The 57,671-nt window shown below is 33.9% G+C and carries 45 protein-coding genes (1 of these 45 running past the window's edge); 24 read left to right on the top strand and 21 right to left on the bottom strand.

What is annotated here, in order from left to right:
- From P8H68_RS05260 to P8H68_RS05215, 10 genes are all read left to right on the top strand, one after another.
- Positions 1-45, top strand: the 3' end of a protein-coding gene (locus P8H68_RS05260; protein WP_300322334.1) for an amidohydrolase family protein. 444 nt of this gene lie to the left of the window's left edge; the window shows 45 of its 489 coding nt (coding positions 445-489); the start codon falls outside the window, past its left edge; it ends in the stop codon at positions 43-45.
- 20 nt (positions 46-65) lie between these two features.
- Complete coding sequence (locus tag P8H68_RS05255) at positions 66-260, top strand: amidohydrolase family protein (RefSeq protein WP_300322333.1); 195 nt, start codon at positions 66-68, stop codon at positions 258-260.
- 94 nt (positions 261-354) lie between these two features.
- Positions 355-918 carry a TetR/AcrR family transcriptional regulator gene (locus tag P8H68_RS05250; protein WP_300322332.1) on the top strand — a complete coding sequence of 188 codons (564 nt, stop codon included), beginning with the start codon at positions 355-357 and terminating at the stop codon, positions 916-918.
- A complete protein-coding gene (locus P8H68_RS05245; RefSeq protein WP_300322331.1) occupies positions 911-1,486 on the top strand; it encodes a TetR/AcrR family transcriptional regulator in 576 nt (191 codons plus the stop codon). Before P8H68_RS05250 ends, P8H68_RS05245 begins: the two co-directional genes overlap by 8 nt.
- A gap of 80 nt (positions 1,487-1,566) precedes the next feature.
- A complete protein-coding gene (locus tag P8H68_RS05240) occupies positions 1,567-1,989 on the top strand; it encodes an SRPBCC family protein (RefSeq protein ID WP_300322330.1) in 423 nt (140 codons plus the stop codon).
- A 183-nt stretch (positions 1,990-2,172) separates the two neighbouring features.
- The gene (locus tag P8H68_RS05235; RefSeq protein WP_300322329.1) at positions 2,173-3,606 is read left to right on the top strand and encodes an amidohydrolase family protein; all 1,434 of its coding nucleotides are present in this window, start codon (positions 2,173-2,175) and stop codon (positions 3,604-3,606) included.
- 348 nt (positions 3,607-3,954) lie between these two features.
- On the top strand, positions 3,955-5,067 hold the full coding sequence (locus P8H68_RS05230) for a glycosyltransferase (RefSeq protein ID WP_300322328.1): 1,113 nt from the start codon (positions 3,955-3,957) through the stop codon (positions 5,065-5,067).
- Positions 5,068-5,133: 66 nt separating this feature from the next.
- Positions 5,134-6,036 (top strand): glycosyltransferase family 2 protein, encoded by a 903-nt coding sequence (locus P8H68_RS05225; protein ID WP_300322327.1) that lies wholly within the window; start codon positions 5,134-5,136, stop codon positions 6,034-6,036.
- Positions 6,037-6,046: 10 nt separating this feature from the next.
- The gene (locus P8H68_RS05220) at positions 6,047-7,345 is read left to right on the top strand and encodes a deoxyribodipyrimidine photo-lyase (protein WP_300322326.1); all 1,299 of its coding nucleotides are present in this window, start codon (positions 6,047-6,049) and stop codon (positions 7,343-7,345) included.
- 62 nt (positions 7,346-7,407) lie between these two features.
- Positions 7,408-8,715 (top strand): polysaccharide deacetylase family protein, encoded by a 1,308-nt coding sequence (locus P8H68_RS05215; RefSeq protein ID WP_300322325.1) that lies wholly within the window; start codon positions 7,408-7,410, stop codon positions 8,713-8,715.
- Between the two features lie 2 nt (positions 8,716-8,717).
- On the opposite strand, the gene P8H68_RS05210 is transcribed toward P8H68_RS05215, so the two are convergent.
- Positions 8,718-9,401 (bottom strand): ATP-binding cassette domain-containing protein, encoded by a 684-nt coding sequence (locus P8H68_RS05210; RefSeq protein WP_300322324.1) that lies wholly within the window; start codon positions 9,399-9,401, stop codon positions 8,718-8,720.
- Between the two features lie 158 nt (positions 9,402-9,559).
- On the opposite strand from P8H68_RS05210, the gene P8H68_RS05205 reads away from it, so the two are divergent.
- From P8H68_RS05205 to P8H68_RS05185, 5 genes are all read left to right on the top strand, one after another.
- Positions 9,560-12,616, top strand: a complete 3,057-nt coding sequence (locus P8H68_RS05205) for a tetratricopeptide repeat protein (protein ID WP_300322323.1) — start codon at positions 9,560-9,562, stop codon at positions 12,614-12,616.
- Between the two features lie 33 nt (positions 12,617-12,649).
- On the top strand, positions 12,650-14,359 hold the full coding sequence (locus P8H68_RS05200) for a TonB-dependent receptor (protein WP_300322322.1): 1,710 nt from the start codon (positions 12,650-12,652) through the stop codon (positions 14,357-14,359).
- Between the two features lie 224 nt (positions 14,360-14,583).
- Positions 14,584-15,402: an oxidoreductase gene (locus tag P8H68_RS05195; protein ID WP_300322321.1), complete on the top strand. Its 819-nt coding sequence runs from the start codon at positions 14,584-14,586 to the stop codon at positions 15,400-15,402.
- Between the two features lie 4 nt (positions 15,403-15,406).
- Positions 15,407-16,540, top strand: a complete 1,134-nt coding sequence (locus tag P8H68_RS05190; RefSeq protein WP_300322320.1) for an MBL fold metallo-hydrolase — start codon at positions 15,407-15,409, stop codon at positions 16,538-16,540.
- 9 nt (positions 16,541-16,549) lie between these two features.
- Positions 16,550-17,464 (top strand): helix-turn-helix domain-containing protein, encoded by a 915-nt coding sequence (locus P8H68_RS05185; RefSeq protein WP_300322319.1) that lies wholly within the window; start codon positions 16,550-16,552, stop codon positions 17,462-17,464.
- A 19-nt stretch (positions 17,465-17,483) separates the two neighbouring features.
- On the opposite strand, the gene P8H68_RS05180 is transcribed toward P8H68_RS05185, so the two are convergent.
- The 14 genes from P8H68_RS05180 to P8H68_RS05115 form a co-directional block, all read right to left on the bottom strand.
- Entirely contained in the window at positions 17,484-17,975 is a 492-nt protein-coding gene (locus tag P8H68_RS05180; RefSeq protein ID WP_300322318.1) for a hypothetical protein, read from the bottom strand.
- 10 nt (positions 17,976-17,985) lie between these two features.
- Positions 17,986-20,244, bottom strand: a complete 2,259-nt coding sequence (locus P8H68_RS05175) for an FUSC family membrane protein (protein WP_300322317.1) — start codon at positions 20,242-20,244, stop codon at positions 17,986-17,988.
- 122 nt (positions 20,245-20,366) lie between these two features.
- Complete coding sequence (locus P8H68_RS05170; protein ID WP_300322316.1) at positions 20,367-23,846, bottom strand: hypothetical protein; 3,480 nt, start codon at positions 23,844-23,846, stop codon at positions 20,367-20,369.
- 155 nt (positions 23,847-24,001) lie between these two features.
- Positions 24,002-24,769 (bottom strand): tryptophan synthase subunit alpha, encoded by a 768-nt coding sequence (gene trpA, locus P8H68_RS05165; RefSeq protein ID WP_300322315.1) that lies wholly within the window; start codon positions 24,767-24,769, stop codon positions 24,002-24,004.
- Positions 24,770-24,794: 25 nt separating this feature from the next.
- On the bottom strand, positions 24,795-25,856 hold the full coding sequence (locus P8H68_RS05160; RefSeq protein WP_300322314.1) for a T9SS type A sorting domain-containing protein: 1,062 nt from the start codon (positions 25,854-25,856) through the stop codon (positions 24,795-24,797).
- Positions 25,857-25,942: 86 nt separating this feature from the next.
- Positions 25,943-27,130: a tryptophan synthase subunit beta gene (trpB, locus tag P8H68_RS05155; RefSeq protein WP_300322313.1), complete on the bottom strand. Its 1,188-nt coding sequence runs from the start codon at positions 27,128-27,130 to the stop codon at positions 25,943-25,945.
- 30 nt (positions 27,131-27,160) lie between these two features.
- Positions 27,161-27,772, bottom strand: a complete 612-nt coding sequence (locus P8H68_RS05150) for a phosphoribosylanthranilate isomerase (protein WP_300322312.1) — start codon at positions 27,770-27,772, stop codon at positions 27,161-27,163.
- A gap of 94 nt (positions 27,773-27,866) precedes the next feature.
- The gene (trpC, locus tag P8H68_RS05145) at positions 27,867-28,658 is read right to left on the bottom strand and encodes an indole-3-glycerol phosphate synthase TrpC (RefSeq protein WP_300322311.1); all 792 of its coding nucleotides are present in this window, start codon (positions 28,656-28,658) and stop codon (positions 27,867-27,869) included.
- Positions 28,659-28,821: 163 nt separating this feature from the next.
- Complete coding sequence (trpD, locus tag P8H68_RS05140; protein ID WP_300322310.1) at positions 28,822-29,808, bottom strand: anthranilate phosphoribosyltransferase; 987 nt, start codon at positions 29,806-29,808, stop codon at positions 28,822-28,824.
- 68 nt (positions 29,809-29,876) lie between these two features.
- Positions 29,877-30,455 (bottom strand): aminodeoxychorismate/anthranilate synthase component II, encoded by a 579-nt coding sequence (locus P8H68_RS05135; protein WP_300322309.1) that lies wholly within the window; start codon positions 30,453-30,455, stop codon positions 29,877-29,879.
- An 81-nt stretch (positions 30,456-30,536) separates the two neighbouring features.
- On the bottom strand, positions 30,537-31,931 hold the full coding sequence (locus P8H68_RS05130) for an anthranilate synthase component I family protein (protein ID WP_300322308.1): 1,395 nt from the start codon (positions 31,929-31,931) through the stop codon (positions 30,537-30,539).
- A 326-nt stretch (positions 31,932-32,257) separates the two neighbouring features.
- Positions 32,258-35,593, bottom strand: coding sequence for a bifunctional amidotransferase subunit GatB/aspartate--tRNA ligase AspS (gatB/aspS, locus tag P8H68_RS05125; RefSeq protein ID WP_300322307.1), 3,336 nt, complete (start codon positions 35,591-35,593; stop codon positions 32,258-32,260).
- Entirely contained in the window at positions 35,593-36,993 is a 1,401-nt protein-coding gene (locus P8H68_RS05120) for an amidase family protein (protein WP_300322358.1), read from the bottom strand. Before P8H68_RS05120 ends, gatB/aspS begins: the two co-directional genes overlap by 1 nt.
- 1 nt (position 36,994) lies before the next feature.
- Complete coding sequence (locus P8H68_RS05115; protein WP_300322306.1) at positions 36,995-37,264, bottom strand: hypothetical protein; 270 nt, start codon at positions 37,262-37,264, stop codon at positions 36,995-36,997.
- 235 nt (positions 37,265-37,499) lie between these two features.
- Here P8H68_RS05115 and P8H68_RS05110 point away from each other — a divergent pair, with 235 nt between their 5' ends.
- Complete coding sequence (locus P8H68_RS05110) at positions 37,500-38,132, top strand: hypothetical protein (protein WP_300322305.1); 633 nt, start codon at positions 37,500-37,502, stop codon at positions 38,130-38,132.
- Between the two features lie 70 nt (positions 38,133-38,202).
- A complete protein-coding gene (locus P8H68_RS05105; RefSeq protein ID WP_300322304.1) occupies positions 38,203-40,689 on the top strand; it encodes a choice-of-anchor tandem repeat GloVer-containing protein in 2,487 nt (828 codons plus the stop codon).
- 132 nt (positions 40,690-40,821) lie between these two features.
- Here the strand turns inward: P8H68_RS05105 and P8H68_RS05100 are convergent, their stop codons facing one another.
- A complete protein-coding gene (locus P8H68_RS05100; RefSeq protein ID WP_300322303.1) occupies positions 40,822-42,087 on the bottom strand; it encodes a porin in 1,266 nt (421 codons plus the stop codon).
- A 393-nt stretch (positions 42,088-42,480) separates the two neighbouring features.
- Between P8H68_RS05100 and gyrB the strand changes: the two genes are divergently transcribed.
- A complete protein-coding gene (gene gyrB / locus P8H68_RS05095; protein WP_300322302.1) occupies positions 42,481-44,421 on the top strand; it encodes a DNA topoisomerase (ATP-hydrolyzing) subunit B in 1,941 nt (646 codons plus the stop codon).
- Between the two features lie 324 nt (positions 44,422-44,745).
- Complete coding sequence (gene mdh, locus P8H68_RS05090) at positions 44,746-45,672, top strand: malate dehydrogenase (RefSeq protein ID WP_300322301.1); 927 nt, start codon at positions 44,746-44,748, stop codon at positions 45,670-45,672.
- A gap of 52 nt (positions 45,673-45,724) precedes the next feature.
- On the opposite strand, the gene P8H68_RS05085 is transcribed toward mdh, so the two are convergent.
- Genes P8H68_RS05085 through sppA form a run of 4 tightly spaced genes read right to left on the bottom strand, consistent with a single transcriptional unit; the run spans position 45,725 to position 49,837 of the window.
- Positions 45,725-46,657: a biotin-dependent carboxyltransferase family protein gene (locus tag P8H68_RS05085; protein ID WP_300322300.1), complete on the bottom strand. Its 933-nt coding sequence runs from the start codon at positions 46,655-46,657 to the stop codon at positions 45,725-45,727.
- A complete protein-coding gene (gene pxpB, locus P8H68_RS05080) occupies positions 46,654-47,325 on the bottom strand; it encodes a 5-oxoprolinase subunit PxpB (RefSeq protein ID WP_300322299.1) in 672 nt (223 codons plus the stop codon). Before pxpB ends, P8H68_RS05085 begins: the two co-directional genes overlap by 4 nt.
- Positions 47,325-48,083, bottom strand: coding sequence for a 5-oxoprolinase subunit PxpA (locus P8H68_RS05075; protein WP_300322298.1), 759 nt, complete (start codon positions 48,081-48,083; stop codon positions 47,325-47,327). Before P8H68_RS05075 ends, pxpB begins: the two co-directional genes overlap by 1 nt.
- 5 nt (positions 48,084-48,088) lie before the next feature.
- Positions 48,089-49,837 (bottom strand): signal peptide peptidase SppA, encoded by a 1,749-nt coding sequence (gene sppA, locus P8H68_RS05070; protein ID WP_300322297.1) that lies wholly within the window; start codon positions 49,835-49,837, stop codon positions 48,089-48,091.
- A gap of 121 nt (positions 49,838-49,958) precedes the next feature.
- Here sppA and folK point away from each other — a divergent pair, with 121 nt between their 5' ends.
- Together folK and P8H68_RS05060 are read left to right on the top strand one after the other, a co-directional pair.
- Positions 49,959-50,483, top strand: coding sequence for a 2-amino-4-hydroxy-6-hydroxymethyldihydropteridine diphosphokinase (gene folK, locus P8H68_RS05065; protein ID WP_300322296.1), 525 nt, complete (start codon positions 49,959-49,961; stop codon positions 50,481-50,483).
- 123 nt (positions 50,484-50,606) lie between these two features.
- Positions 50,607-54,476 (top strand): OmpA family protein, encoded by a 3,870-nt coding sequence (locus tag P8H68_RS05060; protein WP_300322295.1) that lies wholly within the window; start codon positions 50,607-50,609, stop codon positions 54,474-54,476.
- 70 nt (positions 54,477-54,546) lie between these two features.
- On the opposite strand, the gene gldC is transcribed toward P8H68_RS05060, so the two are convergent.
- Complete coding sequence (gldC, locus tag P8H68_RS05055; RefSeq protein WP_300322294.1) at positions 54,547-54,885, bottom strand: gliding motility protein GldC; 339 nt, start codon at positions 54,883-54,885, stop codon at positions 54,547-54,549.
- A 162-nt stretch (positions 54,886-55,047) separates the two neighbouring features.
- Between gldC and P8H68_RS05050 the strand changes: the two genes are divergently transcribed.
- The 3 genes from P8H68_RS05050 to P8H68_RS05040 all read left to right on the top strand — a co-directional run.
- Positions 55,048-55,572, top strand: a complete 525-nt coding sequence (locus P8H68_RS05050; protein ID WP_300322293.1) for a DUF4199 domain-containing protein — start codon at positions 55,048-55,050, stop codon at positions 55,570-55,572.
- Positions 55,573-56,526: a glycosyltransferase family 2 protein gene (locus P8H68_RS05045; protein WP_300322292.1), complete on the top strand. Its 954-nt coding sequence runs from the start codon at positions 55,573-55,575 to the stop codon at positions 56,524-56,526.
- A gap of 84 nt (positions 56,527-56,610) precedes the next feature.
- Positions 56,611-57,671: phospho-sugar mutase (locus tag P8H68_RS05040; RefSeq protein ID WP_300322291.1), on the top strand; the 1,061-nt coding region annotated here is incomplete at its 3' end.

The raw sequence follows: 57,671 nt of genomic DNA, 5'->3' as shown, positions 1-57,671 counted from the left end.
GTCACTAGAAATCATTGCATGGCAATGTGCATCGCCCGGACCTAGCCCTATCCATCCATGGTGCCATGAGAGGTATTACAATAGAAGCGGCTTATTCATGGAGAATGGAAGATAGTATTGGTAGTATCAAAAAGGATAAAATAGCCAATTTTACTATCATCGATAAAAACCCGTATAAAGTTGCCCCTGATGCTTTAAAGGATATAAAGGTGTGGGGAACCGTATTTGAAGGAGAATTATTTCCAAATGAAATAAACTAATACTATCAAGAATTAAGTACATGACAAACTAAAACTCATATCTGAACGCCATTTTTTTTCTAAAAATTTGAATTGACTACATTTGAAATAGATTATGCGATACAAAGAATACAATACCAATAATGTACTAGAAAAGTCAATTAAATTATTCTGGGAGAATGGTTTTAGGGGGTGCTCCATCAATGAAATTGTTCAAACAACTGGGGTGAACCGCTTTTCTTTATACCATGAGTTTGAAAACAAGGAAGGGATCCTGTATGCTTCACTTCATTTATACAAAAAAAGGTATTGTCAAGAAAAACTTGATCTGTTAAAGGCTGAAGGAGAATTACCTGAAATTTTAAAAAACTTCTTTTTAAGCTTTATTGATGAAAGCAATGCAATACCGGGATGTTATTTTATTCATATCGCAACGGAACTAGCGGACAAAGACAAAAAAATTAAGGTCTTGGTTGATGACTATCTATCGGATATCGAAAATAAACTCAATATGCTGCTTCAACGAAAAGGTGTTTCATCTGATAACTCTAATTTGCTTGCACGTCATTTTCTTGGTTTGTATTGTACCGCAACAAGTTTTTGCCTCATCCACTCAAAAGATCAACGTGAAAAACATATAGAAACTGGTATTAACGTAATTTTAAAAAAACATGGCTAGAGAATTATCACATTCGTACAATGAACTCGTAGAGAAAGCTCAAGAAATTTTTTGGCTTCATGGATTTAAAGGAATTAGCGCTAAAGAATTGGCAGAACATGTCGGTGTTAGTACCTCCACTATTTACAATAAGTACCCAAAAGAAATGCTTTTCATTGACTCCTTAAAATACTATACTTCTAATTACTCTGATCCCTTTCTTCAGCAATTAAGAGAAACGACAGAAGGCCTAGACTCTTTAAAAGATTTTTTTTATTCAATTATCGAAGCTTTACTTGATAAAACCTTTCCAAAAAGTTGTTTGATGGTCAATACGATTGTTGAAATGCGTAACGAGAATAGAGATATTATCAATAAGTATGAACAATATTTCCAGATCCTCACAGACAGCTACAAAGTAGTACTAAGAAAAGCCTATAATTTAGGGCAAATTAAAAATGAAAACAGCATAGATACTTATGCCGAGTTTTTACTTGGAATTATTTTCAGTCTTAGTATTTTGTACAAAATAAAACCAAAGGATGAATTGCAAGCTTATATAGATGAACAACTGAATTTTATTCGCTAATTCTTTTAACTGAACGCTGTTTTTTTATGATGGAACAAGCAACCTTATTTTTGTTGTATTAACCATTAAATCTAATTATTATGACAGAAGTAGTAGTAAGCAAAAGAATTCAAGTACCAGCGAACAAAGTATGGTCAACATTATCCTCATTTAGAAACATTGAAGCCATTTCACCCATCGAAAGGTCGGAAACTGTAGGTGAAGGTGCCGGTGCCAAAAGAACATGCTACATGCCAGATGGAGCAATGATTCATGAAGTTTTGGAAAAAGTAAACAACAACTCCATGGAAATGCAGTACAAAATAACGGAAGGACCTTTTCCTATAACTGGATATGTGAGTAATGTAAAAGTTGAAGCTCTAGAAAACTCAGGTTCTAAAGTTACTTGGGGTTCTCAATTCGAAACAAATGAAGAAACAAAAGCAGCAATGATCGAATTATTTGAAGGTTTCTACCATGTAATTATTGATAGTTTAGAATCCATGATTCTTAGTCAAAATTAACCACCTATGATCTCATTAAAAAAGCTCCTTATAAGGGAGCTTTTTGGGTTTTGGCAAATATCCTTTTTTAAAATTTTTTGATCGACATGCTATGCATCACTTATTTGCCTACTTTTAGGTTTGAAAGATTATCTAATCAGAAGTATCTAGGAAATACTTATTAAATCAACCATAAATAGTTTTATGAAAATACTTAAAGGACTTTTAAAAATTATTGGAGTACTCTTTGGAGCGATTCTAATTACTATTATGATTAGTCTTTATCTAGATTATCAAGGAACTAATTATTTAAAAATTGACAAGAATGAATTAGGTTCCAGCACTACTTTTCTTTTGACCAATGTCAATATAATTCCTATGGATCAAGACACTGTTTTAATAAATAAAATGCTCCTTGTAAAAAAGGGAATTATAGAACAGATTTCTGACAACATCATTGCAAATGACTTAGAAGTTATTGACGGTAAAAACAAATATTTAGTTCCTGGGCTTATAGATATGCATGTACATGTTTGGGACAGATATGAACTTGGTTTGTATTTATCAAACGGCGTTACCACAATAAGAAATTTATGGGGTATGCCTGCTCATTTAAGAATTAAGAATGATATTGCAAATGATAAAATAATAGCTCCAATATTTTTCACAACAGGTCCCAAATTAACCGGACACGAATTTATTGGGGACGATAATATAAATTTAAGCAATATTGTGGATGCAAAAGAAAAAGTAATTTCTTACAAAAACAGAGGCTATGATTTTATCAAAACTTATTATGGTTTGGATAAGGAAATTTTTGATGCTGTTCTGGAACAATGCAAAACTTCGGAAATCGATATTGTAGCACATCCATCACAAAAAGTGCCCTTTACATATCATTTAAACACCCAGATTAAATCTATAGAACATGCTGAAGAAATTGTACAACAACCATTGCAATTTGATTTAGACTCTTTGAAATTACAACCCATAGTTGATGCCATTGCACAATCCAAACACACCAATTATTGTCCGACTATTACTGTATTCAACAACATCTACCAAATGATGTTAGATGCTTCCATTTTAGACTCAGAATTGGCATCATATATGAATCCACTCATAAAAAAAACAGATAGTAAAAAACAGTTTGAACGTTGGTCCAACACTAAGAAAGAAGACCTCGCATCTGTTGATAGGATTAAAAAACAGCATGAATTTCATTTGATGATTGTTAAAAAACTTCATGATGCACATGTGACTCTCATTTGTGGGACTGACTCGGGAATCGGTGTGACCACTCCAGGATTTTCAATTCATAAAGAATTGGCATTTTATAAAGAAGCAGGTCTCTCAAATTTTGAAGTTTTGAAAACGGCAACTGTTAACGCCTCTCAAACACATGCAATTATGAATCAACTTGGGACAATTGAAAAGGGAAAAATTGCAAACTTTATTTTAGTAGATGAAAATCCACTTGAAACTCTGTCCTCTTTGAAGAATCCGACTTTTGTTTTTGTAAAAGGTAGAATGCTCGACAGAGAAACTTTAGATGCTTTTGATGGAAAAGCACAGAAAAGAAAAAACGTAATAGCATCAGCTATAAGATATTTAGAATACTTACTAGTTGAAAGGTAAACACAAACTATTCACTCCATTTTAAGGAGAAGAGACTCCAAAAATCAGAGGAACAACAAGATATTATTTATTGGGAATCACACTGGTATCAGGGTACTCCTTGAATAGATTCTGAAAATAAATTCAGAAACCTACGGACGATTGTATTTAAAAACGAGATCAATTCATTTGCACATATATCGAGAATCAAAAAACTTACGAAAACCCGCTTTCAAACTTTATTCGGTAAAAAGCCTTAGTCCTTTTAGATATTTTACATCTACGAATTTATATTTTTTTATTCCTAAGACGAATATGAAATTTATTGAGTATTTTCGAGCTTCATAAAAACTCAATATTTTATTCAATTTGAAACGTATAATTGTCTCTGTCTTAAACGATCTAGAAACGGATCAACGAGTTCACAAAGTTTGTACTACACTTTCTAAAGCAGGTTATAAAATAACTGTCATTGGATATACATTGCACAAATCTTCTCCGCTAAATAGAGAATATGAAACCAAAAGAATGCGTTTGTTTTTTAGCAAAGGATTTTTATTCTTCGCAGAATTCAATCTTCGTGTATTTTTCAAAATTTTCTTCCTTAAGAAAGACATTCTACTAGCCAATGATTTGGATACCCTTTTACCTAATTTCATTATTTCAAAATTAATGAAGAAAAAGTTAGTGTACGATAGTCACGAACTATACACAGAAGTTCCAGAATTAATAAATAGACCTAGAGTGCAATCAATATGGCTTGCCATTGAAAAGTTCATTTTTCCCAAACTAAAAAACGTAATAACTGTAAATAAAGTTATTGCTGAAATCTATGAGAAAAAATATAACGTCCATGTTATTGTCATAAGAAACATTGCGCCAATGTTAAAAAACAAAAACAAAAACATTGAACTTAGTAGAGAGGTAAAAGGAAATCATAAAATGTTAATTCTGCAGGGTGCTGGAATTAATATAGATCGTGGTGCGGAAGAAGCTGTTGAAATGATGCAATACTTGGAAAACATGAAATTATTTATAATTGGTAGCGGACATGCTATTCCTAAGTTAAAAAAGATAGTTAGCAAGTATAAACTCCAGTATAAAGTGCAAATATTAGGTAGAATAGATTACGCTTCTTTAATGGAATATACTAAGATTTCCGATCTTGGATTATCTTTAGATAAAAACACAAACCTTAATTATGAATATAGCCTGCCTAATAAGATCTTTGACTATATTCAAGCGGAAACACCATTATTAGTTTCAAATAGAAAAATTGTCGGAGAATTAGTAAAAAAACACAACATTGGATTGGTCTCTGATTCACATAATCCAAAAAAAATGGCAAGCCTTGTACAAGAAGCGTTGAATAACGAAGCTCAATACAATATTTGGCAAAAAAACTTACAATCTATTTCTGATAAATATAGTTGGGAAGAGCAAGAAAAAACTTTACTGAGTTTCTATAAAGGGATTATTTAAAGCATCTATTGCTAAAAATATAATTACCTTAGCGTTTATCCTTAACTCAAGTTTTTCTTTTTTCTCATGTTATCTATTTGCATCCCTATATATAATGTAAATGTTGTCCCCTTTGTAAACGAATTGTTGCTAGAAACGAGTCAATTCTCTAGTTCCACAGAAATAATTTTGATTGACGATGCCTCTAATAATGATTACCGAGCAAAAAATGAAAACCTAAATAAAATCACTAATTATATACAATTAAACCAAAATATTGGAAGGGCCAAAATCAGAAATTTATTTGTTCAATATGCAAAATATGAATATCTCCTTTTTTTGGATTGTGATGGACGTGTAATAAGTCCTTTTTTTATTTCGTCTTACCTTGATATCTTCAAAAGAGAAACACAAAGTTCTGTGGTTTGTGGAGGAAGAATGTATCCAAACTTAAAGCCTTCTAGAAAATTTCTTTTAAATTGGGAATATGGTTTAAAAAAAGAGACAATGTCTTTAAATAAAAGGAAAGCCAAACCATACAATTCTTTTATGACTAATAATTTTGTTATTAAAAAGTCTATTTTAAAAAAAATTAAATTTGATGAGAGTATACAAAAATATGGTCATGAAGATACACTATTTGGTTTTTCATTACAGCATCAAAACATTGAGTTAACACATATTGACAATCCTATTTTAAATGCTGATTATGAATTGAACAGTGATTATTTAAAAAAAGTTGAGTATAGTATCGATAATCTGATTTATATATTAAAATCATACCAAGATCAAAACCAACTTATCCAAAATATAAAAATCCTAACAATATTTAATATCATAAAAAACAGAAATCTGCTGTGGCTATTAAAGGTTTTGACTTATATTAGTGCTCCTCTTTTGAAACTAATGCTAATAAAAGGATACTATTTTCATATATCAGTGCTTAATTTTTATAAACTAGGACTACTCAACAAAAAAATCAATCGATAGAAATCCTAAAATGCAATCAAAAAGGCAAACAACATTTTTTTGGTTTCGAAGAGACCTAAGACTCCATGACAATCATGGCCTTCATAAAGCACTACAAACAGGGCTTCCAGTAATCCCCATTTTTATTTTTGACGAAGAAATCATCAACGAATTGCCTGAAAATGATGCACGTATTCGTTTTATTTATGAATCTCTAGAAAAAATTCAAAAAACCTTAGTAGAACATAATTCAAGTTTACTTTGCATCAAAGGAAAAACGAAAGAGGTGTGGAAAAAATTGATTGAAACTTATGAAGTGGACGCTGTTTACACCAATGAAGATTATGAACCTTATGCCATAAAAAGAGACATCAATATTTGTCAACTGCTACAAGAAAAAAAAATACAGTTTCATTCTTTCAAAGACCAAGTGATTTTTGAAAAATCAGAAGTTGTAAAGAATGACGGACTTCCTTATACTGTATACACTCCCTACAAAAACAAATGGCGAAATATTTTCCATGGAGTTTCTTTAGAAAATTATAGCGTAAATCATTGGGATTCTTATCACAAAAATCATTATGACCTACCTAGTTTAGAAAGTTTAGGATTCAAAAAATCTTCCATTGAAGTTTTACCCTACGCTATTGATGATTTGCATGATTATGAAATAGAAAGAAACCTTCCGTATATAAATAAAACAAGCTACTTAAGTCCACACCTAAGGTTTGGTACCGTAAGTATTCGTGAATTAGTAGTACAATTAAAACACAATGAAGTTTTTCTAAACGAGCTCATTTGGCGCGAGTTTTTCATGCAAATTTTATATCATTTCCCAAAAGTGGTAGATCAGAATTTCAAATCTAAATACAACCACATTGAATGGAGAAACAACAAAGAGGAATTTGAAAAATGGAAAACAGGAACCACTGGTTATCCTTTTGTTGATGCTGGAATGAGAGAACTTAACCAAACCGGTTATATGCACAATCGAGTGCGTATGATAGTAGCAGGTTTTCTTACCAAACACTTATTAATTGACTGGAGCTGGGGTGAGGCTTATTTTGCCGAAAAACTATTAGATTATGAATTATCATCCAACAATGGTAACTGGCAATGGTCGGCTGGAACTGGTTGTGACTCGGCTCCTTACTTTAGAGTTTTTAATCCTACTGAACAAATTAAAAAGTTTGACAAAGAATTGAAATACATCCGTAAATGGATCCCCGAATTTGATAGTCTGGAATATCCATTACCCATGGTAGATCACAAGTTTGCAAGAGAACGTGCTCTAGCTACCTATAAAATAGGTTTAGCTAAAGCAGAATAATGTCCTCATTATTTTTTACTTTTAACAACAATCGTCTTTAATCTCATAATAAATAAAGCCATTTGAAACCAATAATTATTTACAGCGATTTTATAAGCAATCGTCTGACTTTCACCTTGGATGTTATTTTCAAACATGTGCTTTTTGTAGATTATATTTTAGTGACTAAAAAAGAGTTTTTAAAAGTCTCTAATGATGTTAAAATCAACTATAGCAAAGAATCTCTTGAGGATGCTATTCAAATTACACCGCATCAAATAACCTCTGAAACTGACTTTCAAGAATATAGTCCAGAAGTATCTTATTTTAAAGACATTGCATATATTTTCAAAACCGCCTCAGATAAATCGATCAACTATGATTTATTTGCCAGTGTTTTCTATATGGTAAGTAGATATGAAGAATATTTCAAAACGAACCTAGATAACCATGGAAGGTTCAGAGCAGAAAATAGTCTGGCTTTTAAAAATAATCTTTTAGAAAAACCAATCGTCAATATTTGGATCAAAGAATTACAAACCTTGATCGAAACCAAATATCCAGATTATAGATTCCCTAAAAAAGAATACCAATACATCAACAGCATTGATATTGATGTAGCATATTCCTATAAAGGAAAATCAAAAGGTTTATTAGCAAGTAGTTTCATCAAAAACTTGCTTCAAGGGAATACGGATGAATTAAAAAACAAACTTGCGTTTTTTACAAAAAAAACAGAAGATCCTTATGATACCTATGCAGTTTTCAAGAACATCAATGAAAAAAATAAAAACGCCAATCTATTTTTTATTCAAGTAGGGAATTACGGAAAGTTTGATAAAAACCTGCATCATAAATCTCCTGAATTTCAAAATTTAATTAAAGAATTACATCAGGAAAATGAAATTGGTTTACATCCCTCCTACGCATCTAATAAAAATCCACAACTGATTGGTGTTGAAAAAAAGAGGTTAGAACATATTTTGGGAGAAAAAATAATTAAAAGTAGGCAGCATTTTTTAAAGCTTCATTTCCCAGAAACTTATGAAAATTTAATCCATGAAGGCATTGAACATGACTACACAATGGGTTATGCCTCTAAAATAGGTTTTAGAGCTGGAATTTGTAATCCCTTTCCCTTTTTTAATCTCAAAACAAATGAGCAAACAAATTTAATGTTGCATCCATTTCAAATAATGGACGGAACTTTAAATGGCTATATGCAATTGACTCCAGAGGAAGCCCTCGCAAAAAGCAAAAAAATAATACATAGTGTAAAAGCCGTTGAAGGAACTTTTATTTCCCTATGGCATAATTCCTCTCTTTCGGAACAAAATGAATGGAAAAACTGGAAACGTGTTTATACGGAGCTTGTAGCTTTCGCTCAATAATATTATGCCCCTTGCTGCACCACTTCAAACAACTCGCCCCCTTCACATTTGATGGTTCTTTGCTGAAATTTTAAGATCAAGGCATAATCGTGAGTTGCCATTAAAATTGATTTTCCGCTTTTATGAATTTCACTCATCAGCTCCATCACTTCTATAGAGGTTTTTGGGTCTAAATTCCCAGTAGGCTCATCTGCCAAAATTAAATCTGGGTCGTTTAACAAGGCTCTTGCAATGGCAATTCTTTGTTGTTCACCTCCAGACAACTGGAAAGGCATTTTATAATCTTTGGTTTTCATACCCACCTTATCCAATACTTCACTAATTTTATCTGCAATCAATTTGGCGTCTTTCCATCCTGTGGCTTTCAACACAAAACGAAGATTTTCAAAAACCGTTCTATCATTTAACAATTTAAAATCTTGAAATACTATTCCAATTTTTCTTCGTAAAAAAGGAATATCTCTGTCTTTTAATTTTTCTAAATCAAAACCTACAATTTCACCTTTCCCTTGTTTTAATTGAAGATCTCCATACAAGGTTTTCATCAAACTACTTTTTCCAGAACCTGTTTTTCCTATCAAATAAAGAAATTCTCCCTTTTTAATATTCAAATTAACATCAGATAAAACCAAATTTTTATCTTGATAAATTGCAGCATTTTCTAAGTGTAGTATTGAGCTTCCCATGTATGAATTTTAGTGTTACAAACTTATCGAATTCAAAAAGAACTTCCAATAAAAATAACTGTTTGTATAAGTTTGAACCCTAAGCCAATAAAACTATCCTTGGATGCGTTGTTATATAGGAATATTATTTATTTTTGAGCAACTAAAAATTTGCCTAGATGCACCCATATAAAATTTTCATCACTGTTTTAGCGCTGTTTTTCTCTTTGCTAAGCAACAGTCAAAAATCGGATAAATTTACGCATCCCTTATACGACTTTGAACAAGGTCTAGAATTATACAATAATGATATTTATGAAGCGGCTTTCAATGCTTTTTCTAGAGCTTCAGAAAATTTAAAAAATGATCCTTCTGCCACCGAAGATTGTGCTTATTACTTAGCTATTACCGCGGTTAAATTAGAAAAAAAGGAGGGTGAAAATATGTTGTTGGACTTTACGACTAAATATCCAACTAGCAGACATAAAAATAAAGCCTATTTAGAAGCTGGGAATTATTATTACAATCATGGAAAACCTGCAAAATCTTTAAAATGGTTTCAAAAAGTTTCTCCAAAATACTTGACAGCAAAAGAAGAGGATACGTATAATTTTAAAATGGGGTACGCCTATTTTTCTAATAAAAAGTATACAGAGGCGAAACAATATTTTTTACCTCTCACCAATTCTAAATACTATACAGCGGAAGCAAATTATTATTACGGATATATCTCCTACGTACAAGAAGATTACAACACAGCTCTTAAATATTTTGACAAACTAGAGGGCAATAAAAGGTATCGCAAAGAGATTTTATATTACAAGATGAACATCAAATTTCAAAACAAGAAATTTGAAGAAGTCGTGGTTATCGGAAACGATTTGTTAAAAATCGTCCCTAAAAAAGAAGTCTCAGAAATTTCTAAGGTTGTGGGTGAAAGCTATTTTTATTTAGGACAATATGATCAGGCAATTGTGCATTTGAAAAATTACCGAGGTAGAAAAAACAGATTGGTAAATGAAGATCATTATTTTCTTGGCTATTCCTATTACAAAGTAAAGGATTACGAAAATGCCATTTTGCGTTTCAACCGTATTACCAAAGGAAAAAACGAAGTAGCCCAAAATGCCTACTATCATTTAGGGGCCTGTTATCTTGAACAAAATAAAAAAAGTGAGGCATTAAATGCTTTTAAAAACAGTTCTGAACTAGATTTTAACGAAGATATCAAAGAAGATGCAGCTTATAACTATGCAAAACTTAGTTATGAAATAGGAAACCCTTATAAAAGTAGTGCCGAAGTTTTACAGGATTATGTAGAAAACTATACCACCTCCTTAAATGCGAGAGAAATCAACAAACTGATTATTGACACCTACAACTCTAGTAGAGATTTTGAAGGGGCTTTGACCTATTATCAAAGAAGAGAATTGGCAAAAGACAAAACCTTCTACGAAATTACCATGCATAGAGGAATGCAATTATTCCAGTATGCAAAATACCAAGAGGCATTGACTTATTTTAAAACTTCAAGTTCTCAAGCCTTATCAAGAGAGGTACAATCCAAATCATTATTCTGGAGAGCAGAATGTTCTTACCGATTGAATGATTTTAAAACAGCTCTTGCTGATTATAAAAGATTCCAGAGATTATCAGCTTCCAAAAAAACAACAGAATATAAAGACATCAATTATTCTATTGGATACACTTATTTCAAGCTCAAAGATTACAGAAGGGCGAAATCAAGTTTTACGGCATATGTAAAAAGCGCTAATGACGATGAGGTCAAACGCAACGATTCTTATATTCGATTGGGAGACTGTAACTTTATCTCTAAAAGTTACTGGGAAGCTATGGAAGCTTATAATAAAGTCATTGAACAAAGAGGAATTGATGATGATTATGCGCAGTACCAAAAAGCCATCAGTTATGGATTTGTTAGAAGAAATGACAGTAAAATTGAGACTTTAAAAGATTTTGACAATCAACACCCTAAATCTTCTTACAAAGACGATGCTTTATATGAATTAGGAAATGCCTACATCAGTGCCAAAGAAAATGACAAAGCCATTGCCACTTACGACAAACTGATAGAAAACTACAAAACAAGTTTATACATCCCAAAGGCATTATTGAAACAAGGATTGATTTATTTCAACGATAACAATACAGACAAATCTATTGAGAAGTACAAATATGTTGTAGCCGAATACCCAAATGCGAAAGAGGCACAACAAGCTGTTCAAAATGCCAGACAAGTATATATTGATATTGATAAAGTTGACGAATATGCTGATTGGATTCGAGAAATCAAATACACTAAATTTTCTGATATAGACTTGGACAATGCGATGTATGAAGCTGCAGAAAAAAAATACGTGAACAACGAATTACTTCCAGCCACTCATAGTTTTAAAAAATACTTGATTAATTTCCCAAATGGTATTCATGCCATGAAGGCAAATTTTTACAGCGCGCAAGCCTATTTTAGTTTAGAAAATACAGAAAAGGCAATTCCTAAATATGTTCATGTTGTTGAACAAAACTCAAATGAATACACAGAACAAGCTTTAGCTAGGTTGGTGCAAATTTATCTTGAGAAAAATTCTTGGCCTGATGCCATTCCTTATTTAGAAAGACTTGAATTGGAAGCCAACTTCCCTCAAAATGTTTTGTTCGCGCAAAGTAATTTAATGAAAGCCATGTACGATCAAGAAAAATATAAAGAGGCTGTCGTCTATGCCGAAAAAGTTTTAGAGCATAAAAAAGCAGATGTTCAAATCAAGGCAGATGCTACTATTTTTATTGCACGTTCTGCGATCAAAACTAACGATTTAGAAAAAGCTGAAAAAGCTTATTCTGAGGTTTCCAAAGATGCCAAAGGAGCTCTAAAAGCGGAAGCTCTTTATTATGAAGCGTATTTTCAAAACAGAGCAGGTAAATACAAAGAGTCAAACAAAACAGTTCAAGACCTTGCCTCTAAATATGCAAACCACAAATATTGGGGAGTTAAAGGTTTGATTGTGATGGCTGAAAATAATATTGGATTAAACGATGCCTTTCAAGCGACTTATATTTTAGAAAATATCGTTAAAAATTATGGACAGTTCGAAGAACTAACCGCTGAAGCAAGTCGTATTTTAGAACAACTAAGAACTGCTGAAAAATTTAAGAACAAAGCAACTGACACCATCGTACCAGAGAAAAAAGAAACAGAGGAATCTACTGAATTTTAAAAGGATTTTCTCAACACACAAGACACATAAACAATGAAAAATATTTTTATTTTACTGCTTTTAATTTCCGTTTCGGTTTTTTCTCAAAAAGAAAAAGACAGTGTAAGCACAGAGGTAATTAATGTAGTTTCTTCTTATAAACCTACTATTTCAGATGCTTTTAAAGCAAATGAAACACCAGATATTTCTATAGAAACTAACGACAAAAGCAATATGCAATATGGGATAAAATCACATCCTATCAAATCGGTTTTCAAACCTTATTCTGGCGGCTACAAGTCTGCAAAAACCAACTATAAAAAATCAGAATACCCAGACTATTTAAAGGTTGGTTATGGAAACTACGGAACTCCCTTAGTGGAAGCTTTCCTTTACAAAAGAAAAAAGGAACATGAAGGTCAAGTTTTTTTATACAACAAAGCTTCCAATGGTGGAATTAAAGATGTTGTTCTAAGCGACAGTTATTTGAATACTAAAATTGCATTGAATTATAAAAATCATAAAAAGGCACAGACTTGGGAAATTGGAGCCAGTTACCAAAGAGACATGTACAATTGGTATGGAATTCCGGATGATATGCTTGTTTATCAAGATGATGTAATTGCATCTATTAACGAAAAACAAATTTACAATCACCTTGTTTTAAAAGGAAGCATTCTTCTAAAACAAGAATGGATTTCAGAAAATGAAGCTCGTTTGGAAAAATTCTCTGACAAGCATGGAAGCAATGAAACAAGATTTTATTATTCTCCAACTTTTACCTTTCCGATTCAAGAAACAAAGGTAAATACAAAAGTTATTTTAGATATAATTCACGGAGAATTTGAAAATGACTATTCCAATACCATGGCAATTAATTATGGTTTTTTAAACCTAGGTGCAGAAGCCGCTTATCCTATTGAAAAGGAAAACTTATATATTTCATTAGGGGCTAAACTTTTATACAACTCAGATTTAGAAAACAAAAAAGGGCGTTTCTTTATCTACCCTGATATCCATGCCAACTTTGCTCTGATTGACGAATTATTGAATATTTATGGAGGTTTCACAGGTGGTCTGATTCAAAACTCATACCGAAGTATCGCTAACGAAAACCCTTATGTTTCACCAACCTTAAACATCAAACCCACCAGCAATGCCTTTAAATTATTTGCAGGATTCAAAGGAAAAATGACCTCAACTATTTCTTATGATGTAAACGCATCTTATTCTCAAGAAAAAGACAAATTATTATTCCGTTCCAACCAAAATTTAACCGATGGAACCATGGCTGTGACAAAAGGATATCAAGCAGGAAATTCATTTTATGCCTTATATGATAAAGTAAGTACTTTAGGTTTATACGGACAGTTGGCAGCAACTTTAGCTAAAAATATTGAAACTGGAGCATCTATCTCTCTTTTCTCTTATTCTATGGATAATGAAGCTGAAGCTTGGAACTTACCTCCTTTTATGGCGTCAATTTTTGGAACTTACTCTTTTGGTAAATGGAATACAAAAGGAGAACTTTTTACAAAAGGACCGAGAAAAGATTTGTTGATCGCATCAGACGGAACAGAAACTCCGGTTGAATTAGATGCTTATGTCGACATCAATTTATCTGCTGATTATACTTTTAATAGAAAATGGAGCGCTTTTATAGAGCTGAACAATATATTAAACACCAACTATCAAGTATATTCTAATTTCCAAGTTCAAGGATTTCAAGTATTGGCAGGGGCTGTATACCGTTTTGATTTGTAAGAAGTTTCTATATACTATTTTTTCTTAGGCTTTACTCCTCAAAGTAAGCCAATGTCTTAGATCAAATAAAATGACACTCTTTTGAAAAAGAGTAAATCAGTCTATTCTCATTTTTTAGTTTTAAATTAGAACAGTAAAAAGTATTCAATTATCAGTAATTAGAATACAAGCATTTTTTTCAAATGCAATAATTTTACAACGTATAATTGTTAAACCTATAAAGGATGAAAAAAGTAATACTAATAACCGGAGCTTCTGCAGGAATGGGAAAATCCACTGCTAAAATTTTACAGCAAAAAGGACATATTGTGTATGGAGCAGCTAGAAGGTTAGATGCCATGCAAGATTTAAAAGAGCTTGGCGTACAAACGCTTTCTTTAGATATCACTCAAGAAAACTCAATTGTGTCTTGTGTAAACACCATTCTTGAAAAAGAAGGAAAAATTGATGTGTTGGTAAATAATGCCGGTTACGGTTCTTATGGTGCCGTAGAAGATATTCCAATTGAAGAGGTGAAGAGACAATTTGAAGTAAATATATTTGGACTTGCACGAATTACTCAATTGGTATTACCAAAAATGAGAGAACAAAAGTCAGGTAGAATAGTAAACATTTCATCGATGGGTGGAAAAGTCTATGCTCCTTTAGGTGCGTGGTATCATGCCACAAAACACGCTTTAGAAGGTTGGAGTGATGCTTTGCGACTTGAACTAAAAGCTTTTGGCATCGATGTCGTTATTGTAGAACCTGGAGGTATTAAAACAGATTGGGGAACCATCGCTGCAGATAATTTAAGAAAAACATCTAGCAAAGGTGCCTATGCAGGTTTTGCCAATAGAACTGCCGATACCATGGTTGAAATGTACACCAATAATAGCCTTACACAAGTAGATGTTCTCGGAAAAACCATTGCCCATGCCGCTGTTACAAACAAACCTAAAAGGCGTTATGTGAAAGGTTTTATGGCGAAACCTTCAATTTTTATTAGAAAATGGTTCGGTGATGCGTTATTCGATAAAATACTGTTGAGTCAATTTAAATAATCAGATGTTAAAAAAAACACCTTCAAAAATAATGATCGGAATTCTCGCAACAGTTACTATTCTAGTAGTAGCCTATCTATTATTCAATAAATTTTATCCTAGTCTAGGTGCTGATATCACAGAGCAAAGAAAAGCTTTGTATGAAAACTCTAAGCAATACAAAGATGGAAAATTCAATAATACAGAGGCAGTCCCAAAAGACTTGAGTTTTAATGAAAAATTAAAACTTGCTTATACTTTTTTTACCACTAAGGTTCCTAACGGACGGCCGAAAAAAGATTTAGACATCATAAAATTAGATTCTACTAATATTGCAGATTATCACGAATCTCCAAGAATGGTGTGGTTTGGTCATTCGTCTTTCTTGCTACAAATGGAAGGCAAAAATATTTTATTAGATCCAATGTTTGGGCAAGTCGCTGCTCCTCATGATTTATTGGGAGAAAAAAGGTTTAATGAAGAAATGCCATTGGCGATGGAAAAACTACCTCAAATTGATGCAGTGATTTTTTCTCACGACCATTATGATCATTTAGATTATCCTACCATTCAAAAAATAAAACATAAGGTAAAGCATTATTATGTTCCACTCGGACTCGGTGCTCATTTAGAAGCTTGGGGTGTAGAAAAAAATAAAATCACTGAAATGGATTGGTGGGAAGAAACACAATTTGAATCCTTAACGTTAGCCTGTACTCCTGCACAACATTTTTCCGGAAGAAAACTCAATAACAACCAAAGTACTTTATGGAGTTCGTGGGTGATAAAATCTTCTAGCACCGACCTATTTTTTAGTGGTGATAGCGGATACAGCAGCCACTTCAAAAAAATTGGAAAAAAATACGGCCCTTTTGATTTAGCATTAATGGAATGCGGTCAATACAATGAAAAATGGTCTGACATACATATGATGCCAGAAGAAACCGCTCAAGCAGGAGTGGATGTAAAAGCGAAAAAAATAATGCCAATACATTGGGCTGGGTTTAAATTGGCTCTGCACGATTGGAAGGACCCTATCCAACGTGTAACCAATAAGGCTGATGAACTTAATTTAGAAGTCATCACTCCAAAAATTGGTGAAAAAATAAATATAAAAGAGAACAACCATGATTACAGTTCGTGGTGGAAAGAACTATAATCTATTGACATGAAAGAAATTATTCAAATCAATTCAATTTCAGATTCTCACGAATTTCTAGGCCTGGATAAACCCAAACATCCTTTGATTTCTGTTTTAAGAACCTCAACCGTTTTAGAAAATTTTGATGTAGATAATTTTAAATACTCCTTAGGTCTCTTTCAAATTAGCCTAAAGGTAAATTGCCCCTGCTCTATTGTTAGCTATGGTAGAAACTCTTATGATTATCAAGAAGGAGCCATGATTTTCACAGCTCCAAACCAAGTGTTAGAGTTTAAAAAAGAAGAAGTGGTTGAAGACAACGAGGGTTGGACGCTTGCCTTTCATCCAGACCTAATTCGTAAATCAGAATTAGGAAAAAACATAGAGAAATTTAATTTTTTCAGTTATGCCTCCAACGAAGCTTTACACCTATCAGAGGAAGAACAAAAAACAGTAACTGAAATAGTTGCAAAAATTGAAAAAGAATTTAGTCAGAATTTAGATGCTCATAGTCAAACGCTCATCATTTCAAATTTAGAGTTATTACTCAATTATTGTGTAAGATTTTATGACAGACAATTTTACACAAGAACCAACTTAAATCAAGATATTGCTAGTCGTTTTGAGCAACTGATCAAGGAATATTATTTTTTAGAAAAACAACTAGAATCGGGCATCCCTACAGTACAATATTTTGGAGAACAAATGAATATGTCTTCTAATTATTTGAGTGATTTACTAAAGAAGGAAACGGGGCAAAGTACTCAAGACCATATTCATAAATTCATTATTGAAAAAGCAAAAAACAGATTATTGAACTCCAAAGAAAGTGCCAGTCAAATAGCCTATAGCTTAGGCTTTGAATATCCACAATACTTTAGTAAAATTTTCAAGAAAAAAACGAATATGAGCCCAAATGAGTTCCGACATCATTTGAATTAATAAAAAAATTCCTTTTTATCTAATCCAAAAGCAAACTCAACGAATTCAAATAATCATTCCCTATTGCCAGGGTACTGATTTCAGCATAATCGCAAAAAATTGATTCTCCCCAATGTGCATCTTCCGTCAAAGAACGGAGTTCAAAACCGTTTGATGTCACGTTGATTATTTTCCCTACCACCATCTCTTCTTCATCATCAGTATCAAAATGAATCAATGAATTTTGCTCCATGATCTTAGAAAACAACTTTTCAGATGAATTTAATTCATAGTTTTCTTTGATTGTGAGTTCGGGATACTTTTTTGCAAATATTTTTTCTTTAAAAATCTCACCTTCTTCTCGTAATATTTCGTCCACTTTCGTTTTATGAATAAAACGACAACCTTCTGCAATAAAATCGTTTTGATTGTCAATCATCAAAATCCACTCCTTGCCTTCTTTCTGAAAAACACCAGTTACCTCTTCATCCCAGTCTTCAATTAATATTGAGTATACGTTATTTACTTTCATAGCTAAAGATTTATACATTAGAATCAGATGTTATTTTATTCTGATACACAGATATTTTTTGAATTAAATTCTCCGATAAAGTATACAAATACGACAATTGCTCCAAAATTACTTGCGTCTGACGTATTTCTAAAGATACTTCAGATATTTCTGTTTCATTGCTTTTATCATCTACTGCAATCTTATCATATTTATGAGTGAGCTCTTGAAACTTTTTTTCGAAAGAATTTTTAGCTTCAATGATTTCATTTTCTTCGTGAATTTTACTCATTTCCTGACCGCGTATAACTTGCCTGGCATTGGTTAAATTATCAACAATATTAACTACAAAAACAGAAAACTGATCGGAATGCTCATACAATTCATGTTTTCTAACAAAGGTTCCTAGTGAGGCTAAAGACGATAAAAATGTATTTGCCAACACCACGATATCATAAATTTCAGAAAAATATTTTCTTTTATTTTTAGGTTCTTGAGTCATTCTTTGAAAAGCAGAGTTCAACTCGCCCATTGCTAAAAAAGAATTTTTTCTTGACAATTTATAATCCTCAATATCCATTAATTTCCCATCATATACCTTTTCAATATTTTTTAGATATACTCTATTTGAAGCAAGGGTATCCAGCACAGAATCATATACGGTCATAAACTCCCACGATGGAAATAAAAATAAATTTGCCAACATCGCTATTCCTCCCCCCACAAGTGTATCAATAATTCTAAACTGGATGGCATGCAATACATTCGGACTATACATTGCGTACATAAACACAATATGTAGGGTAATAAACATGGCAAACGTTCTATAATTCAGCTGTACTAACGCGAGAGCCAAAATCAAACTCAAACCTGCTAGAATACCAAACACCAAAGTACTATCTACCAAATAAACAACCCCCAAAGCTATAACCGCTCCTAAGAAGGTACCAATCACACGGTGCTTCATTCTTTCTTTGGTCAAACCATAACTCGGACGCATGATTACAACAAGCGTCAATAATATCCAATAGGAATTTTGAATTTCAAAGAAATGCCCCAACAAAAAACCAAACACCATCGCTATAGAAAGTCGCAATGAGTGTCTAAATATGGAAGACTTCAAACTAAAGTTGACAATTAGTTTATTCCATCCATAATCTTGAGGAGTTAAAAACCGAATATCCGTATTTACATTTTGTGTCAGTTTATTATTCCTGGTAATCACATTAAGAACCCTCTCTAATACTTTTATCTTTTTTACTTGCGTTGATTGATATTCAAATAAATTAACAAGCATGTAAAATCCATCTCTACCATCAACTTCACCTTCATTATCTTTATAAGTATCTATTGCTTTTTTAATTGCCTTCAATTTTACATTTAAACCCTTATTGACTTTGACTTTTTCATCTCTAATAATAACTTTAGAAATATAATGTAAATGCTCAGCCATTTCATCTATCAAAGCCACAAACGGTGTGATATATTCTTGTTTATTTTTAAATATTTTATCAACTTTTTTATAATTGATAGGATTTGCAACTGCCAATTCCAACATATCTACCAATTCTATAAAAATCATCAACTTTCTTCGAATCCTATTAGAAAGACCTGATTTCTCTCTACTTGTTAAAAGAACATCCCTAAGGGTTTCATGTTTGGTGGTAAGCTCGGCTTGTAAAGTAAAAAGTTTGGTATTGAGTTTTTCTCTTTCTTTTTTCTCTACCAATAATTTTGACCGTGTTTCTAAAAACTCTGCGGTCAAAGTCATTGTATCCGAAAGCAATTCCTCAATATACATCTTTGGGTTTAAGAAATTTGCCATACTTGCAATGAGTAAATACCATATGCCTCCAACAAACACATACATGGTATAATCTAAAACAGACATATGTACATAAGTATGAGCAAAACTAACTACCATGGCCATCAAACCCGACAAAGAGACCAAAGAAGCCCTAAACCCATAAACGGAAATATAAGAAATAGCAAAAGTAAAAATCCCTAAAACGGGCAGTGCCACCCAAATATTAGAGGCAACATATCCTATAACCAAAGTAGCTAAGGTTGTTAGGATGATAGAAACCAACATTCCATAAGTTCTATGTTTTACACTACCGGGACTATTTGTAGGGGCATTGTAAAAAACACCTAATGCTATAGCAAAACCAATATGCGCCGCATCTAACACAAAATGAAACAACAATATTGGCACCAAAGAAGCTATTATAAAAGTTACACCTTTATAAAAATCAGCACTGATAATAAAACGTCTAATCGTGTCTAACATGAAAACTTTATTCGCATAGCAAAGTTATAAATGTTATCAGAACTAGTTGCATTATATTTGAATAAACAACACAAAAAAAACTCCTTCAAAAGAAGGAGTTTTTCAAAACACAAACACTATAATTATTGAACAAATAGAGGGTCAGCTCCAATAGTCCCAATTATACTTTCTAAATACTTCTCTGAACTTGTTTCCTTGAATTTAGTTTTCACCTTATCCAATCTTTCCTGAATACTCATTTCAGCAACGATATTTACATTACTTGGATTTTTTATAAACTCCTCCAAATAATTGATCTGTCTCGTATAGAATACTAAATCTTTTTGCTGCTTTAATTCCAATCTTTCTTTATACCAATCACTATTTATTATATAATCTCTATCAAAGAATTTTCTCAATTCAGGATCACTAATTTCTTTGCCTTCATAAGTACCATAAGCCATGATATTCAATAGAATTTTCAAGGGTGGAATGGCAGCCTCTACACTTCCATCCTCAAAATACCTCAACGCCACTTTTTTCTGAGCTTCTACAATATTATGGATTCCATCCACATAATCTTCCATTCCTTGTAATTCTGGCTGAAGCATTCCTTCGTCAAATACCGCTGTAGGCTCATCAAAAATTCTATTCATACAACGTAAGGCAAAAATATCTGTGATTCTATACCCTAACCTACTTGCTAGAACTTTTTTACCTTCAAATTCAAAATCATCAATTTTCTCCAAAGATCCATTTTCAATTAATTTTTTAGGATCTCTATCTTCTGGCATCAAACGTGCCCAAATTTCTGGTATCAATAAACTTACATCATGATCTACTTTATTTTCTGCTCCAATATATCCAGCAGCCGTACTAAATGCGTTAGACTCTGTTAATATATGAGACAACAAGGCATTGTTTAAATCCGTTGTTGGCGTCAGCATATTAAAAGGCCCTTTTGTCAAGGCTCCCTCTGAACCAGCTCCTGTTGTAGATGGAGATTTCCCTGTCAAACTACACACAAAATCCATAAACAACTCTGGAGCTTCTTGATAGTGAATTGGATTGTACACCGCCAACGGTCTTATCCCAGCAGCTTTATCCACGGGATTATTTCTTCTTCCTGGCAACACAGCATTTACAACATTTACCACTTCCTCATCTTTATTTACTTTACGAGCAAGTCGCATTCCAATCTCAGCCAAATAGCTTGTTTCATTTTCTTCTACAAAAACATTTGGTTCTAAATATCTAGGATTTTTGGTAGGTCCATCTGCTACGATACGTGTATGAGAAGGAACTACAAAATACTCTTCTTCATTTTCACTATCCACTACACTTTTAATCAAGTCTTTTACGGGTTGCGTGTACTTATCAAAATTGATCGTATCCTCATACAATTCAATGGCATCACTTTTACGCATCAGCTCATAATTTGTCAAAAAGGTATTATCAGAAACCAAATCTTTTTCCGCTCCTTTGTCATAACCTCTCACTACAGCCTCATCTGGTCTTTGAAACAAATGCGCCTCACAATTTGCTGTTACCTTAACACTTTTATCAGCATACTCTGGGTTTAAATTTTTTATCTGACTACTTGGCAACGTAATTGACGCAGAAATATCATCTTCAGTTTGAATTTTCAAACTTGGAGCAAAATCTGAACGTAATTTGTTCAACATCCAATCTCCATTTTGATTGAATCCGATTCTTACATAACTACCTACAACTTCAATTCCGTTGTATTTTAAATTACTTCCTTTTTGTCCATTAATCACCTCAACAGACATACAATCTTTCCAATTCAATTTCCTATGATCTCCTCTATACAAGCGTTTTACAAACAACACTAGCGATCTTATATGTACCGGTATATTCCCTAAGAAGTCGTTGAATTCTTCAGAATTATCATCATTTGGAATTAATAATTTTACCGCAGAACCTAGCGTTCTATTCGCACTTAAAAAAGATCTTGATGGTGCTAAGCTAGAATCGTAGTTTTTCCAACGTTTTGAATAATCATATTCGATAATTTCATCTGCCAATTGAAAATCTTTTTCAATATCCTGTAGATTAAACGATTTATACGTAATGGCATTCTGCATAGATTTAGAAATCTCCGACTTACCTCCACCGGATACGGTACAAGGTTTATGACAGTTTACTCCTTCCGCTGCAGTGATTAAAATCCTCCATAGATTGATACTTTTGTGCTTTTCTAAAGAAAATTTATTCCCTGTTGGGTGCACATAGGTCTTCTCTGGTGATAAAATCAATTTCTGTTTTTTCCCATCATAATTCCATGTAACACTATTGGTATTCGTATTAAAATATGCCGATTGTGGTACATAAATAATATTAGGATATTTTTTATCTATACCATAATTTTCAGCCTGCACGTCAATTCTATCTCCTAAGAACTTTTTAACTTCCGTAAAAGTACGTCCAGTAGTATCTTTCCCCATAAACGATTTACCGTCTACAATATCTCCCATCACAGCTCTGGGGAAGGCAACAGCACCTCCTGAATGTTCTTCCTCTAACAAACCATATAAATTCGCAGAGTAGCTAATTTGAGTTTTGATTTCTTTTTTAGAATATCCAAAATAATTATCCGCAATCAAGGTAACCACAACTCCACTAGAGTCTCTACAGGTTATTTTAAAAGCGCCCCCGTCATTGTATAATTCATTCTCATCTTTCCAGCACATACCATCATTTTTTTGACGTTCTGTGGCATCATCAAAATGAGGCAATCCTAGATCTTTTTTCTTCAAAGTTTTCAAATGAGGAGCTAGCACAATACAACCCGTATGCCCAGTCCATGTTTCCGGATCTAAGGCAGCATCATTCTGTGATAAATTTGGGTCTCCTGCATTTCCGAAAATAGACTCTACAAAATCTAAGTTACTTACCAAACTTCCTGGTGCAAAGAAATGTACCTCCATGCTTTTTTTAGGCATCACTCCTTTTACCTCTGGACACACCATAGGTCGCATTAAAAGAGAAACCATCACCTTAGCTTTATCCTTTTGACTGGATGTAAAAGGAAGAGTTTTTAAATCATCCGTTGGATTAAAGGCTGCTGTTAAAAAACTAGCAAAAACTTGTTTTGGAACCTCAAACTTATCCAATGGAACAGGCAACTCTCCTTCCACTATATGAAATGTACCTTTGGTTGTCCTTTTATCATGAATAGGATTGTTTAAAATCCCTTGTTTGATTCTTGTTGATGTAATATTCTCACTGATAAATTCATTCCCATCAGGTGGTAAACTAATTTGTCTTGCGTGTCCAGCCTTAGTTAAAACTAAAGTATCATTAGGCAATGTGATTTTTTCATCTAAAGCAACATCTGCCAAATACGCATCTATAAAGTTTTGAATTCTTTGATCAATAGGCGTCAAATGTTTTGATAACAAACGGGTAGATTCCTTTAAATTTTTCACCAAACCACTTGTCAATTCATGGAAATTGGGATTGCAATATTTGAATTCACTCTCTTCTTTATCTTCAAATATTGGCTGCCCTAAAGTAGCTAATTGAAGATTTATGTAACGTACCGTATCCTTACGATTTCTAATTACTTGCTCCTGGCTAATCTTCTTATTTTTTTCCATGTGTACTTATTTTTGTTCCTATTTATCTCATTACACAACAAATTTAGAAACACATTGAATCAAAAAATATGTTATTTATCATACATTAAAAAAAAGCACAAAAAAAAGCTCTTAAATTAAATTTAAGAGCTTTTCACATAAACTTTATACGTTTATTAGTCGATGATACCTTTGACAAATTGATCGATGGTATCTACTCCTTCATTTTTTAAATGATTCACAAATGCCGAGCCAATAATAGCACCATTCATATATTCGCAAGCGGTATCAAATGTACTTTTATTCGAAATCCCAAAACCAACAATCAATTTACTCTTTAAATTCATCGCTTTGATTCGATTGAAATAATCAACCTGTCCTTGAGAAATTTCTCCTTTGGCCCCTGTTATAGAAGATGATGCCACGACATATATAAATGAGTCGCTCATTTCATCTATTTTTAAGATTCTTTCTTTAGAAGTTTGAGGTGTTATTAAAAACACATTGCTAATACCGTATTTTGCAAATAAGGCTTTGTAATGATTTTCATATTCGATCATAGGTAAATCTGGCAGAATTACCGTTTCAATTCCACATTCTTGGCATAATTCACAGAATTTTATTTCTCCATATTTTAAGACTTGATTCAAATAGCCCATCAATACCAAGGGAGCTTTTACTGTTCCTTTAACCTCTTTTAATTGCTCAAAAATAATATCTAAATTGATTCCATTTTTCAAAGCAACGGCACTACTATATTGGATGGTTTCTCCATCAGCCATAGGATCTGAATAAGGCAGTCCTACTTCAATAAAATCAACACCATTGGCATCCAAATCTTGAATTATTTTTTTTGTATCATTCAGCCCTGGAAAACCTGCTGAGAAAAAGACAGAACACAATTTATCTTGTTTTGTGTTAAGTACAGTATTTAATAAACTCATTTTTTTTACAATTTTATGACCATTACTAATTGGTAATGACTAATCTTTTCGAAATTTTTTGATCTTCAATTTTACTTACTAGCATATAAATACCCGTTTTGATATGGCTAACATCAATTGAATTTTGTTCTGGACTTACAACTTTTTGAATCACAACTTGTCCATATAAATTATAAATTTTAATCTCAGTATCTTCCTTTAATCCGCTAAAATTAACTTGTCCACTTGCTGGATTAGGATAAGGAGCAAAACTTGATGTCAAGAATTCCTCAGTATCTAAACTTTCATAGTCGGTTGTGTTTTTATAATAATCCATCTTACCATCTCCTTTTCCTATAAAAACATCTTGATCTCCATCTCCATCTGCATCCACAAACAAAGGAGTTGGATACAATTCATTGAAGTCTTTAAAGGGATTCAAAGCTATTTCATTTTCAAAAGTCGGCACATCTTTATCTCCACTATTTTTGTAATATAAGATACCTTGGCTATCTGCTACATTTGTATCTAACCAACCTATAAAAACGTCCAAATCATCATCTTTATCAGCATCAACAAAAGTTGGTGCATAAGACCTTGCACCGGCATGAGTAACTTCGGAAAGCGGATTCAAAACCCCAACTTTCTCTTCATAATTTGCAACAAGATTTGACCCGGTATTTTCATAATATGCAACTCCATTCGTATACCCAATAAACAAATCTAAATCATCATCATTATCAATATCAACAAAAAAAGGAGATGCTTTGGAGCCCAATTTAATTGCTGATAAAGGGTTTGCATCCTCTATTTGTTCTTCAAATAAATCAGGCTGATCGTTTGTACTTACATTTTTATAAAAAAGTATTTTACCCTCACTCGTACCAATAAACAAATCATAGTCATCATCAAAATCAATATCCACTGGAACAGAAGAAACACCTGAACCTAAATCAATGTTTTCCAATGGATTATCACTTTCTAGTTGCTTTTCAAAAACCAAATTCTGAGAAATCACGTTATTTATTAGAGAAAAAAACAACAGGGAGAAAAAATATTTTACAATGTGTATTTTTCTAGCATCAAACTTAAAACCTATACTCTTCATCTTCAAACTACATTCTACTATTTTAATCCTATTATTTTATTTACACAAATATACTGATATTTTCACCGCTGCTAGTTAACTAAGTTTTATGCCTTTAAGTTGTCTATATACGTTTGTAAATCTTTATCGCCTCTTCCTGATAAATTTACTACAATCACCTGACCTTCTTTGATATCCATTTTATCCAAAGCAGCTAAGGCATGTGCCGTTTCTAATGCAGGAATGATTCCTTCTACTCTAGAAAGCTCATAAGCCGCATCCAAGGCTTCCTGATCCGTTGCGTTTAAAAATGTAGCTCTTTTAGATTCATATAAATAAGCATGCAAAGGTCCAACTCCAGGATAATCCAATCCAGCTGAAATTGAATAAGGCTCCACTATTTGACCAAATTCATCTTGCATTAAAATAGTCTTACTTCCATGAATCACCCCTACTTCTCCTAATTGAGATGTAGCAGCACTTTCTCCACTATTGACACCCAAACCAGCTGCTTCAACCGCAACCAATTCAACATCTTCATTTTCTAAGTAATGATAAAAAGCACCTGCGGCATTACTACCTCCACCTACACAAGCAACAACTGTATCCGGATTTTCGTTCCCTGTTTGTGCCAATAATTGTTCTTTAATTTCTTCACTGATCACAGCTTGTAAACGAGCCACCATATCTGGATACGGATGAGGCCCTACCACAGAACCTATTAAATAATACGTTTCCTCAGGGTTACCGATCCAATCACGAATCGCTTCATTCGTAGCATCCTTTAAAGTTTTACTTCCACTTTTTGCTGGAACCACAGAAGCTCCTAACATTTTCATACGAGCCACATTTGGAGCTTGACGCTCTATATCTACCTCTCCCATGAAAACGATACATTCTAAATCCATCAAAGCACACACCGTTGCAGTAGCAACTCCATGCTGACCTGCTCCAGTTTCCGCAATAATTCTTTTTTTACCGAGATGTTTTGCCAATAAAATTTGACCAATTGTATTGTTCACTTTATGTGCCCCAGTATGACACAAATCCTCTCTTTTTAAATAAACAGAAGCATTGTGTTTCTTAGACAATCCTTTAGATAAATAAAGAGGTGTTGGTCTACCCACATATTGATCTAATAAATATTTATATTCTTTTTGAAAAGCGTCAGAGTATATTATTTCTAAATAATTATCTTCTAATTCCTTAATATTCGGAAACAATAATTCAGGAATAAATGCTCCTCCAAACTGCCCGTAATATCCTTCTTTTGTAGGTTGAAATTTTGGTTCCATCTTTGTACTTATTTTATATCCTTCTCAGGATTATTTAATATTATTTAAAAATTCTTTTAACAGATCAGCATCCTTACATGCTGGTGCTGTTTCAAACTTACTATTCAAATCCAGTGCATATACTGGCAAATCTGATTTGATGATTTCTTTTACCGCTTGTACTTCGTCAGGACCAATTCCACCACTTAGAATAAATGGTGTTTTTGAAGTATAACCCTTCAAAACATTCCAATCAAACACAAATCCATTCCCGCCAGGGTGTTCCCCTTTTGTATCAAACAAAAAGTAATCTACTGCAGGCTCATAGCCAGTCAACACACTAAAATCAAAATCTCCTTTTATGGAAAAAACTTTAAAAACCTCAACATCCAAATCCTTCAATTGCTCGCACAATGCAACCGTTTCTTCACCATGCAGTTGTACCGCTTGTAACTTATACTGAATAATTTTATCATGTATAAATTCAAAAGAGGCATTTACAAAAACCCCCGTTTTCTTTATGGATTCAGAAACACTAGGAATCACCCCAGTAAAGTTTCTAGCTGATTTTTCAAAAAATATAAAACCTAAATAATCTGGTTCTAAGGCAGCTACTTCCAGAATATTTTCTGGAGTTCCCATACCACAAACTTTTATTTTCATATTTTCTCAATTATGTACCCTAAGCTTAACGAAGAGCACTATTATATACAACTATTCTTAACTAAAAAGGCTTCGACAAACTAAGCCTACAAACTTATCTCAATTGATCAATAAACTCTTTGCAAGATTTTCCTGGATCTTCAGTTTTCATAAAATTCTCTCCAATCAAAAATCCTTCAAATCCGTATTCTTTTAAACCTGTAATTACTCTAGGATCGCTGATTCCACTTTCAGAAACCTTGATACAAGTATCCGGTATTTCAGCTGCTAAGGCAATTGAGTGTTCTAAATCAACCTGGAATGTTTTTAAATTCCTATTATTGATTCCAATAATTTTTCCATCTAAATCCGAAATCTTATCCAACTCTTCACGACCATGTACTTCATATAAAACACTCAATCCTAAATCGTCTGCCAGATTTCCATAATTTTTCAATTCCTCTGCGGTCAAGCAGGCAGCAATCAACAAAATAGCATCTGCTCCAATTGCTTTTGCTTCTACTATTTGAAAACCATCGACAACAAAATCTTTCCTTAGAATTGGACGAACTGTATTTACTTTCCTTGCATTCATCAAATCAACCATGGTTCCTCCAAAATACCTAGTATCCGTTAAAACTGATTGAGCCGCTATATTTGCATCTAAATACCCTTGAGTAACTTCTTCTACTGACGATGTATCATTGATAATTCCTTTTGAAGGAGATTGTCTTTTAAATTCAGCTATGATTCCAGATGATCCTTTTTCCGTTAGCGACTTAGCCAATGACAAAGGTGTTCTTTTAAAATCAGGACTTTTCACTAGTTGCTGCACCGTTACTTCCTGACGGATTTTTGCAACTTCTTGCTTTTTAAAATCTACTATTTGTTGTAAAATATTATTCATATTCAATTACGAATTTATCATTCTATTGTCACTTCGAGTATTTTGTACTTATTCCAAATATCTCGAGAAGTAATTTGTTCTCGATATAGTTCTTTTGACTTTTAAACTTCAAATATTCAAGACAAATTATATTTGTCAAACAAATACTCGAACTGACATTATTTTATTCAACTATTAACTCTAAACTTTTCTTCGCTTTTAAGCCTAACAAAGAATCTTTTGCTTGTTCAAAAGCTATCTCAAAATCTAATTTTTTATCAAACGTTTTCAATGCAAATGCAGCATTTGCCAAAACCACATTATTTTGAGCTTCTGTTCCGTTCCCCTCTAAAATATTTTTGAATATCTCTGCAGCTTCAGGCACAGAATTTCCTCCAAATATTTCAGATTGCTTTAATTTTTTCAATCCTAAATCTTTAGGAGAGATTGTCTTTTCAGCCTCTTTTGTAAATAATTTAAACGGACTTGTTAATGAAATTTCATCATAACCATCTAAAGCATATAAAACTCCATAATTCAAATCAGTTTCTTGAAGCATATAATTATAAGTTCTAGCAACCTCCAAATTAAAAACTCCCACTAATTGATTTTGTGGCTGACTAGGATTCACCAAAGGTCCTAGCATATTGAAAAAAGTTTTCAATCCTAACTCTCTTCTTACAGGACCGACGGCCTTCATTGCAGGATGAAATAATGGTGCATGTAAAAAACAAATATTTGCTTTTTCTAATTGCCTTTTTAATACCGATTCATCGTTGGTGAATTTATATCCTAAAAACTCTAACATATTTGAAGAACCAGAAGCAGAAGAAACACTGTAATTTCCATGTTTGGCAACTTTGTTACCTGTTCCGGCAACTATAAAAGAAGTAAGTGTTGAAATATTAAATGTATTTTTTCCATCACCACCCGTACCGCATAAATCAATTGTATTGAAATCTGACAAATCTACTCGAACTGCCAACTCCAATAAAGCCTCTCTAAAGCCAGCCAATTCAGCTACCGTAATCGGACGCATCATAAAAACAGTCATAAAAGCCGCCATATGTGCTGCATTGTATTTTTCTGCTGCTATATCAACCAATACTTGCTTCGCTTCTGCTTGCGATAACTTTTGATGCTCAAATAATTTATTTAATATGTTTTTCATTTTTTAAGGTATTTGGTAGTTTGTACTTGGTCGTTGGAACTTTCTACATACCAACATCCTATTTCCAACTACCCTTTTAAGTTTTCTATAAAATTTCTAACCATTTTTTCTCCCAAAGGAGTTAAGATAGATTCTGGATGAAACTGAACTGCACTTACATTATAGGTTTTATGAGCCAAAGCCATAATTCCACCTTCATCATCAACAGCCGTAATTTTTAATTCTTCCGGAAAATCCTCGTTTTGGGCAATCCAAGAATGATATCTAGCAGCTTCAAATTTCTCAGGCAAACCTTGAAAAATTAAAGCATCCTTATCAGTAACTGTCATTTCCGTTGCCACACCATGATACACTTTATCCATATTGATGATGGTACCTCCGAAAACTTCTGTAATTGCTTGCAATCCTAAACACACTGCAAAAATTGGTTTTGTTGCCGCATAAGTTCGAATAACATCCTTTAAAATTCCTGCTTCATCTGGAATTCCAGGTCCTGGAGACAACATTATCAAATCATAATTCCCAACATTTTCTATAGAAATTTTATCATTTCTATATACATCCGGAAATACCCCAGTAATTTCTTCCACCATATGAACCAAGTTGTAGGTAAAAGAATCGTAATTATCTAATATTAATATTTTCATTTTATTCTGTTGAATTGTTAATTGTTGAACTGTGTAACTGTTTGCCCTATTAAAATGACCAACCAAACACTAAAAACTCAACTAAATTTTCTCTGCCAATACCAAAGCTTTCTTTAATGCGGCTAATTTATTATTTACCTCTTGTAATTCACTTTCCTCATCAGAATTGATTACAATTCCAGCTCCAGCCTGAGAGTATAAAACATTGTTTTTACTTACAAACGAACGAATTGCAATAGCCAAATTTACAGAACCATCCAGTCCAATAACTCCAACTGCTCCACCATAAAAACCACGTGTTTGGTTTTCATAAGTATCAATCAATTCCATGGCTTTATATTTAGGCGCTCCACTCAAAGTTCCGGCTGGGAAAGTGTCTCCAACAATTTCAATTGGATTTCCTTTGATATCTCCCTGAACGGTAGAAACCAAATGAATGACATGACTAAAATATTGTACTTCCTTAAATACCTCAACAGAAACATGATCCGCATGCTTACTCAAATCATTACGAGCCAAGTCAACTAACATTACATGCTCTGCAGTTTCCTTAGTATCTTCAGATAGTTTTTTCCCTAATTTTATATCCTCACTCATGTCTCCAGTTCTTCTAAAAGTACCGGCGATAGGATTGATGATTGCTTTTCCTTTTCCCACTTTAATTTGAGCCTCAGGAGAAGACCCCATCAACTTAAAGCTTCCATAATCGAAATAAAACAAATAAGGAGAAGGGTTTATAGAACGTAATGCTCTGTACACATTAAATTCATCCCCTTTAAATGATTGTTGAAACTGACGTGATAAAACGATCTGAAAAACGTCTCCTCTTTTACAATGGGCTTTTCCTTTTCGTACATATTCTTTAAAATCTTCATCCGTACAATTAGAAGTTTCTTTTCCTTCAAAAGAAAAATCTTGTGTATTGTAAGATTTAGATTTTAATATTGTTTCAATTTCGTCCAATCTAGTCGTTTCATTTTCTTCTAAATTTTCAATCAAAATCATTTCATCATTAAAATGGTTGATTGCGATCACAAATCTGAAAAAACTATATTGCATTAATGGAATTGCAGATGGAGCATCTTTTGATTTCAGTTCAATATTTTCAAAATATTGAACTCCATCATACGTTGTATACCCATACAAACCATTAAATCCTTTTATTTCAGGATCACACTCCAAGTCAATACGATCAGTATAATTCTGAAAAATGTCATAAAAATTAGCATTCTCTAATTTCTGATTTTCCAGTTCATCACCTTTATAAGACAATGACAAATGATGATCTTCTGCTTTTATGGTAACGACAGGGTCCACGCATAAAAAAGAAAAACTTTCTTCTTTACTATGATAATCCGAACTTTCTAACAACAAAGTATTTGCAAACTTATCTCTAAATTTCAAATACAAACCTACGGGAGTTACCGTATCTGCTATAAGCGTTTTTGTGATGGATTTAAATTTAATTTTCTTCATTTTTATCTTTTATAAACAACAATTTTAAAATTGTTGTATTCTATAAATATTTTCTTTTAGCTCTTTGTTTTAGTTCTATCTAAAACAAAAAAAAACTTATCGTGAGATAAGCCTTTATAATTTATTGCATGAAATACAAAACGTAGGATTCTTCTCACTTATTGATTAAGAGAGTTCCACCACCACGTATTATTTGTATTATTTATCATCTTGTATTATTGAGCAACAAATGTAACATTTTTTTTTAATTTATTAAACCTCAAAGATAAAAATATGTTCCCAAAAAAAAAGCCGGTTTAAAAACCGGCTTTTTAAAATATTGAGAATTATTTCCTCATAATCTTCACATTCATCTCTTCTACTTTTTTATCAGATAAAGGAGATGGACTTCCAAATAATAAATCTTCACTTGAACCTGTTTTAGGGAAAGCCATGACCTCACGTATTGATGCTTTTTTCTCTAAAATCATCATCAAACGATCTACTCCCCAAGCAATACCTCCATGTGGTGGTGCTCCGTAATGAAAAGCTTCATACATAGTTCCAACACTCTTTAGCATCCCTTCTTTATCATAACCCATATTTTTATAAGTTGCTTCTAAAATTTCAGGTTTGTGAGCACGAACAGATCCTCCTCCTATTTCATATCCATTCAAAATCAGATCGTATTGCTGTGCAATAATACTTCCAATCTCTTCCTCTTTACCATTCATATGCTTGTCTAAATCATACATAGCTGGCATAGAGAATGGATTGTGGGTAAAGGTCCAACGTCCCTCGTCAGTTTTTTCAAACATCGGGAAATCTACAACCCATGCAGGTCTTAATTCCTTTGGATTGATCAAACGTAACATCGCTCCTAATTCTTGACGAACTGCATCTAAAGCTTTATTTGCTGTATCGTAATCAGCCGCCGAGAAGAATACAATATCTCCTACTTTAGCTTCTGTTGCTGCAATAATTCCTGATGCAATTTCTTCACCTAGGAATTTGATAATTGGAGACTGTAAATCATTTTCATTTACGATGATATAAGCCAACCCTCCTAAACCATGATTTTGCGCAATGGCAGTCAATTTTTCAATCTGACCTTTAGACATACGCTTACTTCCCTGCTCTTCTGCAGAAACCTTGATACATTTTACGATACCGCCGTCTTCAATTGGCTTGCTAAACACTTGGAAAGTAGTATTTTTTACAATCTCTGTAATATCTTGCATTTGCAATCCGAAACGTAAATCTGGTCGATCACAACCATACTTATCCATAGCATCTTTGTAAGTAATCACCTCAAAAGGTTTCAAAATCCATTTTTTACCATAGATTTTTTTGACGATGTCATTGAACATATTTGTATTCAAATCAATGATCTGCTGCATACTTGCATAGGCCATTTCAATATCTAATTGTGTAAACTCAGGCTGACGGTCTCCACGAGAATCCTCATCACGGAAACAACGTGCAATCTGGAAATACTTTTCAAACCCACCAACCATCAACATTTGCTTGAACTGTTGTGGCGCTTGTGGCAAGGTATAAAAAGAACCTGCTTGCTTTCTTGTCGGAACAATAAACTCTCTTGCTCCTTCATCTGTACCTGCTGTTAAAATTGGTGTTTCAATTTCTAAGAACTCTTGTTCATCTAAAATATCACGCATCAATTTGATCACTCTATGACGATTAACAACCGCTCTTCTAACATCATCATTTCTATGATCTAAGAACTTGTATTCAAAACGCACTGCTTCGTTAGAACGTGCTGCTCTTTTGATTTCAAAGGGAAGTGTTCTAGATAAATTTAAAATTTCTAACTCAGCAGTTTCCAACTCAATTTTTCCTGAACGTAGTCCTGCATTGAAATCTTCTTCTTTACGCAATACAACCTTACCTGTAACCGTAATCACAGATTCCGGTTTCAATTTCACCAAGTCGTCTAAATTCGCAAAAGTTTCTCTACTCAAACGAACTTGCATGATCTCATTACTCGAATCACGTAAATCAATAAACATCAACTCACCATGATCACGAACACTAGAAACCCAACCCGCCAAAGTAACCTCATCACCAATCGTTTCTTCCGATAAATCAGAAGTTTTATGTGTTCTGTACTCATCTTTAATTACCAAAGGAATTTCTGGAAGTTCTTCGACAGTCTTAAGTTCTGAGTCCTCAGTCTTAAGTTCTTTCCCCTCAACTGAACTTTGTACTTCTGACTTTGTACTTTGTACTCCAGACAAAGCATCCAAAATACCTTGACGAATTACTTTTCCCGAAGCTCCTTTTCCGATAATGGCAATTACCTTTCCAACAAGGATTCCTGCTTTTCCTTGATTCCCACCTTTGATATCATTTGCTACAGCCTCGTTTTCAGAGATCACTTTTTCGATAGCCTCTTTTATCTGATCTTCCGAAATCGTATTGTCAGCAAAATATTTTTTGTAGTCAAAACTCGAATCGGCCAACAACGATTTGATTCCATTTTGAACCAATACAACCGTTACTTTATTCTCTTTGAACATACTGAAGATTTCAACCAAGTCGGCTAAATTTGCTATCTTAGTATATTCTTCAGGTTTTATATTATTTGACAATGTTTTTGCAACAAAAGATGGGTCATTTAATACCGTATTGATCGCAACAAAAACATCTGAACGCAAAGAATCAGCCGTAAAAAACTTTGCGTCTTGAGGCAATACACCACCTTCAATTAAAATAGATTCTACAGCATATGGCAATACATTGGCATCTACTGTAATACTATCTACCACATCTTTTATAGAAACAAAAGGCAAATCTGGCTCAGAAATAAAACGGTAATCCGCTTCAAATTCTTTTTTACGCATTGTTTTGGTTTGCTTCAATTCAGCATCCCATAAAACCGTCGTTTGTTCTGGACGAAATTCTTTATGCTCTGTATAATAGTTCAATTGCTTCTCAACTTCTTCTTTCAAAGAATCCACCATAAACTTAAACGAGTTCAAGTTTTTGATTTCAGTTCTTGGATTCATGTCATTACTTCCCTTTTTTCTTAAGGAAACAGAAACATCTGACTTAAATTCTCCTTTTTCAAGATTCGCTTCAGATATTTTTAAGTTCTGAACGATACGTTGAATATATTGTGCATAAGTTGAAGCATCTTCTATATTACGAACACAAGGTTCTGTAACAATCTCAATCAAAGGAACCCCTGCTTTGTTAAAATCAACCAATGAGACTTTTTTCTCATGCATTAATTTCGCAGCATCCTCCTCAATATGCACTTGCGTCAATTCCACAGTAAACTGAGACCCATCATTTCTATAACAAGAAACTTGTCCATCAGGAATTACTGGATTGTGAAATTGTGTAATTTGAATATTTTTTGGGTTATCTGGATATTCGTAATGTTTACGATCCCATGAAATGACCTCATTAGAAAAAGTAGAGTTTACTGCCTTACCAAAATAAACAGCTTTCGAAATCGCTTCTTTATTTACTGCTGGCAACACTCCCATTTGTCCAGTACAAACAGAACAAATATTTTCATTTGGTGTTTCAATTTCTTGATTTGGACAAGAACAAAACAACTTCGTTTTGGTATTCAATCGAACATGTGTTTCTAATCCGATTACCAATTCTAAATCGTGGGCTTCAATAGCCGAGTTTAATTGCTCTAATTCCATTATAATGTATCTTTTAAGAAGTTAGCAAACTTCAATACTTGTTCTTCATTTCTTTTTGCTGCAGTAATTTGCAAACCTGTAACGGTACCTTGTGGTACTGTCAATGTTGGAAGTTGCCCCAAACTAAACCCTACCGTATACTCATCAGACAAATACATCGCTAAAGGATCCTTTAAACTATCTCCAATTACTGGAGGGGCAGCAGGTGTTACTGGTGACAAAATAATATCAACTTCCTCAAAATCCTTTTCAAAATTCTCAGAAATCTGATCTCTCAATGCCAATCCTTTCAAATAAATAGCATCAGAAAACCCTTGAGACAATACTTGATTTCCTCCTACAACTCTGCGTTTTGTTTCTTCAGAAAAATTCTCTGAACGCGTCACTGCATAGGTTTCTTTTAAGTTTTTATCTTCTATTCTATTTCCATAATTGGTACCATCTAACCTAGATAAGTTAGATGCTGTTTCTGCCATCGCTAAGGTATAATAGGTAGACACCAATGTATCTGACTTGAAGAAATCCAATTCTTTCACCTCAATTCCTTTTGCTTTGATTTTCTCTATCGCAGCTAAAAAATCAGCTTTTACTGTTGGGTCTATCGCTTCACTTTCAATAAAGTTTTTGAAATACCCTACCGTTTTCACTCCGTCAACTGAAGTTATTGCGTTTTCTAAAATTTCATCAGATGCATACGTAGTTTGATCTTTTCCATCTTTACCACTCATTACATTCAACACAATTCTAATATCTTCAATAGATTTTGCTAATGGTCCAACGCAATCTGTAGAAGAAGCGTAAGCCATAATTCCATATCTAGAAATTCTACCATAAGTTGGTTTCAATCCATAAATATTATTGTATCCTGCAGGTTGACGTATTGACCCACCAGTATCTCCTCCAATAGAAAATACGGTATAATCTTTTGCTACGTTTACAGCAGATCCTCCGCTCGAACCACCTGAAACCAATGTTTCATCTACGGCATTCTTTACAGCTCCAAAAATCGTGTTTTCAGAAGAAGATCCATGACCAAAACTATCACAGTTTTCTTTTACCAAAGGAATAGCTCCGGCATCTAACAATTTCTGAATCGCAGTAGCCGTATAAGCAGATTTATATTTTTTTAATAAATCCGAACTTGCAGTTGTATAGGTTCCTTGAACCATATACACATCTTTGATTCCAAATGGAATTCCTTCCAACAAACCTATTTCTTCACCATTCGCTATTTTTGCATCCACTTTTGCCGCTGCTTCCAATGCTGAATCTTCCAACAAAGAATTTACGGTATTGTGTGTGTTTTGCTTTAATAAGTCTAATTTTTCTTGCACCAAAGCAGTACAAGTTATCTGTTTAGACACCAATTGCTGGTGTATTTCTTTTATCTGAGAGTTCATCTTAATCTTCAATAACTTTTGAAACAACTAAATAACCATCCTTTTCATTCGGGAAGTTTTCTTTGATGATTTCTCTTTCGATCTCGCCACTTTCCACAACAACATCCTCTCTCAAATCACTCACTGACACCGCATTAATATTGACATTATTAGCAGCATTATTATTTGTCGGATGTGCATTTCTAATCACATCAAATAATTGATTCACCGATTCGGACGGCTTTGCTCCTTTAATACTCGACAATATGTCGACTGTCATTATTTTACTCATGTCTTTTTATTTAGTTTATAAATCAAACTTTTAAGCTTGCAAAATTACGAAAGTTTTAGCGGAGTTGGAAGTGTTTATTTTATTACTTTAAAATCCGCAAACACACCGATACCACATGGTGTATTCTTACACTGAACAACACAGGTAAACAACCTTAAAACTAAGCTCATTAACCAGTCTAAATTTTTCATGTATTTTATTAAAAAAAATTCTTACATTTAAGAAAACATATCACATGAAAAATATTATTTACCTTTTAGCACTCACTATATCAATAGGATGCAGCAAAGAAGATTCAAACCCAGAAACAGAAACTCCAACTGCAACCGAAGCAACAGACATAACAAACTCAACATTTTTCGCAAATTGGAATAGCGCAACAAATGCCACTGAATACGAACTTCAAACAGCAACTGAATCAACTTTTGCAAACCCTTTGATACAATCAAATTTGGGCGCATCTACTTCTGTAACTCAACTAAACTCAAACACCCAATATTTTTACAGAGTTAGAGCCACAAACCTAAATCAAAATCCGTCTGGATACTCCAATACCATTAGTGTAATTACCTTACCTGATGCACCTGTAGCAACCACGGGAACCAATATCACTCAATCAGGATTTCAAGCAAACTGGAATGCAGTAGCAGGTGTAACCGATTACACGCTATACGTCTCTAAAAACAACTTTACATCCGACCCTCCAGTTTACATTCCAGGATATGATGGAATTAATGTTTCTGGTTCGTCACACACAGTCACAGGTTTAGAGGGGCTTAAGATTTACTACTACAGATTAGAGTCCAAAGTAGACAACAGAGTTTCTGAGACTTCTAACAGCATTTTAGTGGAGACAATTAAACAATAAAGACATCAACACTATGCTTTGAACCTAAAAATAAAGTCACACAAATCCTTATTAACAAAAACCTAATACTATGAAAAAAACTACTCTAATAATTATTTCTTGCTTAGTAACCTTATCGGTTTTTAGCCAAATAATATCTGTTCCTTTATCAAATGGCGGAACAAATAACAGCGGTACCATTCTTCAGGTTGACGCTAATAACAGCAACTACCAAGCAGCCTCTATGTCTGGATTAATAGGAACAGGTGAAACAGGTGTCGATTCAAACAGTCAATTACTAACAGCCTATAGCGGTGTACACCACGAATCCACGAATAACTCTTTATACATAGTTGCTAAAGATGGATTCCGAAACATAACTCAAACCGAAGGAACAGGAATTATTTTCCGATATGATTTAACCAACCAAACAACACATTTGATTCGTGATTTTGACCTTACAAACGCAGAATCTGGACGTTACCCTTTCGGTAAATTACATAAAATAGGTAGCTTACTTTATGGAGTAGCGTTAAGCGGTGGAGCTTATGGGTTTGGTACTATATTTTCGATTGATCCTGTCACAGATACTTATTCTGTTCTTCATTCATTCAACGGAACCACTGACGGAGGAAACCCTTCTTGTAACCTATATGCTGATGGAAGCATACTCTATGGAGGTGGTGGAAGAGGGAACGGAGAAGACGGTGAGGTTTATTTTTCTTACAACACTTCAACTTCTACTTACACTACTCTATTTGTAAGTAACCTAACAGCAAACAACAACATCAGAGGGCTTATGAAATACAATAGCAGTTTGTTTATTTCTAAAGGTGATGCAATTGTAGAACTAAACCTTAACTCACCTGGCGACGGAGTAAGCAACTACTACTTAGGCTCTGGAAGCCCACAAACCGGAAGACAATCTTGGGAACCAGCATTCATAACTGGTCAAAGTAGTTGGTTTACAACTTTCAGCGAAGGAGGAATAAACAATAACAAAGGCAGTATTGCCAAGTATAACTTTGGAAATCAATCTATGTCAAATGTCCACAATTTTCAAGGTAGTGCGTTAGGTGAACAACCAAGCTCTGCACTTATCAACGGCTTAAACGGTGATGCATACGGTATCGCTTATACAGGTACAAATAACGACTATTTACTATACAAGTACAGCTCAATCGGATTCTATTCTGTAATTCACGTATTCGATGATGAAAATGAAGGACTTAAAGTTCAAGCTTCTCCCGTATTAGTTGGTGCGAAAATATATGGTATTGCTGAAATTGGAGGATCTAACAGAGGAGGCACAATATGGGTATACGACATTGCAAGTGGAACTACAACTGTAGAGGCACAACTTGGATACATCGACGGTAAATCACCGCAAAGCGGCTTAGTACTAAACCCTAACACCCAAAACCTAGACTTTATGTCTTACACCGGAGGGCAACAATTCGGAACCATAAACTCACTCAACACAGCTAACAATACAATTTCCAACAACGTAAGTCTGGATGATCAAACCAGTATTGAAAGAACATTTCATAAACCAATATACTACAACAACAAAACTTATATTCTTGTAGAATTAACTCAGGGAGCTATCAGCAACAACAATTCAATATACGCCTTAAGCGAATTAAATGTCGCTACAGGAAAACTAACAGGAAGCCTAATTCCCATTGCTCCAGTCTCCGACTTAAATGATATTGGAAACACTGTAGTATTTTCTAATATTATCCAAGACAACAACATGCTTTACGGATCAAGTCGCCAACACCTATGGAGCATTGACCTGTCAACAGACACCTACACTACATTGCACACGTTCAACACCAGCGCAGAAGGAAACGACCCAACTGCAATAATAATTGACAACAGCGTTGTGTATGGACTAAACAAAGCAGGTGGTAGCAACGGAACTGGAACTACTTTTTCTTTTGATTTAAACTCAAGTACATTTACCACTCTAGAAAACACAGCCTCAAGCGAAGTCTTCAGTGGGATTCAAAAAGATGGAGATTTTTTATATGCTATTCATAATGATGGTAGCTCTAATTACGCTGTCTCTAAAATGGACATTTCCGCAGGCACACCTACTTTCACAAATCAAGCTAGCATAGACAATAACTCTGTTGGCTCTACACCTGGACCAAACCTATCAATCTACAACCAAATAGTTTATGGTGTACTAAACGATGGTGGTGCAAATAACTTAGGCGGATTATTCAAATACGACACCAACTCAGACACGGTGAGCAGTCTTTTACCTTTTGACAACACTACGGGTCATTATAGTTATAATAGCGAACTACTCGTTACCTCTGGTTCTCTTGGATTCGACAAAGTAGACCCTGCAACTAAACTAGCAGTATACCCAAACCCATCTGAAGGTGTTTTTAATATTACATTGGATGATATTGATCAAATAGAAGTTTACGACGTAAATGGACGTTTCTTATTTGAAAACAAGAACTCCAACTCTGTTGACTTAAGCTCACATTCAAGCGGACAATATGTCTTAAGAATCTCAACAAACAATAAAGTTTACAATATTCAAATCATAAAAGAATAAACAACAGTCTACTAGAACTAGGTGTTTTATCAGCGAGACTCAAAAACAACCTTATCTATTGATTCAAAACAAAAACAAACCCTGACAAGAATTTATCAGGGTTTGTTTTTTTATACATAAACTATATTCCTCTTACTTCAATGCTATTTGATATTGCAAAACAGCCATTCCTTTAGCATCTTTTTGTTTCAATGTAGTTGCATCAAAGATCGGACGTAATTGATATCCTAAACTAATCTTGTTAGAATGCTTTCCGTTTATCATAAAATTCACATTGAAGTCATAAACTGTCATATTCTGCTCTAAAGCATCCCAGTCAGAATGTTGAATTGAGATATTAGGTTGAATAATCATTTCCTCACCTAGTATTTTTGTTTTTTCAAATGCATAACCAAATTGCATATAAATTGAACCTCCCGTTCCGATCATTGGAAAAGCAACCCCTGACCCGGTAAAAACATCCCCTCCACTTGTGATATTATTTGCGCCGACATTTCTCAAATACCCTTTACCGAAACCATAATAATAGTAACCTAAATAAGCAGTAATAGCATCTTTATTTGCCATTGGTAAGTTTAAAAAAGAATCTACAGCCCAATGTTCCATGTCATAGAACTCAGTATTTTCATCTGATGCATTCCCATTGCTCATAGCTTTTTCTTGGTATTGGAAACCCGCTCCAATATTAAATACTTTTTTATTCTGCATATAAGTACCAACCTGATAAGCCGACTTATTTGATTCATGCTCAAAAAATTGATATTTCACATAGGCTGAGGTCTTCAAACGCGGTCTATTGTTCGCAAAATCAATAGATCCACTAGGGGCAGTAGCAACCAAATCTGGTTTATTAAAAGTCAACCTATAATCGAATCTGGCAGCCTGTCCTTTGAACCAAACTCCGTATTGACGACCTAAATCGTCATTTTTCTCAACAGTATTTAAGGTAAACAAAGGAGAATCTAACCCCATCAAAGTACTACTTGATCGAATATTCCAACGATTCAATCCTTGCCAACCCGATTTACCAATACCAACTTCTAGATATTTCGCAAAAGAATACTCTGCATATAAATCCAATATCCCGATTTTCATTTCGGTATTCTTCATATTGTAATTATTCCCGCCTATAATCGAATACAAAAATATCTTTGGCGTAACTTGAGATGAGATAGGAATCCTCAACCTTCTGATTGAAACATCTGTATAACTAGTTGTTTGTTCTCCATTTATTTCAGAACCATCGTTTAGATCAGAATAACGCAACCAAATTTGTCCCGATAGATTCCATTTTATAATAGGTTTGAATTCTTCTTTTTTCTGTGCTGAAACAACTATAGAACTCAATAAAACGGTTAAAACCAACCATCTTTCAAATCCTTTTTTTAAATTTCTCATAATCTAAATCTATTCTTAATTATTGACCAAAATTAATCTGCACAAATCCCCCAAAACATGATTTACATCACAAACTAAAACAATTAATTGGCAGGGTACATTTTCAAACGATTTCGTATTACAAAACTACCCAAATATTCTTTTTCTATGCCAAAATCAGCTTCAAAATTTAAACTCTAATGCATTTTCTCATTTCCCTATTTTCAAAACAGATAAAAAAAACACATCTTTTAATATAAAGGTGTTTTTAGATGATTTAAGAGACTTTCATAGTTATCAACATTTTTCAAAGTTTTAAACATAACTCTTTTTAAAGTGGACTAATTCGTTATATTTGTTTGGCTCGATTTTTAAATCGATATAAATAAAATTACAACTAACATATTATATATAATGAGCGATATTGAAAAAAAACAACAGTATTCAGCGGATAGTATCCAAGCCCTTGAAGGAATGGAACACGTTAGAATGCGTCCTTCGATGTATATCGGAGATGTAGGAGTTAGGGGTTTACACCATTTAGTATATGAGGTAATCGACAACTCAATTGATGAAGCTTTAGCTGGTCACTGTAACAATATTGATGTTTACATCAACGAAGACAACTCGATTACTGTTCGAGATGATGGACGTGGTATTCCTGTGGACATGCACAAAAAAGAAGGAGTATCAGCACTTGAAGTTGTAATGACTAAAATTGGAGCCGGAGGTAAATTTGATAAAGATTCATATAAAGTATCTGGTGGATTGCACGGTGTTGGTGTTTCCTGTGTAAATGCATTATCAGACCACTTGAAAGCTACTGTTTTTAGAAATGGACAAATTTATGAACAAGAATACGAAAAAGGAAAAGCATCCTACCCCGTAAAACTAATTGGTGATACTGAAAAAAGAGGAACGGAAGTTACTTTTACTCCAGATAAATCTATCTTTCAACAAACTACAGAATACAATTACGACACTTTAGCAGCTCGTTTAAGAGAACTATCTTACCTTAATAAAGGAATCACAATTCATCTTACAGACAAACGTCATCAAGATGATGAAGGGAACGATGTCAAAGAAACATTCCACAGTACAGAAGGACTAAGCGAATTTGTTGGTTATTTAGACAGTACTAGAGAACAACTTACAGCTGGTGTCATTTCTATGGAAGGCGAAAAAAACGGGATTCCTGTTGAAGTTGCCATGGTTTACAATACCTCATATGCTGAAAATTTACATTCGTATGTAAATAACATCAACACTCACGAAGGAGGGACACACTTATCTGGTTTCCGTAGAGGACTAACCGGAACCTTAAAGAAATATGCTGACAATTCAGGTTTATTAAAAAATCTAAAGTTTGATATTGCAGGAGATGATTTCCGTGAAGGATTGACTGCAATTATTTCTGTAAAAGTTGCTGAGCCTCAATTTGAAGGACAGACAAAAACAAAATTAGGGAACAGAGAAGTTTCAGCTGCTGTATCTCAAGCCGTGTCTGAAATGCTTACAGACTACCTAGAGGAAAACCCGAATGATGCAAAAACTATTATTCAAAAAGTAATATTAGCTGCTCAAGCACGCCATGCTGCACGTAAAGCCAGAGAAATGGTGCAACGTAAAACAGTGATGTCGATTGGTGGTTTGCCTGGTAAATTATCTGACTGTTCAGAAACTGATCCAGAACAATGTGAAATATTCTTAGTTGAGGGAGATTCTGCCGGTGGAACTGCAAAACAAGGACGAGACAGAAACTTCCAAGCTATTTTACCATTACGTGGAAAAATTTTGAACGTTGAAAAAGCAATGGTTCACAAAGTTTTTGAAAATGAAGAAATCAAAAACATGTTTACAGCATTAGGAGTTACTATCGGAACAGAAGAAGATAGCAAAGCCTTAAACTTGAGCAAGCTTAGATACCATAAAGTAGTTATTATGTGTGATGCCGATGTCGATGGTAGTCACATTGCAACACTGATCTTAACATTCTTCTTTAGATTCATGAGAGAAATGGTTGAGCAAGGCTATGTTTATATCGCTACACCTCCATTATATCTTGTTAAAAAAGGGCAAAAAAGAGAATATGCATGGGATGATGACCAACGTGATTTGATTGTTCAAAAAATGGGTGGAAGTGCTACGATTCAGAGATATAAAGGTTTGGGAGAGATGAACGCCGAACAATTATGGGACACTACAATGAATCCTGAATTCAGAACCTTAAGACAAGTGGTTATTGACAACGATGTAGAAGCAGATAGAGTGTTTTCTATGTTAATGGGAGATGAAGTACCACCTCGTAGGGATTTTATTGAAAGAAACTCTAAATATGCAAATATTGATGCATAATTGATCAATTCTTTGCAATTATAATAAAAAACACAGTTATATTTTATGACTGTGTTTTTTTTCAAGAAATCCTACAAGTACTTTTCAATCACCATAGTTTCGGATGAATCCAACACACAAAAATACTCGAAAACAATTTTGCATGTACTGACAATTATCATTGGATTAAAAAAACACAAAACCTCAACAAAAACAATAGACACAGAACTATTTCGATTTCGAAAAAACTCAAAAATTCTATTCAAAAAATCAAGATTATTTCATCTTTAATTACTAAATTTACGACAGACGAAAGAATAGAATATTAATATTAAAACATAAAAAATGAAAGTTACTGTTGTTGGAGCAGGTGCGGTAGGTGCAAGTTGCGCTGAGTACATTGCTATTAAAAATTTTGCAAGTGAAGTAGTTATTGTAGATATTAAAGAAAATTATGCTGAAGGAAAAGCAATGGACCTTATGCAAACAGCTTCTTTAAATGGTTTTGACACAAAAATTACGGGTAGTACAAATGATTACGCAAAAACAGCAGGTAGCTCGATTGCAGTAATTACAAGTGGAATTCCCCGTAAACCAGGAATGACAAGAGAAGAACTAATCGGAATCAACGCAGGTATTGTAAAAACTGTTTCTGAAAACATCATCAAACATTCTCCAAATGCTATTATCATTGTGGTAAGTAATCCAATGGATACCATGACTTATTTGGCGCACAAAGCGACAGGATTACCAAAAAATCAAATTATTGGTATGGGAGGTGCCTTGGATAGCGCTAGATTTAAATACAGATTAAGCGAAGCCTTAGGAGCTCCTGCTTCAGATATTGACGGAATGGTAATTGGTGGTCACAGTGATACAGGGATGATTCCTTTAACTAGACTAGCAACAAGAAATTCAGTTCCAGCAAGTGCTTTTATTTCTGAAGAAAAACTTGAAGAAGTTGCCAAAGCTACTATGGTAGGTGGAGCAACATTAACAGGGATGCTTGGAACCTCAGCTTGGTATGCTCCAGGTGCAGCAGTTTCTGCAATGGTTCAAGCGATTGCTTGTGATACGAAAAAAATATTCCCATGTTCTACCTACCTTGAAGGTGAATACGGATTAAACGACCTATGTATTGGTGTACCTGTAGTTCTAGGAAAAAACGGAATTGAAAAAATCGTTGAAATTGAATTGACCGATGCTGAAAAAGAAAAATTAGCAAGTAGCGCAGCAGCTGTTAAGAAAACGAATTCTTTGCTTGAAGTATAATTGCTTCAAGTTTGCAAATAAAAAAAGGAGATTGAAATTCAATCTCCTTTTTTTATTTCTTAGACAATCCTAACAACCCATTAAATTGTTTTTCTTTATTAAAATAGTTCGATTGCCCTTCTTCTAAAGTAACTTTTCTAAACCTTAGCTTATCCCCAGGTTTTAACTGAGCTAATAATGGTAAATCTGATTGAATTACATTCGCGATTCGAGGATACCCACCCGTAGTTTGAGCATCTGCCAACAGCACAATAGGCATTCCTTCTGATGGTAATTGTATCGCACCATTCACAATTCCCGTAGACAACATTTCTTTGGCATCATGAGCTATTGACTGCCCTTTTAAACGATATCCCATTCTGTTACTATTATTTCCAATACGATATTCTGTTGAAAAAAAACAAGAGTCTTCACCCAACTTTAAAACTTCAAATTCTGGACCTTTGATGACACGAACGGAAGTTGTAGAAAAAGGTTTAACAAAAAGTATTTCCGGTACTTTTTTTAATTGTACTGACCCTCTTGCTCCAACAGGAATTACATCCCCTATTTTTAGCGCTCTACCATAAAAACCACCAACACTAGCATAGGTATACGTGGATCTACTGTTCATCTTCTTATCCACTTCAAAACCACCATTAACAGAGAGGTAAGATCTAAAACCATTTTTTAATTTACCAAAAGACAAAACATCACCTTTAGAGACTAAAATAGTTGTATACATCTCAAGCGGAACTTCATTTATCATAGGTGACATATCAGCTCCTGTGATTCCAATTTCTGTTTCCTCCAAAAAAAGAATTTCTGGACCCGTCATGGTAATTTCCAAAACGGCTTCACCAGATGTATTTTCAACCAAATAATTTGCCAAACGATAAGAGTCCCTATCCATAACACCAGATACAGGCATTCCATATTCCTGATATTCATTTCGTCCAATATCTTGAATCAAAGTATAAAAACCAGGCTTGATAATTTCAATCATTTCTTATAGGCATTAAATTCTTCCAACGAAATCTCCCTGAAGCGAATATAATCTCCCTGTTTTATGGGAAACACCTTATCACTCGTTGCATCAAACAAATTAAATGGAGTTTTACCTAGGAGTTGCCAACCACCAGGACTATCTACTGAATAAACACCCGTTTGACTTCCTGCGATTCCAACAGAACCTCTATCTATCTTAACTCTTGGCCCCTCTTTCCTGGGACAAAAAAGTCTAGAATCCAACCCTCCCAGATAAAAGAACCCAGGAGTAAATCCAAGCATATAAACCAAATAATCACCTGAAGTATGCAATGCAACTATTTCTCGTTTGGTAAGACCTGTATACTCCATTAAATGCTTTATATCCAAAGCAAAATCATCATGATAACAAACAGGAATCTCAATGATATTTTTGTGGGTTTCTTCTTTTAATGAATAATCTATTGAAAACAAAAGATCTTCGAGTTCATGATAACTAATTTGAAGAAAATCATACTGAATTGTAATAGTCGTATAGGCCGGAATAACAGCAACCACACCTATTACCTCAAGTTTCTTAAACTCTTGAACAAAGCTTACTATTTGCAAATGAACTTCTTTGGAGATATGATCTCCAAAAGTCAGCAAAACAGCAGAATCTCCAAATTCTTTCAATAAAAAACTCATTAAAACCCCTTTAATTCTATCTGTTCTAACTCGAAAGCTTTATGAATTGACTGGACCAAACCGAGAGCATTTGGAGTATCTCCATGAACACAAATACTTTTACCTTCTACAATTAAATCCGTATTTTGATTTGAAAGTACAGTTTTTTCTTGCACCATTTTCACGCAACGTTTTGAAACCTCATCCGGATTTTCAATAACCGCATTTGGTTGTTGCCTAGAAACCAACTTCCCCTTATCCGTATAGCCTCTATCAGCAAACAATTCTGGCACAAACTTCAACCCCATTTCTTTAGAAACAGTCTCCATTTTAGAACCTGCCAACCCTAACAGCAACAAATCAGAATCAAACTCATTGATGACTTCAATAATAATACAACTTAGCTCTTTATCTTCCGCTGCAGCATTATACAAGGCTCCATGAGGCTTTATATGTCTTAACTCACCTCCTCTTAATTCAGTCATCTGTTTTAGCATACCAATCTGAACGCGAAGGCAAGCTTTGAGCTCTTCTTCGGACAATTTCATATATTTTCTTCCAAAATTTTCTAAATCCGGAAACGATGGATGAGCTCCAATATTAACATCGTTTTTTAATGCTAAATCAATAGCATTCTGAATTGTTAAGGGATCACCTCCATGTAACCCGCACGCAATATTACAAGAACTTATATAAGGAATAATGGCAGCGTCATCTCCAATTTTTCTAGTAAGATAAGATTCTCCTAAATCACAATTTAAGTCAATTGAGAACTTCATTCAAATTATTTTATATCCAAAACATAAGGCATTGCCATTTGAACCCCTTCTTTTCCTTTTAATTTGTTTAATTGTTGGAACAAAGTAAAATTTGATTCTCCCACCCATTCTTTCAATAAATTTTCTTTCAAATTCATAAAAGGCATATTTCTAAAAGACTCTCTAATATCTTTTTCATAATCTGGATAATTCTCAATTTTATAAGTATCCACTTCCGCTAAAGAAGCAGCCGATAAAATCGCCCTATCCAATCCACCAATAGCATCAATTAAACCATTTTGTTCCGCTTGTTTACCCGACCAAACTCTACCTTGAGCTAACGCATGTACCTCCTCATAGGTCATTCCTCTCCCTTCAGCAACCTTAGAAACAAAGGTTTTATATACAGTATCTACTCCTTCTTTTGTGACCTCATAGAACTCGGGATCTAACTCAGAAAACGGACTATAATTTGGGCTTTTATTTGTACTTACACGTTCAGAATGAATTCCTATTCTTGAAGTAAATTCACTTGCATTTGGCATGATCCCAAAAACACCAATAGATCCAGTAATGGTGGTAGATTCTGCAAATATTCTATCTGCGTTACATGAAATATAATACCCACCAGAAGCAGCATAATTTCCCATAGAAACAACCAAAGGCTTCTTTTGCTTTGCTTTTTCTAAAGCTCTCCAAATTAAATCAGACGCCAATGCGCTTCCTCCTGGAGAATTCACCCTCAACACAATTGCCTTTACCGACTCTTTATTTGCGGCTCTATTAATGGCTTTCACCATCATTTTCTGCCCTATTTTTTCCTCATCACCCTGTCCGTAAATTATATCACCTTGCGCATAAATCACCGCTATTTTCGGATTTTCATTCGCTTGATCAAAATCAAAAACCATATTAGATTGAATGTAATCCATTAAACTCGTAGTTTTATACTTTGACAACCCAAGATTATTCTTTAATTTTTCTTTATACTCATCTTGATAAATAATACCATCTACCAATAAATTCTCTTTAGAGATATCTGCTGTACGCCCCAATAACGCATCCGCAATTTTATTAATTTTCTCCACTGGTATATCCCTTGACATTGAAATTGCATCTACCATGTCAAACCATAAAGAATTCAATAACTCTTTCATTTGAGTTCTATTGGACTCACTCATCTTATTAGCTATAAAAGGCTCTACGGCACTCTTATATTTACCATGACGAATCACTTCCATTTTCACCCCATACTTATCTTGAAAATCTTTAAAGAACAGCAATTCCGCTGAAAGACCTTTTAAGTCTACTTGACCAACAGGACTTACAAAAACAGAATCTGCCACAGAACTAAAAAAATATTCTTTCTGTCCATATGTATCTGCGTAAGCATATACCGGTTTCCCCGATTGTTTAAATTCTATAACAGCATTCCTTAATGCATTTAACTGAGAAACCCCTGCATTTAAGGAACCTTCAATACTGATAGCTTTAATTCTATCATCATCTTTAGAACGATCAATAGCTGATATAATTTCATTAAGTCCAAGTTGTTGTGGTGGCAATCCTAGCAATTGAGAGAAAGGATCAACTTCCACAGGAGCATAATCTTTTACAGGAACATTCAATTGAAGTTTAAGTACACTATTGTTTTTAACTTCATAAGTATCATCACTCCCAACAAAAACACCTACAAGCACTACAAGTAAAATCAACCAAAAGAATGCTAAAAGCACTCCTACGGCAGAGGATAAAATATTTTTAAGAAAATTCATTTTTTAATTTTTTAAAAACAAATATAAACTATTCTAAATTCTTTCGTTTCTTTGTATCAGTAAAATATAGAATACTTCTACCCTGCAGCTTTATAATATATTCATTAATTGAAAACATTTTATGAGCCAATTTTACACTTCCTATTTATCATTGGGAAGCAACTTGAATGACAAATTTAAAAATCTAGAAAATGCAGTAAAAGCAATAGACAGTTCTATTGCAACAGTACTTAGTGTTTCTGGAATCTATGAGACTCCAGCCTGGGGCTTCAAGGGAGAAGATTTCTACAACATTTGTATCAAAATAAAAACTTCTTTAAATCCTGAAAACCTTCTAAATCAACTATTAGCCTTAGAAAAATCTCTTGGGCGAAAAGAAAAAATGGGGACTGATTATGAAAACAGAAGTATTGATGTTGACATTATTTTATTTCATAACGAAAAAAGAAATTCAAAGGATTTACAGCTTCCTCATCCAAGAGCGATAGATCGAAAGTTTGTGCTGCTGCCCTTGTTTGATATTTATGATGAAAACCAACCTCCTTTTACAATGGATTCTTTAGAGCAAAACATAAAAGACTGCAAAGACAACAGTCCAATATCTAAAATAGCTTTAAAGTTAGATTTTAATACCGTTACACAATAAAAAACCCTAGATATAATAAAGAGTTCATTAACTCGTTTTTATTTAAAGGATTCATATTACGAATAAAAATAAATAATTATTTTTGTTAAAAATTTCAAAAAAAACAACCTAATAAAATTAAGCATGTCTTTAAGAAAAAAAACCTTACTACTCTTGGTTTTCATTTGCATCAGTAATGCCACTTTTGCACAAAAAGAAAAAGAAGACTCACATACAAAAGAACGCGCAAAAGAGGTCAAAGACTCTTACAACACTTGGTCTTTAGGACTCGGTTTGAGCAGTTTAAAAACTTCAGGTGATCTTAGTTCTTTTGGAGACAACGGTAGTTCAAATATTGGCTTCTATATCTATGGAGACAAAATGTTCAATCCAGTTTTAGGTATGGAACTAAAACTTGACTATAATGGTCTTGGTGCTGCTGGTACAGGTTTTACAGGAAATCATGCCATCAAAGGAATAGATGAAACTCTATACGGAAATCAGCTATTGACAATGGATGGTTCTAGGTTTGGATTTGAAGTAAATGGTATTCTTAATTTTAATAACTTATGGAAGTTAAATAGTAAACACTGGAGCTGGTCTTTAATTGCCGGACTTGGTACCAATTACTATTCTACAAAATTATACGATGAATCGAACACTGAGATTTTATCTTATGATGACGCAAGTTCATTATTTTTTGATGCTGGTTTAGATTTAAAATACAGAATCAACAAAAGATTTGATATTGCTTTAAGACCAAGCATGAATTTGGTTTATGCGGATAACTTTGATGCTGCGATATCATCTAAAAATAATTACGAGACTTATTTATCTACTCATTTAGGAATCGTTTATAAGTTTGGTAAAGAAAAAAGACATGCTTTATGGGCAAATAATGAAGATATTGGAGATGAAAGGTTTCAGGTAGTTGACACCGATGAGGATGGAGTAATTGATGAAGTTGATAAAGAACCAGACACACCAAGCGAAGCTATGGTTTATGGTAGTGGTATAGCAATTGACAGTGATATGGACGGAGTTCCTGATCATTTAGATAAATGCCCATTCTTAAAAGGTATCGAGGCAAATGATGGTTGTCCAGAAGATAGAGACGGTGATGGTGTGTATGATTTTGACGATGTATGTCCTGATGTTATTGGTGTTGCAGAGAATTTAGGATGTCCAAGAGACAATGCTGCCGATGACATTACCAACAGAATATTTTTACTAGCGAAAAGCATTTACTTTAAAACCAATAGCGATCAAATCATTGGAGATTCTTATACAATTTTAAATGAAATTGCGAATATTATGATGCAATATCCAAACACTCAGTTTGCGATAGATGGGCATTCTGACAATACAGGAGAACCAAGCTATAACTTATATCTTTCTAAGAAAAGAGCAAGTAGTGTTCAAAAATACCTTGCAGAAAAAGGCGTAAATGAATCTAGATTGTATGCAGATGGTTTTGGAATGGCTCAGCCAACTCATAGCAATAAAACTTCTGATGGAAGAAAAAGAAATCGTAGAGTTGAAATCAATTATATTCAACCTGACTCTGAAAGAGGAAAAGAAATTTACGAAGAAGGTATCAACCCTACAGAATCATTAAATGTTATCCAGCCAAATGTAGCAGGTGACTTTCAGGATTCAGATGGTGACGGTGTTGCTGACATTTTAGACAAAGAACTAAACACTCCAATGGGAGCTATGGTTTATGGAAATGGTGTTGCCATTGATACAGACAAAGACGGAATTCCAGATTATATGGATGAATGCCCTTTGATCTTTGGCCCAGAAGATAACAATGGTTGCCCAACTGACTATACAGGTATCGAAGCAAACGAAGCGGGAGATTTCACAATTAAAGACACAGATCAAGACGGGGTGATGGATGCCTTGGATATTGATAACAATACTCCTGTTGGAGCTAAAGTTTATGGTAACGGTGTTGCCATTGACACAGATAACGATGGAGTAATTGATTTATATGATAATTGTCCATTAAAACAAGGTACTCAAGAAAACGAGGGTTGTCCAGAAGATATAGCCATTGCTTCAAATGCTGGTGAAATCAGTATTAATGACTCTGACGGAGATGGTGTAATTGATTCTCTAGATAAAGAACCGAACACTCCATTGGATGCTAGAGTTTATGGGAATGGTGTAGCTGTTGATACAGATGGTGATGCAATACCAGATTATATAGATGCCTGTCCATTGAAATACGGGACTAAAGAAAATGAAGGCTGTCCATTACCACCGGATAGTGACGGAGATGGTGTTGCTAATGAATTTGACAAAGAACCAAATACTCCTTTTGGAGTTAAAGTATATGGTAACGGGGTATCAATGGATACTGATAATGATGGAACTCCGGACCACGAAGATGCTTGTCCGCTAAAACCAGGATCAAGCGTAGATGCAGGTTGCCCAAAAACAACAAACGACACTTCAGTTGCTGGAGCTGGAGCTACTATCGATCTTACAGATACAGATCAAGATGGTGTAATGGATCAATTCGATGCAGAGCCAAACACGCCGCAAGGAGCTAAAGTTTATGGTAATGGTGTAGCTGTTGATTCTGATAACGACGGAATCCCTGATCATGAAGACAATTGCCCAAATATTTCTGGAACAGCAGACTTAAACGGATGTGCTCCTGAAGAAAAGAAATCAAACATCAACGTAGGTGCCGGTATCGCCGTAAATGGAGCTGCCTCAAATCAACCAACTGTTGAAATGAAAGATTCTGATAAGGATGGTGTTATGGATCAATTTGACCAAGAGAAAAATACGCCACGTGGTGCAAAAGTTTATGGTAACGGAGTTGCTGTTGATACGGATGGTGATGGAATTCCTGACTATGCAGATAAATGTCCATTAGTAAATGGAACTAAAGACTTAGAAGGTTGTAAGGAAGAAGAAGCAAAAGTTGCCGTTGCTCCTACAAAACCATTAGAATTAAAAGATACAGATAAAGATGGTGTAATTGATCAATTTGACAAAGATCCTAACACACCTGCCGGGGCTTTAGTGTATGGAAATGGTATTCCAATTGATAGCGATAGAGATGGATTACCTGACTATAAAGACAAATGTCCATTAAAAGCAGGACCTGTTGAAAACGAAGGCTGTCCAAAATCAGCTAAAGAATTTGATTGGGCTGATGACGATGGAGATGGTGTTGTGAATGAATTTGACAAAGAGCCTAATACTCCAGAAAACGCGAGAGTTTATGGAAATGGTGTTGCTGTTGATTCTGATTATGACGACGTACCGGATCATGTTGACGATTGTCCTTTCAAAGCTGGTTCTGTTGAGAACAAAGGATGTCCAGAAATTGAAGGAGCTGTAGAAGCAAATATTCAAGATACAGATAAGGATGGAGTAATTGATTTATATGACGAAGAGCCTGACACTCCATATGGAGTAAAAGTATACTCTAACGGTGTTTCTTTAGACTCAGATAAAGATGAAGTTCCTGATTATAAAGACAGATGTCCAAAAATTAAAGGACTAGCAGAAAACGAAGGATGTCCAGCAACTGAAGATTTAGATGGAGACGGTGTTGCTGATGCTGATGACTTATGTCCAGATGTCCCTGGAACTGTTGAAAACAAAGGATGTCCAAATAAAAACTTTGACAAAAGTGTGTATTTGAGAATTGAAGCCTTATCTCAAAAAATCAAATTCGAAAGAACGAAAAACACACTTACAAATCAAACCATGGACATCTTGGATGATATCTTAAAAATCATGCAAGAGTATCCAGCAACTAAATTTGAAATTGCTTCTCATACAGATGACAAACACAATGAAAAATATAGTTTGTTTTTATCTAAGCGTAGAGCGAATGCTATTTTAAAATACTTGGTTGACGGTGGAATTAACGAAGATCGATTGACTTCTGAGGGATATGGTGATACACAACCTAAATATTCTAACTCTGGTGATATCGCAACAAGTGAATTAAATAATAGAATTGAATTTAATTTCCAAGATTAATTTCAATCACATCATAAAAAAAAGGGTCGATTAAAATCGACCCTTTTTTTTTATATCATAAGTTGACGATTTACTTCTTTTTCAACTCTAACTTTTCTTCAAAGTAATCACAGAAGTCGCGCATAGTCGCTCCCATTTTCTCATCATTGGTAGCTCTTTCAAAAGTATGACTCATTGAGACCAAAGTTTGATGAAAAAATTGCTTCATTTCATCAACAGGCATATCTTTTGTCCATAGATCAATTCGCAAAGTATCCTTTTTAATTGGATCCCAAATAGACATCATAATCGCTTTCGACTCTTCAGCTGTTACTCCCCCATCTTCTGCATTCCAATTTATTTTTTCAGGCACCTTATTTTCATCAAGTCCTATTTCAAATTCTATTTTTGATTTATGTACTACAGCCATAATTTTCTATTTTATTTTAATGTGGCAAATATACATCAAAGAAATACAATGCTAAAACCGAAATCAAATAGAAAAATCTATGCAAACTCCTTAAACAAAAACAAATAATCAAAACCCACTTCGAAGGAAATAATTATATTTGTCATTATCAAAAAACAGAATATGACATCAAAAGAAATAAGTAAAAGTATCATCTTAAAATATGGTTTTTTACTTGGGCTAGTTTCAATTGCAATGAGTGTAGTTCTTTACTCACAAAACAAACATTTAGAACAAAACCAAGCTGTTGGAATTATTAGTATTCTATTTATTTTAATTGCCATCATTTTAGGAATTAGAACCTTCGCTAAAAACAACAGCATGAGCTTTGGAGAAGGTCTTAAGATTGGGATAGGAATTGCAGTGGTAGGAGCCTTGATGATTACTGGATATAATTATATTTTCACCACATACATAGAACCCGACTTTATTCGTCAACTCGGAGAAGTTCAAAGAGCTGCAATGGAAAACTCTAGCGACTTAACAACGGAACAAATTGATGCTAGAATTGAAAAACTTGAAGAAGGAGCAAACTCTTTTATTACTCCTGCCATAGGAATTGTATTTACTGCATTTCTTGGATTTGTATTTTCTGCAATCACAACAGTGGTTTTTATAAAAATTAACGAATCTAAACAAGTAGCATAAATGCAGATATCCTTAGTTATCCCACTTCTAAATGAAGAAGAATCATTAAGAGAATTACATGATTGGATTGTAAGCGTGATGAACGAAAATTCTTACACCTATGAAATTCTTTTTATCGATGATGGAAGTACTGATAATTCTTGGAATCTTATTGAAGCCCTTCAAAAAGAAAATGCACATGTGAAAGGATTGCGTTTTTCAAAAAACTTTGGAAAATCCCAAGCATTAAATGCAGGGTTCAAACAAGTAGAAGGTGATGTCATTATCACCATGGATGCAGACTTACAAGATGCTCCAGATGAGATACCAGCTCTGTATAAAAAAATAACCTCAGAAAATTTTGATCTCGTTAGTGGTTGGAAAAAAAAGAGATACGACTCTAAAATAAAGAAAAACCTACCTTCAAAATTATTCAATTGGGCAGCAAGAAAAACATCAGGAATTCAACTGAATGATTTCAATTGCGGACTCAAAGCCTACGATAAAAAAGTAGTAAAATCGATTGATGTACAGGGAGAAATGCACAGATACATTCCCGTTTTAGCTAAAAATGCAGGTTTTATAAAAATTGGTGAGCAGGTGGTAAAACACCAAGCTAGAAAATATGGTGAAACCAAATTTGGAATGGAACGTTTTGTCAATGGTTTTTTAGATTTGCTAACCATTTGGTTTGTCAGTAAATTTGGAAAACGACCGATGCATTTATTTGGCCTTTTAGGCACTCTAATGTTTTTGATAGGATTTATGGCCGCTTTTTATATCGGAACAAGTAAGTTACTGAGTGTATTTGTCTATAATGAACCTTCACCTTTGGTAACCGACAGTCCATGGTTTTATATTGCATTGACCACTATGGTATTAGGAACACAATTATTCCTTGCCGGCTTTATTGGTGAACTTATATTACGATCGAAAAAAAATATTGCGAACTATCAAATTTCTAAAGAAATATAAAAGAAACCGTTTTAGTAAATTTTAACAGTTCTATAAAAACCAACATGGATAAAAAATTACATTTGTAAAAAAAAATTAAATCTAATGAGCACTCAAAACATCATCGAAGAAGCTAAAAAATGGCTTACATCAACTTTTGATCAAGAAACACAAAAGGAAGTTCAAAACTTAATTGACGCTGATACGGATGTATTGGCAGATAGTTTTTATAAAAATCTTGAATTTGGAACTGGAGGAATGAGAGGTTTGATGGGACCAGGAACCAATCGAATTAACAAATACACTTTAGGTAAAGCTACTCAAGGACTTGCGAATTATATTTTGCAAAAGAATGAGGCCAAAGATGCTAGTGTTGTGATTGCTTATGACTGTAGACATAATAGTGATACACTTGCCAAGACTGTTGCTGATGTTTTAACTGCCAACGGAATTAAAGTATTTTTATTTGAAGCATTGCGTACTACTCCTGAACTTTCTTTCGCAGTTAATTATTTAAACTGTACTGCAGGAATTGTTTTGACAGCTTCTCACAATCCACCAGAATACAACGGATACAAAGTATACTGGACCGATGGTGGACAAATTGTACCTCCAAATGATGGTGCTATCATCAATGAGGTGAACAATTTAGATTTTTCTGAAATAAAATTTGATGCAAATCAAAACTTACTAGAATACATTGGTGAAGATGTGGACAACGCCTTTACAGATGCTTCAGTCAAAAACGGATGTTTAGAACTTACCAATCGTGATGATTTAAGTATTGTATTTACTTCACTACACGGTACCTCTATTACTGCAATGCCACAGACATTGGAAAAAGCAGGTTATAAAAATGTGCATATTGTTGAAGAACAAAGCAAACCAGATGGAAACTTCCCTACGGTTGCATCTCCAAACCCAGAAGAACCAGCTGCGCTGAAAATGGCTTTAGAATTAGCGGATAAAGTAGCTGCTGATATCGTTATAGGAACGGATCCAGATAGTGATCGTGTTGGTATTGCTGTTAGAGATTTAAATGGAGAGATGAAATTATTGAATGGTAACCAGACTATGGTTGTCATGACAGATTTCTTAATGAAAAAATGGCAAAAAGAAGGAAAACTAAACGGTAAACAGTTTGTAGGAACTACTATCGTATCTAC

This window comes from Flavicella sp., assembly GCF_029238425.1.
Classification (GTDB): Bacteria; Bacteroidota; Bacteroidia; order Flavobacteriales; family Flavobacteriaceae; genus Flavicella.
This window is presented reverse-complemented; position numbering and strand designations above follow the sequence as displayed.

Coding starts and splice junctions, on each gene's coding strand:
- P8H68_RS05205 (WP_300322323.1), top strand. CDS start 9,560: ATGCACCCATATAAAATTTTCATCACTGTTTTAGCGCTGTTTTTCTCT.
- P8H68_RS05175 (WP_300322317.1), bottom strand. CDS start 20,244: ATGTTAGACACGATTAGACGTTTTATTATCAGTGCTGATTTTTATAAA.
- P8H68_RS05115 (WP_300322306.1), bottom strand. CDS start 37,264: ATGAGTAAAATAATGACAGTCGACATATTGTCGAGTATTAAAGGAGCA.
- P8H68_RS05050 (WP_300322293.1), top strand. CDS start 55,048: ATGACATCAAAAGAAATAAGTAAAAGTATCATCTTAAAATATGGTTTT.
- P8H68_RS05045 (WP_300322292.1), top strand. CDS start 55,573: ATGCAGATATCCTTAGTTATCCCACTTCTAAATGAAGAAGAATCATTA.
- gldC (WP_300322294.1), bottom strand. CDS start 54,885: ATGGCTGTAGTACATAAATCAAAAATAGAATTTGAAATAGGACTTGAT.
- P8H68_RS05255 (WP_300322333.1), top strand. CDS start 66: ATGAGAGGTATTACAATAGAAGCGGCTTATTCATGGAGAATGGAAGAT.
- P8H68_RS05105 (WP_300322304.1), top strand. CDS start 38,203: ATGAAAAAAACTACTCTAATAATTATTTCTTGCTTAGTAACCTTATCG.
- trpA (WP_300322315.1), bottom strand. CDS start 24,769: ATGAGTTTATTAAATACTGTACTTAACACAAAACAAGATAAATTGTGT.
- P8H68_RS05160 (WP_300322314.1), bottom strand. CDS start 25,856: ATGAAGAGTATAGGTTTTAAGTTTGATGCTAGAAAAATACACATTGTA.
- sppA (WP_300322297.1), bottom strand. CDS start 49,837: ATGAATTTTCTTAAAAATATTTTATCCTCTGCCGTAGGAGTGCTTTTA.
- pxpB (WP_300322299.1), bottom strand. CDS start 47,325: ATGAGTTTTTTATTGAAAGAATTTGGAGATTCTGCTGTTTTGCTGACT.
- P8H68_RS05220 (WP_300322326.1), top strand. CDS start 6,047: ATGCAATCAAAAAGGCAAACAACATTTTTTTGGTTTCGAAGAGACCTA.
- mdh (WP_300322301.1), top strand. CDS start 44,746: ATGAAAGTTACTGTTGTTGGAGCAGGTGCGGTAGGTGCAAGTTGCGCT.
- P8H68_RS05235 (WP_300322329.1), top strand. CDS start 2,173: ATGAAAATACTTAAAGGACTTTTAAAAATTATTGGAGTACTCTTTGGA.
- P8H68_RS05240 (WP_300322330.1), top strand. CDS start 1,567: ATGACAGAAGTAGTAGTAAGCAAAAGAATTCAAGTACCAGCGAACAAA.
- P8H68_RS05190 (WP_300322320.1), top strand. CDS start 15,407: ATGTTAAAAAAAACACCTTCAAAAATAATGATCGGAATTCTCGCAACA.
- P8H68_RS05200 (WP_300322322.1), top strand. CDS start 12,650: ATGAAAAATATTTTTATTTTACTGCTTTTAATTTCCGTTTCGGTTTTT.
- gyrB (WP_300322302.1), top strand. CDS start 42,481: ATGAGCGATATTGAAAAAAAACAACAGTATTCAGCGGATAGTATCCAA.
- P8H68_RS05250 (WP_300322332.1), top strand. CDS start 355: ATGCGATACAAAGAATACAATACCAATAATGTACTAGAAAAGTCAATT.
- P8H68_RS05245 (WP_300322331.1), top strand. CDS start 911: ATGGCTAGAGAATTATCACATTCGTACAATGAACTCGTAGAGAAAGCT.
- P8H68_RS05185 (WP_300322319.1), top strand. CDS start 16,550: ATGAAAGAAATTATTCAAATCAATTCAATTTCAGATTCTCACGAATTT.
- P8H68_RS05100 (WP_300322303.1), bottom strand. CDS start 42,087: ATGAGAAATTTAAAAAAAGGATTTGAAAGATGGTTGGTTTTAACCGTT.
- P8H68_RS05075 (WP_300322298.1), bottom strand. CDS start 48,083: ATGAAGTTCTCAATTGACTTAAATTGTGATTTAGGAGAATCTTATCTT.
- P8H68_RS05225 (WP_300322327.1), top strand. CDS start 5,134: ATGTTATCTATTTGCATCCCTATATATAATGTAAATGTTGTCCCCTTT.
- trpC (WP_300322311.1), bottom strand. CDS start 28,658: ATGAATAATATTTTACAACAAATAGTAGATTTTAAAAAGCAAGAAGTT.
- P8H68_RS05110 (WP_300322305.1), top strand. CDS start 37,500: ATGAAAAATATTATTTACCTTTTAGCACTCACTATATCAATAGGATGC.
- gatB/aspS (WP_300322307.1), bottom strand. CDS start 35,593: ATGGAATTAGAGCAATTAAACTCGGCTATTGAAGCCCACGATTTAGAA.
- P8H68_RS05150 (WP_300322312.1), bottom strand. CDS start 27,772: ATGAAAATAAAAGTTTGTGGTATGGGAACTCCAGAAAATATTCTGGAA.
- P8H68_RS05060 (WP_300322295.1), top strand. CDS start 50,607: ATGTCTTTAAGAAAAAAAACCTTACTACTCTTGGTTTTCATTTGCATC.
- P8H68_RS05135 (WP_300322309.1), bottom strand. CDS start 30,455: ATGAAAATATTAATATTAGATAATTACGATTCTTTTACCTACAACTTG.
- P8H68_RS05120 (WP_300322358.1), bottom strand. CDS start 36,993: ATGAACTCTCAGATAAAAGAAATACACCAGCAATTGGTGTCTAAACAG.
- P8H68_RS05170 (WP_300322316.1), bottom strand. CDS start 23,846: ATGGAAAAAAATAAGAAGATTAGCCAGGAGCAAGTAATTAGAAATCGT.
- trpB (WP_300322313.1), bottom strand. CDS start 27,130: ATGGAACCAAAATTTCAACCTACAAAAGAAGGATATTACGGGCAGTTT.
- P8H68_RS05085 (WP_300322300.1), bottom strand. CDS start 46,657: ATGATTGAAATTATCAAGCCTGGTTTTTATACTTTGATTCAAGATATT.
- folK (WP_300322296.1), top strand. CDS start 49,959: ATGAGCCAATTTTACACTTCCTATTTATCATTGGGAAGCAACTTGAAT.
- P8H68_RS05195 (WP_300322321.1), top strand. CDS start 14,584: ATGAAAAAAGTAATACTAATAACCGGAGCTTCTGCAGGAATGGGAAAA.
- P8H68_RS05180 (WP_300322318.1), bottom strand. CDS start 17,975: ATGAAAGTAAATAACGTATACTCAATATTAATTGAAGACTGGGATGAA.
- P8H68_RS05210 (WP_300322324.1), bottom strand. CDS start 9,401: ATGGGAAGCTCAATACTACACTTAGAAAATGCTGCAATTTATCAAGAT.
- P8H68_RS05130 (WP_300322308.1), bottom strand. CDS start 31,931: ATGAAGAAAATTAAATTTAAATCCATCACAAAAACGCTTATAGCAGAT.
- trpD (WP_300322310.1), bottom strand. CDS start 29,808: ATGAAAAACATATTAAATAAATTATTTGAGCATCAAAAGTTATCGCAA.